The following is a 57671-nucleotide window of genomic DNA, read 5'->3' as shown; positions in this document are numbered from 1 at the left end:
TCCAGACGCGAGGGAGGGCGTGGCCGCTCCTGGCCGGACGGGCCGAGGCGAGCACCCTGGCCACCTCCGCGGCGGCCCGGTAGCCGGCGGTCATACGACGCGGGTCCGGCGTCCGCGACGCGGCGTCGAAGGCGGGACCGTTGACCAGATGGCCCCGGAAGGCCGGGAGTTCACGGCCGTCCCGTACCTCGGTGTCCTGCGAGCGGGGCTTGGCGTACTGCCCGCCGATACGGCCGACCGTGACCACCTGCCGCCGTGCCCGTGTGCCGAGCGCGTCACCGAGCGCGTGGAGCAGGCCGGCCCTGTGGGCGATCCGCTCGGGCGTCGCCTGTTCCGGGACCTCCGCGCAGTCACCGGCCTGGAGCACCAGCAGCCGGCCCTCGGCGACCTCGGCGAGCAGGCCGCGCAGTTCGGTGGCCTCGGAGCCGCTCACCAGGCCGGGCGCCGACGCCAGTTCCGCGGTCACCCCGGCCACGGCGGTCGGATCCGGCCAGTCCGGCTGCTGCCACGCCTGTCGGGCGCTCACCGCACGGATCACCTCGTCGGAAGCCGGGTGCGAACGCCCGGGGCCGATGAGATCACGGCTGGCAAGGGACACGGTTCAGTCCTTCGGCTCGGGGACTCGACGGAAGCGGCCAGGACGGTGCTCGCCCAGCCGCAGCGCCTCGGTGACGAGGGCGCGGATGACCTGCGGTCCGTGTTCGGTGAGCACCGACTCCGGGTGGAACTGGACCGAGGTGAAATCGGGGCCGCGCAGCGCGTGCACCTCACCGGTGGCCGGGTCCCGGCCGACCTCGACCAGCCCGCCGTGGTGGGGCTCCGTCAGCTGGGAAGTCCCCGACCAGGCGGAGAAGGTGTTGTAGAAACCGGCGTCGACGCTCTCACCGAACAGGTCGATCCGCCGTCGGACCCCCTGGTTGGGCTCGGGACGGCACCGGACGTCGAGGCCGAGGAGGCGGCAGAGCACCTGGTGCGAGAGACAGACAGCGACCAACGGCTTACGTCGTTTCAGGAGTTCGCCGACCAGTGTGTGCAACCGGTCCATCTTCGGCTGGTCCGTACGGCCCGGGTCTCCCGGCCCCGGCCCCGCGACGACGAGGTCGTAGCCGTCGGACGCCGGGACGTCGGTCCACGGGACGACCGTGACCGCCAGACCGATCGCCCGCAGCTGGTGGGCGAGCATCGCGGTGAACGTGTCCTCGGCGTCGATCATCAGCACGCGCAGACCGGTCAGTCCGGGCACCAGCCAGTCCTCCGGGGTCCGCGGGGACAGCCAGAACCGTGCCAGTCCTCTGTTGCGCTCCCGCAGGAGCGCCCGGGCCCGGGGGTGCCGGGCGATGTCGGGCCCGGCGGGCCGGGGGGCGGCGACACGGTCCCCGTGCAGGGCGGAGAGGAAGCCGGCCGCCTTCGCGTGGGTCTCGGCCACCTCGCTCGCCGGGTCGGAGTGGCGTACGACCGTCGCGCCCACCCCGAGGCTCAGCCGGGCGTCCGGGGTGAGCTCCGCGGTGCGGATCAGGATCGTCGAGTCCATCGTCGCCGCGCCGTCGGCGTCCCGGCCGATCAGCGCGGCCACCCCGCTGTAGTATCCGCGCCCCGCCGGTTCGTACCGGGTCAGGACCTCGCAGGCGTTCTGGACGGGGCTTCCGGTGACCGTCGGCGCCAGCAGTGTGCGCCGGAGGATCTCGTGCGGCGGGAGTACGGTCCGGCCGCGGACGAAGTACTCGCTGTGGGTGAGGTGCCGCATCCGCCGCAGATACGGGCCGTCCACGCGCAGGCCGGCATGGCAGATGCCCGCCATCATCTTCAGTTCCTCGTCGACCACCATGTACAGCTCCTCGACCTCCTTCCGGTCGGCGAGGAACGCGAGCAGACCGTCGAGGGTCGGCCCCCGCCCGGAATGGCGGTACGTCCCGCTGATCGGGTTCATGGCCGCCTCGCCGGCGCCGAGGCTGATGTGGCGCTCGGGGCTGGCGCCGACGAACGTCCGCCGACCCGTGTGGATCAGGAACGTCCAGTGGGCTCCGGACTCTCCCTGCAACAGCCGCCGGAACAGGGCCAGTTCGGTCGCCACCGAACTGTCGCGCAGGCGTGCCGAGTAGCTCCGCCTGATGACGAAGTTCGACCCGGACCCGGCACCGATCTCCCGCGCCACCACATCGCGCACGATCGCCGCGTATGCGTCGTCGTCCAGGTCGAACCCCGCCTCGTCGAACGGGACATCGATGTCCGGAGCCGTACGCAGAAACCCGTCCAGGTCCAGCGTCGACCGCTCCTCGATCCGCAGGGCCAGCAACGGCGCACCGTCGTCGGTACAGGCGTAGCCGCGCTCGGCGACCTGCCGGAAGGGCACGACGGCCAGGGTCGTCGGCCCGGCCGCCCGCGGGCCGTGGGCCGGCGGCCCCTCCGCCGGCAGCTGCGCGAGGTACGACAGCTCGGCCACCGGCCCGCGGAGCAGTTCCAGTACGCCCGGCGCTGTCATACCCGGGCGGTACAACAACGCGAACGGCTCCCCGTCGTTCAGGCCGTCCACCGGCACTCCCTCCCGCGCCGCTTCCGCTACCGGTGGCACCGCGCTCAGGCGCGCGGCCGGATCGACACCTTGAGGTTCTCGGGCATGAAGAACCCCCCCTCGGCCACCGACAGCTCGTACGCCTCGGGGACCTCCACATCGAAGGAGCGAACGATCTCGGCCAGGGCCAGGCATGCCGCGTGCAGCGCGAACTGGCGGCCGATGCAGGCGCGCGGGCCCGTCCCGAACGGCTTGTAGAGGTGGGGTTCCCTGGCCCGGACACGCTCCGCGCGGAACCGGTCGGGGTCGAAGGCGTCGACGTCGCCGCCCCAGGCCGCGTCCCGGTGCAGGCCCATGGTGAGCACCGCCGCCCATCCGCCGGCCTTCACCTCGTGCTGCCCGCCGATGACCGTGTCCTCCGTGGCGACCCGGAGAAACGCCGGGGTGGGGGCCCAGAGCCGGAGCGTCTCGTCCACCGCCCTGCGCAGGGTACGCAGCCGGTAGACGCTCTCGAAGTCGATCCGCGAGTCCCCGACGGTCGCGCCGATCTCGGCGCGCACCGCCGCCAGCAGGCTCGGGTCACGGGAGAGGAAGTAGAGGCAGAAGGTGATCAGCGACGCGGTGGTGCCGTAGCCCGCGACCATGAACGTCGTCACCTGGTAGCGCATGTTCTCGCCGGACAGCCGCTTTCCGGTCACCTCGTCGCGCGCGTGCATCATCGTGCCGAGGATGTCGCTGTGTGTGGTCTCCGCCGACCGGCGACGGGTGTCGATGACCTCGTCCACCGTCTTGTTCATGGTCTCGATCCAGGCGCGGAACTGCTCCTCGCGCTGCTGCTGGACCTGCGGTGGCAGCACCGAGTAGGCGAGCGCGTTCACCATGGAGCTCACATAGGGGTGGTTCTGCCCGCCGCCTTCGTACGAGCCGAAGTCGAAGCCGAAGCCGGCCTGCCCGATCATGTCGAGCGCGAGCGTGGTGGCGCTCTCGGCGAGATCGACCCTCTCGTCGTCGGCGGTCCTGGTCCAGTGCTCGACGAGCCTCGCGACGGAACCGGACATCTCGTGGTGGTAGCGCCGCAACGCCTCGCGGCTGAAGGCGGGCAGGAGTATGCGGTGAGCGAGCGCCCAGTTCTCCTCGTCGTTGTAGGCGGTGAACAGCCCGTCACCCGTGACCGGCCGGAACGCCTCGATGCCGAAGCCGGTGAACTTCTCGAAACGGGTGTCGTCGAAGAGGTCCTTGGCGATGTCGGCGCCGGTGACGACCACCATGCCGAAGCCCGGTGCCTGGGTCTCGAAGATCGGCCCCAGTTCCCTCGACCACTGGTACATCCGCTGCATGGGCCGCACGAAGTCGGAGTTCTCCATGTCCAGGGTGTCCGGCCGGCGTCCCGCCGGGTGCGGAATGCCGTCGAGTCCCGGCCACATGTCCTTCAGGTTCACTGCGTTCCCTTTCCTCTCCGATTCACGTGCCGTGAGACCCGGTCGGTCCCCGCGGTGCCCGCCTCGCGGCGCTCGCCCGCACCGGCACCGCCTTACGCCGGCCTCCTGGCCGGGACACCCACGGGGGACCGGTCGCGTTCGCCGGCGAACTCGTCGGCCAGCAGGTCCGTGCCGGTGAGTTCCCGGTGCTCACGGAGCACCCGGGCCAGCCGCGCCATCCGGACCACCATGCGGCGGAGCATCTCCATGCCCTCCTCGTCCGTGAGGACCTCGCCCTTCTCGTTGCCGAACAACACGGCCGGGAAGCCGTACCCGGGGACGATCATGCGGTTCAGCAGGACGTTGTCGAGCAGTTGGTTGTGCACCTCTACGTGGGAGTACCTGCGTCCGGTGACGAAGACGCCGCCCACCTTGTTGGTGAGCACACGGTCGAACCGCAGATGACCGGTTCCGGAGCGCTCCAGGAACGTCGGCATGGTCGGCGCGGATCCGAATCCGTGCACGGACGTGGCGTAGATGAGGGCGTCCGCGGCGGCCATCCGCTCGATCAGCGCCGGCAACCCGTCCTCGATCTCGCACGGCCGGCTGCGGAAGTTGCAGTCACCGCACGGCCCGCACGGCGACAGACGCAGGTCCCACAGGCGTACCACTTCGAGATCCGCGTGCTCCTCGGCCAGGATCTTCCCGACCTGTCCGAGCGCGTGCGTGATGTTGCCGTCCGGGCGCTCGGAGCCGTTCAGGGCGAGGAACGTGAGCCGCTTCGCGGACGTGTCCGCGCCGTCCGTCCCGGTGGGGGTCATGACCGTCCCTCACCGGGAGCACGGCGGGCGCCGGGCCGGAACCGGACCGGAAGCCGGCTCAGCCGATGGACGGTGAAGCTCGGCTTCCAGGTGAGCTTTTCCTCGGGGACGGCCAGTTCCAGATCGGCCAGCCGGTCCACCGTGACACGGAAGGCGACCTCGCCCTCCAGCCGGGCCAGCGGAGCGCCGATGCAGTAGTGGGTGGAGTGCCCGAAACTCAGATGCGGGTTGGTCTCACGGCGCACGTCGAACCGGGCGGGGCACGACACGGCGCGCTCGTCGTGGTTGGCCGTGGGCAGGCAGATCGCCACGTGGTCGCCCTTGGGGATGCTCACGCCCGCCAGTTGGAGGTCGTCGGCGGCGAAACGGTAGGTGATGCCCGATACGGCACTGTCGTAGCGCAGCATCTCCTCCAGTCCTCGCAACGTCGCGTCGCGGGACCGGTCCTCGCGGAAGAGCCGCAGCTGCTCGCGGTGGCGCAGCAGTGCGAGGAGACCGTTGGCGAGCAGGTTGACCGTCGTCTCGAAGCCCGCCGACAGGAACAGGAAAGCGTTGGACCGTGCCTCCCGCTCCGTCATCCGCCCGTCGTCGACGGCTTCGGCCATCGTCGTCATGACGTCGTCGCGCGGCTCCACCCGCCGGGCGGCCAGCAGTTCGCCGGCGAACGCGTCGAACCACTCGCCCGCGGCGGCGATGTCCGCGCCGTTGGCAGAGGTGTTGACACCGGTGATGACCGCGGCACGGGCCTCGAAGTCGGCTCGCCGGTCCTCCTCCACACCGAGGACCTCGCTGATGACCGCGATCGGAAGGGGCAGGGCGACGGCCGGTATGAAGTCCGCCTCGCCCCTCTCGACGATCTCGTCGATGAGGCCGTGGGTGAAATCCGTCATCCACGGGCGGAGCTTCTCGACCTGGCTCCGGGTGAACGCCTTCTTGACGCTCTCCTTCATCCTGCCGTGGTCGGGCTGGTCGGCGAAGAGGAGGTGCCGGCTCAGCGGGAAGTCACTGTTCGCCAGGGTGAGATAGGGCATCAGCTTCTCGTTGGCGGCCGACACACCGCGGACCAGACCGGGGTGCGAGAGCGCCTCTTTCATCTCGGCGTTGCCCAGCACCAGCCAGGCCGGCATCCCGTCGGGGAGCAGGATGGGCACACAGCCGTGGCGCGTGCCGAGATCGCGTTCCAGGGATGCGACGTCACTGAAGTGTTCGACAGTCAGTGGTACGGCCTCGCGGACGGACATGTGCTTCAGCTCCTCTGTTCGCGGGAGATCTCACTGTGCACCGCGGCGGTTATCCCGGCTCGTCCGCCGCCGTCCGCCGCTTAACCGTGGCTGAACCCCGTGGTGCGAGCCTCGGCCGTCCACAACGGCAAGCCCCCGGTGACGGGTGCGGACGGCAGGGGTTCTTCACATGACCACGGAAGAGAAGGAACACTCCCTCGGCAACGAGGCCGGCGAACGGCCCAGCGCGTGCCGCATCTACGGTCAGCTCATCGGCGGGGACACCGTCGCCGAGGCCGACGGGGTCGCGCTGGCACGCCTGTTGCGCATCAATCCGGGCACTCCGGCGGTGGCCCGCGAGAACCGCCAGTTCATGCTCCGTGCCGCCCGCACACTCGCGTCGGATTTCGGGGTGCGGCAGTTCCTCGACCTCGGGTGCGCGTTTCCCACCGAGGGCTCGCCGAACCTGCACGAGGTGGTGGCGGCCCAGCGGAGCGGGACCAGGGTCGTCTACGTCGACGTGGAGGCCGACGCCGTGACCGCGTGGCGGGACCGGCTGGGTGGCACCGGGAACGTGGTCGCCGTGCGGGGCGCCGTCCAGGATCCGTCGGCCGTACTGGAGAACGCCCTGGTCCGTGACACGCTCGACTTCTCGGAACCGGTCGCCCTGGTGCTCACGGGGGTGTTCCCGTTCATCTCCGACGAGGACGACCCGTGGGGGCTGCTGGCCCGCTTCCGGGACGCCACGGCCCCCGGCAGCTGTCTGGTCCTCTCCCATGCCCTGACGTCGGAGGACTGGCCGGAGGGCGCCGAAGAGGTGCTGCGGCTGTACCGGGAGGAGATCCAGCCGATGTTCCCGCGCTTCGAGCGGGACGTCCTGCGTTTCTTCGAGGGTTACGAGCTGCTGGAGCCCGGCGTCGTGGCCACTCCCGCGTGGCGGCCCGACGAGGAGATCCCGCCGGAGCTGGTGTCCTTCAAGCGGGCCGTGGCGGGCGTGGGCAGGAAGGTCTGAAGGCGCCCGCCGACGGCCGGACGGCGGTGCCCCGGCAGGCTCTCCGGCTGCCGGGGCACCGGCCGTTCAGCGCTCGCCCAGCAACCGTTCGGCCTCTTCGTCGTCGAGGGAGGCCACGAACCGCACGAGCGCGTCCCGCTCCGCGCGCGCCGCGTCCAGCAGCTTGCCCACGCCACGCGGGGTGGCGTCCGAGAACAGGTCGTCCATGAGGAGTTCCAGGCCGAGTTCGTCCCTCGCCCTGGCCACGGTCCGCGCGACCGTCAGGGAGTGCCCGCCGCTCTCGAACAGGTTGTCCGTCACGCCGACTTCGCCGCCCGTCATGGCCGACCAGCCGGCCATGACCCACTCCTCGTGCGGGGTCGGCTCGGCGACGTCGGGCCCAGCCGGCCCGCGCGCCCGCCCGGTCACGGCGCCGTCCGCCGCCGCCTCGACGACCCGCCGCCGGTCGACCTTCCCGCTGGTGCTCAGCGGTACGGACGCGGCCTGCCCCACGACCGACGGCACCATGTGCGCGGGCAAGAGCGTCGGGAGACGCTCCCGCACCGCGCGGGCAGCCCCGTCCTCGCCGGTCACCAGGAGGTGAATGGTGCCGTCCCGGACGGCCGCGGCGGCGTCCAGCACGCCGGGCGAGCGGCGGGCGGCGGTCTCGATGTCACCGAGTTCGACGCGGTGGCCCCGCACCTTGACCTGGTCGTCGGCGCGCCCGAGGAACTCGAACGTGCCGTCCCGGCGACGGCGCGCGAGATCACCGGTGCGGTAGGTACGGCCGGGCTCCGCCTCAAGGAAACGGCGCGCGGTGGCCTCGGGCTGACCGGCGTATCCGTCGGCGAGCGCCGGACCGCCCAGGCACAGCTCGCCGACGATGCCGGGCGCCAGCGGGCGCAGTGTGCCGGGGTCGGCCACCCAGGCGGTGTAGCCCGGCAGCGGCGTGCCGATCGGGAGTTCGCCGCCGCTGCCGGCGTCGGCGGCGGACACGGGGGCGGCCATCGCCCACACCGTCGCTTCGGTCGGCCCGTAGAGGTTGACCAACTCGTCAGTACGGCGGGCCAGTTCGCCGGCCACGTCCGGCCGCAGTACCTCGCCGCCGGACAGCACCCGGGGAATCCGGTGCTCCTGCCCCCAGCCTCCGGCCATGAGGACCTTCATCAGCGACGGCGTGCCGTGCACCACGTCCACCGCCCCCTCCTGGATCAGCCGCACCGCGCGGCCGGCGCCGCGCGCGCCCGACCCGCCGGCGAACACCACGGTCCCGCCCGCGGTGAGGGGCAACAGGAGTTCGTACAGCGAGATGTCGAAGGTGGTGGCCGCCATGGCGAGCACACGCTGCCCGCTCCGTACGAAACCCTTGCCCGCCATGGCCGCGGCGAACGTGGCCAGCGCGCGATGGCTCACCCGGACGCCCTTGGGCCGGCCCGTGGAGCCGGACGTGAACATCAGATACGCGGTGTCGCAGGACCGCCGGACGAAGGGCGCTGCGGCCCCCCGCTCCGCCGTGCGCGGTTCCCCGCCGCCGCTCCCCGGAGCCGGACTCCCGGCGGCCTCCACGCGGTCGGACAGCAGCGGCCCGTCGTCCCCGCCCGCCGTGGGAGCGTCCCGTACCAGCAGCCGGGCACCCGCGTCGTCGACGATCATCCGCATGCGCTCGGCGGGAAGCCGCGGATCGACCGGGAGGTACACGCAGCCCGCCTTGAACACGGCGAGCAGGGTGACCGGCACGAGCGCGGAGTGTTCCAGCAGGCAGGCGACGACGTCCCCGGGCCGGGTCAGAGCGGCCAGCCGGGAAGCGAGCGCGTCGGACCGGGCATCGACGCCGCGGTAGTCGATCTCCTCGTCCGGTGTCCGTAGCGCGACGCGGTCCGGCCAGTCGCTCACCGCCGTGTCGAAGGACGCCAGCGCGGCCGGGACCCGCGCCGGTCCCGGTGTCACGGACACCGCCGCACTGTCGTACGGGACGGTCAGTGAGCCGAGCGGCCCGTCGCCCTCGGCCATGCCCTCGACGAGTGTCACGAACTCGGCCGCCAGTTGTCCGATGTGACGTCGTGAGTGGGTGGCGGTGGCGAAGTCGAAGCGGATCCGGGCGGTTTCCCCGTTCGGCGACACCGTCATCTGGAGGCCGACCCGGGCGGTGCCGTTGTGCAGTCCGTGGACGCGCCAGCCGAGCCCGTCGTCCACCGCCACGACCTCGTCCGCGACGAACGGGTCCATGGTCACGAGCACCTCGTACAGCGGATTGCGGCCGGGGATCCGTGGCGCGTCGAGGGCGCGTACCAGTGACGCGAAGGGCACCTCGTACGGGGTGCGTCCGCAGGCGGGCCCGTCGACGAGCGAACGGACCACCTCGCGCACCGTGCGGGCCGGGTCGGCGCGGACCCGGACCGGGACGGTGTCGGCGAACGGGCCCACGCACTCCATCTGCGACGAGGTGGACCGCCCGGTGACGGAGAGCCCGTATACGGCGTCGGGTGTGCCCGAGTGCCGCGACACGACAGCGGCGAGGCAGGCCAGCACGGCCGCCGCCTCTCCGCCCCCTTCGGTGTGCGCGACCGCCCGCAGCCGCTCCCACGCCGGGGCCGGCAGGTCGACGGTGACATGGTCGCCCCGGTAGCGGCCGGCCGCTCCGCCGGGGCGGAGATCGCCGGGCAGCCGCGCGGGAGGGCGCCCGGCGAGGTGACCGCGCCACCACTCCACGGCGGGTGCGGGGACGTCCTCGCCACCGAGGGCGCCCTGCCGGGCGAGCCCCCGGAAGGCGGGCTCGTGCGGTCCGCCGGGCACCGAACGGCGCCGGTATCCGGTGGCCACCATGCTGACGATCTCCGCCATCGACATGCCGTCGGCGACCGCGTGATGGCCGATCAGCACCAACAGGTCCGGCTCGGTCCCCGAAGCGGACCGCAGGAGGGTCGCGGTGAACATTCCGCCCCGCTCCATCCGGATCGGCTCGCGGGCCAGTTCCGCCGCGCGCTCCCACACCCGGGCCGCCTCCTCGGTGCGCACCCGTACCGGCGGCGTACCGGCCACGACCGACCACAGGTCTCCGCGGCCGTCCGCCTCGAACCGTCCGCGCAGCACCGGGAGCCGGGCGGCCGTCCTCTCCACGGCCTCGATCAACGCCGCCTCGTCGTACGTTCCCAGCAGCTCCAGCGCGAAGGGGACGGCGTACGGGGACGGTGCGTCACCGACGGCCTGGTCGACGTAGAACTGCGCGGCCTGCCCCGCCGAGGCGGGCACGGGGACCGCGGGGTCGGAGAGGTCCCGCTCGGCCGGGGCGGCGGCGCCGACGCGCCGCCGCCGCTCCTCCTGGCTCATCGCCGCCCACCGTTCGAGCGTCATCGGAGCCGTCCTTCCCGGTGCGCGCTGTCCCCGGCGTCCCCGAGTTTCGAGACGATCACCTCGGCGAGCTCGTGCGGCCGGTGCTTGGAGAAGTAGTGCTCACCCCCGCGAATGACCGACAGGCTCACCCCGGCGCCGTACCGGCCCCAGTCCGTGTACCGCTGCTCGAAGCCGGCCGTGGCCGGGTCCTCGCTGCCGACGACACAGTGGACGGGCGCCGTCATCGGTTCGATGTCCCTGCCGTGCTCCTCGTGGTAGAGCGTGATCATCTCCCGCAGGTCGTGGCGGACCACCCGCAGCATTCTCGTCAGGTCGCTGTCGTCGAGTACGCCGGCCAGGCCACCGAGGCCCCGGATGTGTCCGAGGAGCAGGTCGTCCTCCGCCTCCCGGACCAGTCGCATCGAGCCCTCGGGATCGCGGTCGGGGAGCGCCGCGCCGAGGAACACGGCCCGCACCTCGATGCCCCTGGCCTCGCAGGCACGCGCGAGCTGGACGGCCGAGGCGCAGCCCGCGCACTGCCCGTAGATCACCACGGGGCCCGGGAGCCGGCCGTCGATCTCCTCGGCGCATCGCCGGGCCACTTCGCGGATGCCCCGCAGGTCACGGCGGTCCGCCGGGTCATGGCCCGGCAGGTTGACGGCCCAGACGTCGAAGCGGTCGCCCAGGGCGTCGGCGAGCGGCTGGTAGACGACGGCGTTCCCGCCGCCGTGCGGGAGGCAGACGAGACGGCCCCGTTCCCGGCCAGGGGACTCGCCCGTCGGCTGGGCCGGTCCCGCCGACAGGCGCAGCAGCAGGTCGAGTGCGCCATGGTCCGGGCCGGCTCCCCCGTCCAGGTGCTCCGCGAGCGCCGCCACGGTCGGGTGTCTGAAGACCGCGGACGCCGGCAGATCGCGCGAAACCAGCTGCGCGGCGCGCACCGCCTTGAAGGAGTCGCCGCCCTGTTCGAAGAAGTCGTCATGCCTGCCGAGGGCCTCGGCCCCGAGCACCTGGGCCCAGGCCTCGGCGACGCGGCGTTCCGTCGGTGTGGCCGGCGGCTCGGAGAGGGGTTCCGGCGCGGTCGTGGCCAGGTCGCTCGCCGCGAGGGCCCTGCGATCGGTCTTGCCGTTCGGCGACAGCGGGAAGGAGCGCAGCACCTTGATCCTGGCGGGCACCATGAACCCCGGCAGCACTGTCCTGAGGGCGGCTCGCAACTCCTTGGTGTCCACGTCGAGATCGGTCGCCACATAGGCGACGAGTTCCTTGCCGCCACCGGGTCCTGGGGCGGCAAGCACCGCGACCTTGTGGAAGTCGCCGAGCGCGTTCAGCGCCGACTCGATGTCCCCGGGCTCGATGCGCAGCCCGTGAATCTTGATCATGTCGTCGTCGCGGCCGAGCAGTTCGAGGTACCCGTCGGGACGCCACTTGGCGATGTCGCCGGTCCGGTAGCGCCGTGCGCCCAGCACGTGTGCGAACCGCTCGGCGGTGAGCTCGGGCATCCGGTGGTATCCGGCCGCCAGGCCGTCGCCGCCGAGAAGCAGGTGGCCGGGGACTCCGACGGGGCTCAGCCGGCCGTCGTCGTCGACCACGACCGCCGTCTGGTTCGCCATGGGCTTTCCGTACGGAATCGACTTCCAGTCCGGCGCGACCGTCGTGCAGGAGTAGTACGTGGAGTGGATCGAGGCCTCCGTGGCGCCTCCCAGGACGGCGAACAGGCTGTCCGGGAAGAGGGAGTACCAGCGGGCGGGCGCCGTGAGGGGCACCCAGTCGCCGCCGAGCACCGCGCAGCGCAGGGGCGGCGCCTCCTCGGTCGAACCGCTCTCCAGATGGTTGAGGAACATCTCCAGCAGGGCCGGCGCCGAGTTCCACACCGTCACGCCGTGGCGTGCCGCCCTCTCCTCCCAGTGCGCGGGGTCGCGGGCCAGCTCCTGGTCGATCACGACGGCGGCCCCACCAAAGCCCGGCACGCCGAGCAGTTCGAAGACCGACATGTCGAAGCTCGGCGACGACACCGTGAGGACCCGGTCGTCCGGTCCCAGGCCGAGCCGTTCCGCCAGGTCGGCGAGGTTGTTGAGGATGCCTCCGTGGCGTACCGCGACCCCCTTCGGGCGGCCGGTCGAGCCGGAGGTGAAGATGACGTACGCCACATCGTCGTGGCCCACGTCGGGCAGCGGGGCGCCACCGTGCCGTCCCTCGGCCTCCAGCACGGGCACGGTGATGTCGTCCTCGCCGACGAGCAGCGCGAGGCCGGCCGTACGGGAGATGAGCGCGACCCGCTCGGCGGGGTAGTGCGGGTCGATCGGCACGAAGGCGGCCCCGGCGGCCATGGCGCCGAGCACGGCACCCAGGTAGTGCGCCCCGGGCTCCAGGCGTACTCCGACCATGTCGCCGCGTCCGACACTGCGCCGCACCAGGGCGGTGGCGACGCGGCCGGCCAGCTCGGACACCTGGTGGAACGACCACCGGTCGCCGGTGGCCTCGACGAGGGCGAGTGCTCCGGGCGTGGCCCGTGTCTGGCGGGCGAACAACCCGTGGAGGCTGTCGGGCAGTTCGAACTTCCGCGCGGTGTCATTGTGCCGGGCCAGCTCGGCGGCCTCCGCGTCCGCCATCACCGGGAGGTCCAGGACCCGGCGCGCCGGATCGAGCACGCCGGCCGTCAGGCAGGCCTCGTACGCCGCGAGCATGCGCTCCGCGGTGGAGCGGTCGAAGAGTTCGGCATCGTACTGGAAGTGCAGCCGGGTGCCGTCGGGCCGGTTGCGCACACTGACGAGGAGGTCGTACTTGGCGGTGCCCGCGACGAAGTCGTCGTCGAGAGTGGCGTCGAGGCCGGGCAGACGCAGCGCGCTGTCTGGGGTGTTGTCCTGCTGGAACAGCACCGGGGTGACCGAGCGCCCGGTCCCGTCGCGGGCGCCCTCCAGGGCGTCCACCACCAGCTCGAAGGGAACGCCCGCGTGCGGCTGGCCGCCGAGCACGGCCGCCTTCACGGACGCGACGACGTCCGCGAAGGTGTCGTGGGCACGCACCTCGGTCCTCAGCACGAGGGTGTTGACGAAGAAACCGACGACTCCGGCCAGGTCCTCGGAGTCGCGTCCGGCGGCCGTCGTACCGACCGCGATGTCGTCACGGCGCTGGTAGGCGCGCAGCACCACGAGGAACGCGGCCAGTACCACCATGAAGGGGGAGGCGCCGCACTCCGCCGCGACGGCACGCACCCGCCGCGCGACCCCGGGCTCCACCCAGCGGGCCACCTCGCCCCCGAGCTGGGCCGGTTCGGCGGGGCGCGTCCGGTCGGTGGGCAGCGCCGGTGGACGCAGGTCCCGGAGCCGGTCACGCCAGTAGGCCAGCCCCTCCTCGAATCCGCCGGCCGACTCGCGTTCGGCCTGCCGGCGCGAGAACTCGGCGTAGGAACGGCCCGCCGGTGGCAGCCGCAGCGCCCCCGACGTCGCGTTCGTCTCGTACGCGGACGCGAGTTCCCGCATGAAGACGCCCATGGACCACTGGTCACAGGCGATGTGGTGGATGGTCAGCAGCAGCAGCCAGTGCTCGCTGTCGATCTCCACCAGCGCCGCGCGGAACACCGGTCCGCGTGCGAGGTCGAACGGCTTGGCCGCCTCCGCGTGGACCAGCCGTTCGGCGGCCTCCTCGCGGAGCCGCGGGGGCAGGTCGCCGACCGAGTGCCGCGAGAGGACGGTCGCCGGCACCGGGCCGGCTTTCTGGCGCAGCTCGCCGTCCACCTCGTGGTAGGTGGTTCTGAGCACCTCGTGCCGTTCCAGCATGAGCGTCAAGGCTCCGGTCAGCGCCGGCACGTCGAGCCGTCCCGAGATCCGGTGCAGGATCGGCACCGTGAAGGCCGGTCCCGGCGCCAGCTCGTGGACGAGCCACATCCGGCGCTGCGCGTGGCTGGCCGGGGCATCGGCGGCCCCCGGTGCGGCCGGATCGGCGGCGGTGCCGGGCACGGAGTTCCGTGTCATCGACTTCAGCAGACGGCGTTGTGCCGGAGTGAGATCGGGCAACTCGTCCTTGATGGATGTCACATGGGCCTCCCGGCGTGGCTTTCCGCCGAAAGCTAGGAGCGACGGGTTATGAGGGCCCCGTACGTCCCCGCGAGGTGCGTAACTTCCTTCTAACCGCGACGGACGACCATTCCGAGCGAGGAGGGGCCATGGAGACGTACGACGTGGTGGTGGTGGGCGCTCGGTGCGGTGGCGCGCCACTGGCCACGCTGCTCGCCCGACAGGGCCTGAGCGTCCTGCTCCTCGACCGGGGAGAGCGTGGCACCGACAAGTTGTCGACCCTGTACATCCATCAGCAGGGGGTCGCCTTCCTGCGGGACTGGCGGGTCCTGGACCAGGTGAGGGCGACGGGGGCGCCGCCCATCACCGCGCTCACCTACCGGGTGGGGGATGTCGAGGTGCGGGCGCCCGGTCCGTTCGTCGGTGGTGGCGACGCCGCGTACGCGCCGCGGCGCGGCGATCTCGACGAGGTGTTGTGCCGGGCCGCCGAGGCGGCGGGCGTGGCCGTGGTCCACGGGGCGTCGGTCACCGGGCTCCAGGAGGAGAACGGGCGTCCGGCCGGCGTGCGGTACCGGCGCGCGGGCCGCTGGCAGCAGGCCCGCGCGGGTCTGGTGGTGGGCGCGGACGGGCTGAGGTCGACGGTGGCGAAGCTGGTGTCGTCCTCCTCGTACGCGGTGCACGCGAAGCTGAGCTGTTGTCTGTACGGATACTGGGCCGGGCTGGACGCGGGGTTCGAGCAGCACCAGAGCGACGGGCTGTGGGTGGGTGTCATCCCCACGTCGGGGGCGCATGTGGTCGCCTGCTACTTCCGGCAGTCCGAGTTCGCCCGGGTGCGGCTCGACGTGGAGAGCGCGTACGACCGCTGTGTGCGCACCGCCGCCCCGGGGGTCGCCGAGCAACTTGCCGATGCCACCCGGATCGGACGGCTGATCGGCATGGGCGACCAGCAGAACTACTTCCGGACGGCCGCCGGCCCCGGCTGGGCACTGGTCGGGGACGCGGGCCATCACAAGGACTCACTGACCGCGCGCGGCATCACGGACGCGTTCGTACAGGCCGATCTGCTGGCCAGGTCCGTGGCCGGTGCGGGGTCCATGGAACCTTCGCGGCTCGACGCCGCGCTGGCCGGATACGCGGCGGAACGGGACCGCCGGATGATGCCGTTCTACCGCTCCACACTCGCGGTGGCCCGGCTGGACGTGGAGGCCGAGCGGCTGGAGGAACTGCGGCACGTCGCCGCCTCGCCGGAGCTGAGCGCCCTGTACGGCGCGGCGGTCGCCGGTGCGATGACACCCGAGGAGTACCGGCTGCATTCCGCGGCGCTGACGCCATGACACCAGGAGGACGAAGATGACCCTGCCGACGGATGAGCCCGCCAACCTGCGCGGCGATGCCGACATGTACACCAAGCCGGTACTGATGATCTACGACCCGATAGCGCTGGGGATGGTCTGTCCCGTCGCGTGGCGGTGCTCGCGCCGGACGATGCTCTCCTTCTACAACGACAGTGTCCGGGGGCATCATCTCGATATCGGGCCGGGCTCGGGCTTCTTCCTCGACAGGTGCCGGTTCCCCGCGGGAAAGCCACGCGTCACACTGCTGGACCTGAACGAGCTGGTGCTGCGCACCGCGGCCAGACGCGTCGCCCGCTACGCGCCGAGGACGGTGGTTCGCGACGTGCTCGGCGAACTCGACCTGGGAGACGAGAAGTTCGAGTCGATCGCCCTGCAGAACGTGCTGCACTGCCTGCCGGGGACGATGAAGCAGAAGGGCGTGGTGTTCGACAACATCCGGCCGCTTCTCGCCGACAACGGGGTTCTCTTCGGCTGCACGGTACTCGGCAAGGACATCCGGCTGCCGGCCCACGGGCGCTGGATGATGGAGAAGTACAACCAGGCCGGCTCGTTCCGGAATACGGAGGACAGCCTGGAGGAGCTCACGTCACAGCTCAGCGCACGCTTTCGCCGCTATTCCGTACGGACGCGGGGCGCCGTGGCGTTCTTCGAGGCGCACCGCTGACCGTCATGAGAGAGGGCCGGCCGGTCCGGGTGCGCGCCGTGCGCCCGCCCGGACCGGCCGGCCCGTGCCGGCGTTGTTCGCGCTGCCGCTCGTACCGCTGCTACGTCGTCACGTCACATCGCCGCATGACCGCCGACAGCGCCATCCGTGTCTCGCCGCTGACCGATACACCGAGTTCACCGAGAAGACGGCTCTCACAAACGCTGTACCATTTCAGCGCCATTCCGAGTTCTCCACGCTTTCCGTGGATTTCCATCATCAGGCGGTACGTTCCCTCGTTGTACGGGTCGATATCGCTGGCCCGCTGACACCATTCGATCGCACCGAAATCGTCTCCGCACTCGACAGCCAGGGCGCCGAGCCGCTGCACGACTTTCAGGGCCGTCGACTGATACCAGACCCTTTCCTCTTCCGCCCAGCGCGACTCCTCCGCCGGAAGAAAGGGGCCGCGGTACAGAGAGACCGCGGATTCGTACTCCCGGATCGCGGCGGCCCGGTCGCCTTGCCGTTCGAAAGACATCCCCCTCTTGGCATGCCCGCGGAAAGCCTCGCAATCCACCCAGGCCACCGGCGCCCGCAGGATGTACCCGAAGTCCTGGTACTCCACCCGAACCCCCGAACGTTCGTCCATGAGGGACCCGTCGGCGAGCGCCTTGCGCAGGGCATGCGCGGCGACCTTCAGTGAACTACTGCTGGGCGACTTGTCCTCGCCCGGCCACAGCACCTCGCTCAGGATCTCGCGGGGCACCACGACACCCCTGCGGGTGATGAGGTACTGGAGCATGCTCCTGGCCTTGCCGGCACGCCACCGGGTGATGGACACCCCGTCGGTGGCAACCTCGAACCCGCCTAACAATCTGACCTGCATTTCACCACAGACCACGCTTCCCCCCAGCTTCCCCTGTGATCTCACCCCGTGTGAACGAATCGCCCTCCCCCGGCGCAGACGCTCCGTCAGTACCTCCTGGAGCAACTGCCTACAGGGGCGACAGGCAAAGCTTAAATGATCCAAAATAAGAAAGAAAGCATCCAAGGTGATCCCGGCAGGGCATTTCACCCTTTATCGATCATGAAATAAGCACCCGCCATACCCCGATACCCGCCCTCCTAAACATTCGCCGGAAAGGAGTAATTCCTTTTCGCATAACCCATCCCGAACCGGGAGTCATTAGCGTGCACCGCATGACGCTCAGGATGGAAGTCGGCGCACCGAAGGCCCCGTCGCCCGACGACGAACGGCATTCCTCGTACTACACATCATTGCTGGACACCGAAGAGCGATGGGACGGCGATCCCTCCTCGGACGTACTCCGCGCGTGGCGCGCACAACGCACCGCCGAGGTGACCGACTGGGTCAGAGCCCGTTCTCCTTTCTACTCGCAGCGGCTGGGCCGCGAGCGGGAGGCCGCCGGGGGGACGTTCTTCACCACGAAGGAAGACCTCGTGGCCGCCGGCCTGTCCGTTCTCAGCGGTCCGGTCGGCGAGGCCCAGGTGTACTACGAGACGACCGGCACCACCGGTCCGCCCACTCCCTGTCCGCGTTCCCCGCTGGAGGTCGCGGTCAGCAACCGCGGCATCATCCGCGCCTGGCAGGAGATGCTCTCCCGGCGCTTCCCCGGCGAGCGGCCGTTCGTGGCCGTGATGGGCCCTTCGGAGCTGTACGCCTTCGGGGATGTCTTCGGCGATGTCGCCCAGTCCTGCGGGCTCGGCCATGTGAAGCTGTGGCCCGACTCACCGCGCGTGGGGTTCGGCAAAGCGCTCAGGCTGCTGCGTGAGCTGGCTGTCTCCGTGGTGGTGTGTGCCCCGTCCATGGTGCTCGAACTCGCCCGGGAAGTGCTGCGCGCCGGCCACGACCCGGCCGATCTGCCGGTGTCGCAGTTCCTGGTCCTGGGCGAGGTGTGCACGCCGGCTTTCCGCCGCGACGCCGAGACGCTGTGGCCCCAGGCACGGGTCGGGCCGGGCATGTACGGATCGCAGGAGACGATGTGCCTCGCCGGGGGCTGGCCCGATGGCCGACTCAGACTGTCGGAACTGAACTACTCGGTGGAGCTGGTGGACCCCGGCACCGGCGAACCCGTCACGGGTGACACCGGCGAACTGGTGGTGACCATGCTCACGCCGGGCGTGAAGCCGCTGATCCGGTACCGCACCGGGGACCTGGTGCGGTTCGACCCCTGGACCCCGGGCGACCTGCCGGGCCGGGCACTCACGGTGCTGGGCCGGGCGAAGGACAACGTCCGGTTCGGCGGCGGCCGTTCGGTCACGGCGTACGACCTGGAGGAGGCCGCGCTCGAAGGGCTCGAACGGTGCCTCGGATACCAGATCGTCCTCGATCACCGGGCGACGGCGGCGGGCCCGCCGGAGGATCTGCTGACGCTGCGCCTGCGGTTCGCCGGCCCGGCACCCGGGCGGGATCACTGGGCGGCGGCCGTTGACCGGATGACCGCTCTCACCGGAGCCGAGGTCCGGGTCGAGGTCGTGGACGACCTCGACGCGCGGACCCAGCAGGGCGCACTGATCAGTTGGAAGGCCGCGCGGGTCGCCGACCGTCGCCCCGGCCCTGTGTGAGCCCCCCGGCCCCGCGAAGGTCAGGACAGGCCGCCCCACTCACCGGAGGAGAAGTGTCCGAAGAACGCGTCTCGTCAGCACCGCCGGCGCGGCAGCCCGGCGTCCGCGTCGCCGGGGACCACCACGCCCCGCACCCCGCCATGAGCCACGCCGTGGGGGAACTCCTCGACGGGGAGGCGTCCAGTACCGCCTTCCGGGCCGCCGTACTGGCCACCATGGCCCGATACTGCCGTGGCGGCCGGGTCGATGTCGCCGACCACCGGGAAGTGCGGTCGTACGACGTCGACATCGACTCCTCCCTCAGCGCGCTGCTGAGGCTGGCCGCGACCCCTGGCGAGCCCGTCCCGGGGACGGCGGAGGCGTCGGTCGCGCTGCTTCCCGTCGATACCGTCCCGGTGGCGGACGCGGCGATCCGCGTGCACACCGACGGGCGGCAGTACGTGACGACCTCGCCCGCACGGCTGCACGGCCAGGTCGCGGTACGGCACTTCTCCCGGGCCGTCCGGACCTTCCTCGACGTGTTCGCGGCGGCCGACGGCGAGACCCTGTCCCGGCTGCCTGTGGCGGCCGTCGGCATTCTCCCCGCGGACGACACCGGGGCCGAACTCGCGCTCGGCCGGGGCGAGTTCCTGCCCCAGGCGGAGGAACAGGTCCACCGCACGGTCGTCCGGCTGGCCGCCGAGGTTCCGGACCGGTCGGCCATCGAAGACGAGGACACCCGCTTGACCTATCGCGAGCTGGCGATCGCCGTGCTGGCGACCCGGGACCGGATGCGGGCGGCCGGGCTCGTCGGCCGGGGCACGGTCGCCGTGGCCATGGAACGCGGTGCCGGCAGTGCGGTGGCCCAGCTCGCGGCGTTCGCCTCGGAGTGCCGCGTCGTGCTGGTCGACCCGGCGCTCCCGGCCGCCCGGATCGCGTACATGCTCCGCGACTCGGGGGCCGGGCTGGTGGCGGTGGCCTCCGACGACGACGGCGTGGCGAGGACGGCGGCGTCCCTGGGCATCGCGGCCCTCACCCCGTCGCTCACCCCTGCCGTCCCCGACGCGGACCGGTCCGCCGCCGACCTCCGGGAGGCCGCGGTGTCCCTGCCCGGACTCCCCGAGGACGCGGTCAGCCATATCGCCTACACCTCGGGCTCGACCGGTGCGCCCAAGGCGGTGCAACTACGGCACGGCCCGATGCGGAACACCGCGGCGGCGCTCGGTGACGCCTGCGGGCTCTCGTCGAGCAGCCGCGGCTCCTGGTTCTGCCCGCCGGGTGTGGGCATGGTCGAGGTCGACATGTTCCCCGTACTCGCCGCCGGCGGCACGGTCGTGGTCGCACCCCCGTCGGTCAGCGCCGATCCGACGGCCGTGCGGCAGTGGTTGATCGACCGGGGCATCACACACACGCTGCAGACCACGGCCGTCGCCGAGCAGCTGCTCGCGATGGAGTGGCCCGCGGCCCCGGCCCTGGTCTCGATGCGGGTCGCCGGCGAGAAGCAGCGGGTGTGGCCGGCCCCGGACTGCCCGTTCCAGGTGCTCAACGTCTACGGTTCGACCGAGGCGAACGTGGTCGCCGTCTGCGATCTCACCCAGCTGGTGCGGTCGGGAGCCGGCCGGTCCGACCTCTCGCCGCCCATCGGCCGCTCCGTGAGGAACGTCAACATGTACATCCTCGACGAGGAGCTGCGTCCGATGCCCAGGCACTCGGTGGGCGAACTCTGCGTCTCGGGGCGGAGCCTGTCGCGCGGTTACCTCCACCAGGACGCGGCCAACGCCGAACGGTTCCTGCCGAACCCGATACCGGAGGACGGCTTCCCGGTGCTGTACCGCAGCGGGGACCTCGCGTGGATGGACAGTACCGGGCTCGTCAATGTCATCGGCCGCCTGGACGACGAGGTGAAGGTCGCGGGGTATCGCGTCCACCCCGGCGCAGTGGAGGGGCAGTTGTCCACCCTCCCGGGGGTCGCCGCCTGCGCCGTCGTCGCCGGGGCCCGCGGCGACGGCGGGTCCTACCTGATCGCCTATGTGGAAAGAACGTCGGACCCCCGCGGGTCCTCCCTCACCGGTCCGGGCGTCCGCGAGGAGCTGGAGCGGCTGCTCCCCGCGTACATGATCCCCTCCGCCGTGCGGTTCCTCAGCCTCCCGCTGACCCGCAACGGCAAGATAGACCGGGCCGCGCTCCGCGACATGGACACCGGACGCGGCGGGCTGGACACCGGGTACCGGGCACCTTCGTCGGACGTCGAGCGCCTGCTCGTCCAGCTCTTCACGGAGGTCCTGGGCCGGAGCCTGGTCGGAGCGGACGACCACTTCTTCGAGCTGGGTGGCAGCTCGCTGAGCGCCGCGGCACTCATCCGAAAGGCCACCGACGCGCTGGGAGCGGAGCTCACCATGGTGGACCTCATGGAGGCCCCGACGGCCGCGCGGCTGGCGCGCCGCGTCCCGGCGGGGTAGAGGTGCTCCCGGCGGGAGCCACCGGCTCGGGCTCCATCGGCCGCGATCGACGCGGAACGGGGAGGCATGGGGAAGAAGCGGCTTCTCCCCCGCGCGCTCACCGCGTTCCGCGGGTCAACGGCCGATGGGAACCCGGAGCCGGACCCGGTGTCGCTGGACGAGCGGGTGAGCGGCCATGAGCTGCCGCCGATCGTCTGATCTTCCGGGCGGGGTGGCCCGGCCGCCGCACAGCGGGCCGGCCGGCCCACCACATCCACATCGCTTCCGGAGGCCGGAAGCCGGGGTTACGCGAGCCCCGCCACGAGGTCCGCGACCGACTTGCGGCGGCCCGTGTAGAACGGAACCTCTTCCCGGACGTGCATCCGGGCCTTGGAGCCGCGCAGATGGCGCATCAGGTCGACGATCCGGTACAGCTCGTCGGCCTCGAAGGCCAGCACCCACTCGTAGTCGCCGAGCGAGAACGAGGCGACCGTGTTGGCGCGCACGTCGGGGTAGCCGCGGGCCATCTTCCCGTGGTCGGCGAGCATCGTACGACGCTCCTCGTCGGGCAGCAGGTACCAGTCGTAGGACCGTACGAAGGGGTAGACGCTGACATAGTCGCGGGGCGTCTCGTCCGCCAGGAAGGCCGGGACGTGCGACTTGTTGAACTCGGCGGGGCGGTGCAGCGCCATGTTCGACCAGACCGGCTCCAGCCGCCGTCCGAACCGGGTGCGGCGGAAGCGGTTGTACGCGTCCTGGAGTTCGTCCGAGGTCTCCGCGTGCCACCAGATCATGACATCGGCGTCCGCGCGCAGCCCGGACACGTCGTAGGTACCGCGCACGGTGACGTCCTTGGCGCCGAGCTGGTCGAACAGCTCCTGGACCTCGTCCGCGTAACCGGTCCGGTCCTCGGGCAGCACGTCGCGCAACTTGAAGACGGACCACAGCGTGTAGCGGATGACCTCGTTGAGGTCCTTGGCCTTCTTGCCCGCGTTCGGGGTCTTCTCTGGTGCAGCAGTCATGGATCTATTCTCCCGCGCCCCGTCCCGTGCCCCGCGCCAGGGTCGACGTGGCGATGATCTCGTCGGCGGCGCGCCGGGCGGACGCGACGCACGCGGGGATGCCGACGCCGTCGTACGCCGCGCCGCACAGCCGCAGCCCAGACAGCTTGGCGACGGCCTCGCGGATCCGGGCCGTTCTGGCCTGATGGCCGACGGGGTACTGCGGCAGACCGCCGATCCAGCGGGTCACTTCGGTGGCCACCGGCTTCGCCGTGAGCCCGGCCGCGTCGCCGAGGTCGCGCAGCGAGACACCCACGAGATCGGCGTCCTCGCGGTCCAGTTGCTCCTCCTCGCCGTACCGTCCGATAGAGGTGCGCAGGACGAAGAGGCCGGGCGCGGCGTCCGCGACCCACTTCCACTTCCGGGTGGAGAAGGTGGCCGCCTTGATCGTGCGGCCGTCGACGGGCGGGACGAGAAAGCCGCTGCCGGACGGCATCGCACCGAGATCGGCGCGCCGGAACGCCATCGTGACCAGCGCCATCGAGGCGTACTCGACCGCGGCGAGTTCGGCGGCCGCGGCCGGTGACTCGTCGGAGAGCAGCGCCGAGGCGGACCACGCGGGGGTGGCCAGCACCACGCCGTCGGCGTCCAGGGTGCGCCGCTCGGTACGGATCCGCCAGCCGTCGGGGGTACGCCGGAGGCCGAGGACGGCCGTCTCCATGAGGATCTCGCCGCCGCCCGCCCGTACGGCGTCCGCGACGGCGCCCGGCAGTCCGCCCACGCCGCCGGCGATGCCCGCGAACACCGCGCCCGGCGCCCCGCCGTCGCGCTGCCCGGCCGCGGCCGCGGCCTGGACCTCGCGTACGCCCGCCAGCAGCGAGTCATGGGTTCTGGCGATGCCGAAGAGCTGGGGGACGGCCGCCTTCATGGAGATGCGGTACGCGTCGCCCGCGTAGACCCCGCCGAGCAGCGGCTCCACCAGCCGGTCGACGACCTCACGGCCGAGCCGCTCGGCGACGTACTCGCCGACCGCGACATCGTCGCCGACCTCGGTGGGCGGCAGCTCCGGCTCACGGGCGATCCTGGCGAGCCCTTCCTCGGAGAGCAGCCCCGCGAGTGCGGCCGGGTCGCCCGGCACACCCATCACATGGCCCTTGGGCATGGGCCGCAGCTCTCCGCGCGACCATACGGAGGCGGTGGTGGCGGTGGGCGCCTGGAGCAGTTCCCCGAGCCCGACGGCCTCGGCCAGGTCGACGGCCTCGGGCCGGCGCGCGAGCATCGACTCGGCCCCGAGGTCGACGGGCACGCCCTCGATCTCGCCGGTCCGCAGCTTGCCGCCGAGCCGGGCGGTGGCCTCCAGCAGCGTCACCCGCACCCCGGTGCCCAGCAGCCGGTGCGCGGCGGCGAGACCGGCGATACCGCCCCCGATGACCACGACATGCCCGGTGTGCGTGTCCACATGCTGCGCGCTCGACTCCATGCCTCCACTCTCTCAAACCGTCAGGGACGTTCCATAACGAGTCCCGACCGTGACCGCTTCGGGACCGTAAAGGAGCATCCGTGCACGGGCTTCACACGTCGAACCGGCAGCACACACTCTTCAACCGTCCCTGGGGGGCCGACATGCGCGCGATGCCAGCATTCGCGGCAGCACTACTCACCGTCTCGCTCGCTCTCGCCGGATGCAGCGCTTCCGACGGCGGCGAGAACAAGTCGGCGGCGGACAGTGCCGCGAAACCGGTTCAGGAGGGGCGGGCGGACGCGGCGGACGCCCGGCCCGGGGCCGGTGCGCCGGCGCCCGGCGGCGAGGGGGCGGACGCCAAGCAGCGGCCCGCGCCGGCCGGTACGCATGTGATCCGCACCGCCGAACTCACCGTGCGCGTCAAGAACACGGAGAAGGCCCTCGCCACGGCGCGGTCCGCGGCCGTGAACTCCGGCGGTCTCGTCGAGGACGAGTCCACCGAACGGATCGACGGCGACCATGTCGGCTCGCGCATCGTGCTGCGTGTGCCGCGGGACGCGTACGACGACGTCCTGGCCGAACTGGCGGGCACCGGCACGCTGGTGGCGCGCAAGGCCAACGCGAAGGACGTCACCGACCAGGTGGTCGACGTGGACAGCAGGATCGCCTCGCAGCGGGCGAGCGTCGCGCGCGTGCGGGAGTTGATGGACCGGGCGACGAGGCTCAGCGATGTGGTGGCGCTGGAGGGCGAGTTGAGTTCGCGTCAGGCCGACCTGGAGTCGCTGCTCGCGCAGCAGGCGTCGCTCAAGGACCGCACGTCCCTGGCCACCATCACACTGGAACTCACCGAGGCTCCGGTCGCCACGAAGGAGAAGGAGGAGGACGATCCCGGGTTCCTCGACGCGCTGGGCGGCGGCTGGAACGCGCTGACCGTGACGGTGCGGTGGATCGCGGTGGTGATCGGTGCGGTGGCGCCGTTCGCCGCCGTGCTCGCGGTGCTCTACGCGCTGTGGCGGCTGGTACGCGGCCGGCTGCCGCGCAGGCCGGAGCCCGTCCCCCCGCCCTGGCCCAGCCCCGCGCACACGCCCGGGGAAGAGCCCTCGCCCGGCCCCGACAGGCCGGCCGCCAGGAGGACACCCGAGCACTGACCCGGTTCCGTCCGCGTAGCGTTCCCCCTGGAAACACGGGAACGAGAGGGGCGCGCAATGGCGGCGGAGCGCATGGTGGTCATCGGCGGCGACGCGGCGGGCATGTCCGCCGCGTCGCAGGCCCGCAGGCTGAGGGGCCCGGAGGAGCTGGAGATCGTCGCGTTCGAGCGCGGCCACTTCACGTCCTACTCCGCGTGCGGCATTCCGTACTGGGTGGGCGGGGACGTCTCCGGGCCCGACGACCTGATCGCCCGTACGCCCGAGGAGCACCGGGCACGCGCCATCGGTCTGCGGATGCGCACGGAGGCCGTGGAGATCGATGTGGCCGGGCAGCGGGTGCGCGTACGCGATCTCTCCGACGGTACGGAGAGCTGGACCGGCTTCGACAAGCTCGTCGTCGCGACGGGCGCCCGCCCGGTGCGCCCGCCGCTGCCCGGGATCAACGCGCCGGGCGTGCACGGCGTGCAGACCCTCGACGACGGCCGGGCACTGCTGGACGCCCTCGGCGCCACCGAGGGCCGGCACGCGGTCGTCGTCGGCGCGGGCTACATCGGCGTGGAGATGGCGGAGGCGCTGCTGAAGCGCGGCTATCGGGTCACCGTGGTGTACCGCGACGACCAGCCGATGGCGACGCTCGACCCCGACATGGGCCGGCTGGTCCAGGAGGCGATGGCCGGAATGGGCATCACCACGGTGGGCGGCGCGGCGGTCACCTCCATCCGCACCGGCGCGGACGGCCGGGTACGCGCCGTGGTCACCGACGCCGCCGAGTACCCCGCCGATGTCGTCGTGCTCGGCATAGGTGTGGAGCCGGAGACCGCCCTCGCCCGCGCCGCGGGACTTCCCCTCGGGCCGCACGGGGGGCTGCTCACCGATCTGGCGATGCGGGTGCGCGGCCACGAGAACATCTGGGCGGGCGGGGACTGCGTGGAGGTCCTGGACCTGGTCTCGGGCACGACCCGGCACATCCCGCTGGGCACCCACGCGAACAAGCACGGCCAGATCATCGGCGCGAACGCGGGCGGCGGCTACGCGACCTTCCCCGGGGTGGTCGGCACGGCCGTCAGCAAGGTCTGCGACCTGGAGATCGCCAGGACCGGGCTGCGGGAGAAGGACGCCCACCGGGCGGGCCTCCAGTACGTCACCGCGACCATCGAGTCCACCAGCAGCGCCGGTTACTACCCCGGCGCCGCCTTCATGACGGTGAAGATGCTCGCGGAGCGCCGTACGGGCCGCCTGCTGGGCACGCAGATCGTCGGCCGCGAGGGCGCGGCGAAGCGGGTGGACATCGCGGCGGTGGCGCTGACGGCCGGGATGACGGTGGAGGCGATGACCACCCTGGACCTGGGCTACGCCCCGCCGTTCTCCCCGGTCTGGGACCCGGTGCTGGTCGCCGCGCGCAAGGCGACGACGACGGTACGGAAGGCGGGGGTCTAGCTCAGCGGGCGGTCTGGGTGTGGACGTACTCCACGAGCCGGGTCAGGGCGTCCGGGTCCATGCTCGGGAGCACCCCGTGGCCCAGATTGAAGACATGGCCCTCCAGACCGGCCGCCGCGTCCAGCACCTCGCGGGTCTTGGTCTCCACCGCCGCCGTCGGGGCGAAGAGCACGGCCGGGTCGAGGTTGCCCTGGAGCGCCTTGCCGGGGCCGACGCGGCGGGCCGCCTCGTCCAGCGGGACGCGCCAGTCGACGCCGACGACATCCGCGCCGGCCTCGCCCATCGGACCGAGCAGCTCGCCCGTACCGACCCCGAAGTGGATGCGCGGGACGCCGTACGGGGCGACGGCGTCGAAGACCTTCGCCGAGGCGGGCAGCACGGAACGGCGGTAGTCGGCGGGGGCCAGGGCGCCCACCCAGGAGTCGAAGAGCTGCACGGCGCTGGCGCCCGCCTCGATCTGCACCCTGAGGAAGGCGGAGGTGATGTCCGCGAGCCGGTCGAGCAGATCGGCCCACAGCTCCGGGTCGCCGTACATCATCGCCTTGGTGTGCTCGTGGTTGCGGGACGGGCCGCCCTCCACGAGATAGCTGGCGAGCGTGAACGGCGCGCCGGCGAAGCCGATGAGCGGGGTGGTGCCCAGTTCGCCGGTGAGCATCCCGATCGCCTCGGTGACGTACGAGACGTCGTCCGGCGTGAGATCGCGCAGCCGGGCGAGATCGGCGCGGGTCCTGATCGGCTCGGCGACGACGGGGCCGATCCCGGGCTTGATGTCGAGGTCGAGACCGATGGCCTTGAGGGGGACGACGATGTCGCTGAAGTAGATCGCGGCGTCGACCTTGTGGCGCCGTACCGGCTGGAGGGTGATCTCGGTGACCAGCTCGGGCCGCATGCAGGACTCCAGCATCGGAATCCCCTCACGCACCTTCAGATACTCCGGCAGCGAGCGCCCCGCCTGCCGCATGAACCAGACCGGTGTGTGCGGCACCGGTTCGCGCCTGCACGCCTTCATAAAGGGCGATTCGTACGTCTTCGTCTGCTGGCCCGAGGGGCGGTCAATGGCGCTCACGACCAGAATCTTCGCATGTACGGGGAAGCCGCTGCCCCGGCCCGGGTGTCCTTCCCTGCGCGAGACGCGCGTTCCGCCTACTCTTCCCCGCATGGCTGCGGCTCAGGGACAGTTTTCCGATCATTCCAACGGCACCGAGGGAACGGGGGGCACGGAGGGGGATTCCGGTCCCGCCGCGTTCCGTTCGGCGGTCGAGGCACTGCGAACGGCGCGGCTGCGTCCCGAGATCGAGGTCGACCCGACACCGCCGCCCAAGCGGCTGGCTCCGCACGCGTACGCCCTGGAGGCGGCGGTCGTCGACGGCGACGACGATCTGGCGGACGGCCGGCTCATCCTGCTCCACGACCCGGCGGGGCACGACGCCTGGCAGGGCGCCTTCCGGCTGGTGACGCTCGTACGGGCGGAGCTGGAGCCGGAGATGGCGGCCGACCCGTTGCTGCCCGAGGTGTGCTGGTCGTGGCTGACCGGCGCGCTGGAGGCGCGCGGGCTGTCGTACGGGGAGGCCAGCGGCACCGTCACACGCGCCGGGTCGCACTACTTCGGCGGCCTCGCCGAGCGCCGGCCCGCCACGCAGATCGAGATCCGCGCGTCCTGGACGCCGCGCGAGGGCCGGGGCGGGGTGCCCGACGCGGCGGCGCATCTGGCGGGCTGGTGCGATCTGCTGTGCCAGATCGCGGGGCTGCCGCCCGCCACGACGGGACCGGTCGCGGGCGCGGCGGACCAGGGCGCCGGCGCGGGTGTGGTCTCGCTGCCCCAGCGGCGCGGACCGCAGGTGTCCTGACAGCCCTCTCCCCTCGGTTCCTTCCGGTCCCGCCGTCGCCCGGGAGCCGGTGATACCGCCGATGCCGCCCGATACCGACGGCCACGACGACGCCGACGGCCCCTCACCGCGCTGCCGCGGGTGGGGCCAGTCGTAGGATGATCGATCACTCGTCCGAATTGCCCGAATTGTTACTCACCAAATCGTGATCATTCTCTAAAGGCGGGCGGGATTGCTGCCGAAGAGGTCAATGACCCTTCAAGCACGGATCGCCCCGGCTTCATCCCCAGAGCCGGCCCCGTCCCGCACCTTCCCAGGAGGCCTGGTGTCCGTTCTCCTAGAGCAGCCCGCAAGCCTGGTCGCCTACCGCCCGAACAAGCCGACGGCCATGGTCGTCGTGGCCGACCCACGCGTCCGCTCCACCGTCACCCGCCACCTGTGGGCCCTTGGAGTACGTGACGTCATCGAGGCGTCGTCCATCGCGGAGGCCCGCCCCCGCGTCGGCAACCCACGCGACATCTGCGTTGCCGACGTCCACCTGCCCGACGGTTCCGGGCTGACCCTGCTGTCCGAGACCCGAGCCGCGGGCTGGCCCAACGGCCTCGCCCTCTCCGCCGCCGATGACATCGGCGCGGTGCGCAACGCCCTCGCGGGCGGCGTCAAGGGCTATGTCGTCACCGGTACCCGTACGAACATCGGCCACCCGGGCCGGCCCGGCGCCGCCCCCATCGGCGCCGGACAGCGGATGCACCGCCGTCCGCCGGGCGCCCCGAGCCACCCGGGCGGTTACCGGGAGCTCTCCGGCCGTGAGGTCGAGGTGCTCCGGCTGGTCGCCGAAGGCCAGTCCAACAAGGCCATCGGCGTCTCGATGGGCCTGTCCGCACTCACCGTCAAGAGTCATCTCGCCCGGATCGCGCGCAAGCTCGGCACGGGCGACCGGGCGGGGATGGTCGCCGTGGCCCTCCGTACCGGAATCATCCACTGACCACTTCTCGCCCCCACCGCCCGTCGACGGAACGTTCCGTCGACGGGCGCCTTCCGTTCACGGATACCCTTGACAGGTGACCGACGCCCAAGAGACCGCAGCAGAGCCAGCACTGCGAACCACCGGGGGCCAGCGGCGGCAGCCGCTCATGTCGCTGCCCCCGGACGACGTCGACTCGGCGCCGATTCCCTTGCTGGAGCCCCGCGAGGGCATTCCGCCGGTGGTCGCCACCGATGAGGCGCTCGCCGAGGTGATCGCGGCCTTCGCCGCGGGCACCGGCCCCGTGGCCGTCGACGCCGAGCGGGCGTCCGGTTACCGGTACGGCCAGCGCGCCTATCTCGTCCAGCTGCGCCGCGAGGGCGCGGGCACGGCGCTGATCGACCCCGTCGGCTGCCCCGATCTCTCCGGTCTCGGCGAGGCGCTCGCCGGGACCGAGTGGATCCTGCACGCGGCGACCCAGGATCTCCCCTGTCTGCGCGAAATAGGCATGATGCCCACCCGGCTGTTCGACACGGAACTGGCAGGCCGGCTGGCGGGCTTCCCCCGGGTCGGCCTCGGCGCGATGGTCGAGAACGTCCTCGGCTACGCCCTGGAGAAGGGCCACTCCGCCGTCGACTGGTCGACCCGTCCGCTCCCCGAGCCGTGGCTCCGCTACGCCGCGCTCGATGTGGAGCTGCTCGTCGATCTGCGGGACGCGCTGGAGAAGGAGCTGGACCGCCAGTCCAAGCTGGACTGGGCGCACCAGGAGTTCGACGCGATCGCCTCGGCCCCGCCGGCGCCCCCGCGCAAGGACCCGTGGCGCCGTACGTCGGGGATGCACAAGGTGCGCCGCCGCCGTCAGATGGCGGTCGTACGGGACCTGTGGACCACCCGCGACCGGGTCGCGCAGCGGCGCGACGTCTCCCCCGGCAAGGTGCTGAGCGACGCCGCGATCATCGAGGCGGCGCTGGCGCTGCCGGTGAACGTGCACGCGCTGACCGCGCTGCCCGGCTTCGGCCACCGGATGGGACGCCGGCAGCTGGAGCAGTGGCAGGCCGCGGTCGACCGGGCCAGGGCGCTGCCCGACACGGAGCTGCCGCAGCCGGGGCAGCAGGTGGCGGGACCGCCGCCGCCGCGCTCCTGGGCGGACAAGGACCCGGAGGCGGCGGCGCGGCTGTCGGCGGCCCGCGCGGCGGTCTCGGAGCTGGCCGAGCGGCTGACCATGCCGCAGGAGAACCTGATCACGCCGGACACGGTGCGCCGGGTCTGCTGGGAGCCGCCGCACGAGCCGACGGTGGAGAAGGTGGCGGAGGCACTCGCCGGCCACGGGGCGCGGCCCTGGCAGGTCGAACAGGTGGCGCCGCTGCTGACGCGCGCGCTGTCGGTGCCGGACCGACCCGCCGCGTCGTCCTGACCCGTCGTGTCGTAGCTGACGGAGCGCCCCGCCTCCCGGGCGGGCCGCCTCCCGGCGGAGGTGTGGGCGGGCGACCGGCCGGTGGTCTGCGGCGCTTCAAGACGCCCGGGGTGCGCACGACCGCCGGCGAGTGAGCCGAAGGGCGCGCCGCTGTCGTAAGGGCGAGCGCGCGGAGGTTCCCGAGGTACGAGGGAATCGAGCACGGTCGACCGTCGACGTCGGCTTGCAGCGCCCCGGAGGCGAACCGAGCCTTCCAAAAAGCCGAGGGGGACTGGGCAGCATGGTTACCCACAAGTAGCATAGAAGTGGAAGCGCGTCCCAAGCGCGCCCCGCAGTGCCACCCCGCACCCTGGAGGAGAGCCATCGTGCCTCGTACCGTCAGGGATGTCGTCTTCGTCGACGGCGTCCGCACCCCGTTCGGCAAGGCGGGCCCGAAGGGCATGTACCACGAGACCCGTGCCGACGATCTCGTCGTGAAGGCGATCCGGGAGCTGCTGCGCCGCAACCCGGACCTCGACCCGGCCCGGATCGACGAGGTCGCCATCGCCGCCACCACCCAGATCGGTGACCAGGGCCTCACGCTCGGCCGCACCGCGGGGATCCTCGCCGGGCTGCCGCAGTCCGTGCCCGGCTACTCGATCGACCGGATGTGCGCGGGCGCGCTGACTGCGGTGACCAGCACCGCGGGCTCCATCGCCTTCGGCGCGTACGACATCGTCGTGGCCGGCGGTGTCGAGCACATGGGGCGCCACCCCATGGGCGAGGGCGTCGACCCGAACCCGCGCTTCGTGTCCGAGAAGCTCGTGGACGACTCCGCGCTCTTCATGGGGATGACCGCCGAGAATCTGCACGACCGCTTCCCGCAGCTGACCAAGGCGCGTGCCGACGAGTACGCGGTGCGCTCGCAGGAGAAGGCCGCCAAGGCGTACGCCAACGGCACGATCCAGCAGGATCTGGTGCCGATCTCCATCCGCCGCACCTCCCCCGAGGGGGGCGAGACCGGCTGGGGGCTGGCGACCGCCGACGAGCCGATGCGGCCGGGGACGACGCTGGAGATGCTGGCCGGGCTGAAGACCCCGTTCCGGCCGCACGGCCGGGTCACCGCGGGCAACGCCGCCGGGCTCAACGACGGCGCCACGGCCTCGCTGATCGCCGCCGAGGACTTCGCGCGCGAGCAGGGCCTTCCGGTCAAAATGCGGCTCGTCTCGTACGCGTTCGCGGGTGTCGAGCCCGAGGTCATGGGGTACGGCCCGATCCCGTCGACGGAGAAGGCGCTCGCCAAGGCCGGGCTGTCGATCTCCGACATCGGTCTGTTCGAGATCAACGAGGCCTTCGCCGTACAGGTGCTGGCCTTCCTGGACCACTACGGCATCGCGGACGACGACGAGCGCGTCAACCAGTACGGCGGCGCCATCGCGTTCGGCCACCCGCTGGCCTCCTCCGGTGTCCGGCTGATGACGCAGCTGGCGCGGCAGTTCGAGGCGCACCCGCACGTCCGCTACGGGCTGACCACCATGTGCGTCGGCTTCGGCATGGGCGCGTCGGTCATCTGGGAGAACCCGCACTTCGACGGAGGCACCAAGTGAGCACCAGCACCGCCGAACTCCTGAAGGGCGCGGCCGAACTGTTCCCCGGCGAGGTCGTCACACAGGCGCACGTACGCCATCTCGACCTGCCCGCGGGCGCCGGGCGCTTCGCGCTCATCACGCTGGACAACGGCCTGGACCACACCAAGCCGACCACCTTCGGGCCGCAGTCGCTGGCGAACCTCAACGCCGCGATCGACCAGGTCGAGAAGGAGGCGGCCGAGGGCACGATCGTCGGCGTCGGGATCACCGGCAAGCCGTTCATCTTCGCGGTCGGCGCCGACCTCAAGGGCGTGGAGCTGCTGGGGCGCCACGAGGACGCGCTGGCCATCGGCAAGGGCGGCCACGACGTCTTCAAGCGGATCGCCGCGCTGGCCGTGCCGACCTTCGCGTACTACAACGGCGCGGCCATGGGCGGCGGTGTCGAGGTCGGTCTGCACTGCCAGTACCGCACCGTCTCGGCCGCGCTGCCCGCGTTCTCGCTGCCGGAGGTCTTCCTCGGTCTCGTGCCCGGCTGGGGCGGCTGCACGCTGCTGCCGAACCTGATCGGCGCGGACCGCGCGGTCTCGGTCGTCATCGAGAACTCGCTCAACCAGAACAAGCAGCTCAAGGGCGGCCAGGTGTACGACCTGGGTATCGCGGACGCGCTCTTCGAGGGCGCGGACTTCCTGGAGCAGTCGCTGATCTGGACCGCGTCCGTACTGAAGGGCGAACTGACCGTCGTACGCCCCGAGGTGGACCGCGGCGAGGCGTGGGACCGCGCGGTGGAGCGCGGCCGGCAGATCGCCGACTCCAAGGTGCACGGCGCGGCCCCGGCCGCCTACCGCGCGCTGGACATCATCGCCGCCGCCAAGGACGGCGACCTCCAGGCCGGCTTCGACGCCGAGGACCGGGCCCTCGCGGACCTGATCATGGGCGGCGAACTGCGTTCCGGTATCTACGCGTTCAATCTGGTGCAGCGGCGCGCCAAGCGGCCCGCCGGGGCTCCCGACAAGTCGCTGGCGCGGCCGGTCACCAAGGTCGGCGTCGTCGGCGCGGGGCTGATGGCCTCTCAGCTGGCGCTGCTCTTCCTGCGCCGCCTCGAAGTCCCGGTCGTGCTGACGGACATCGACCAGGAGCGGGTCGACAAGGGCGTCGGTTATGTCCACGGCGAGATCGACAAGCTGCTGCTGAAGTCCCGTATCAACCAGGACAAGGCGAACCGGCTCAAGGGCCTGGTCTCGGGTGTGCTGGACAAGGCCGAGGGCTTCTCGGACGCGGACTTCATCATCGAGGCCGTCTTCGAGGAGATGGGCGTCAAGCAGAAGGTGTTCGCGGAGGTCGAGGCGGTGGCCCCGGCGCACGCGATCCTCGCCACCAACACCTCGTCGCTGTCGGTCTCCGAGATGGCGTCGAAGCTGAGGAACCCCGAGCGGGTCGTCGGCTTCCACTTCTTCAACCCGGTCGCGATCCTCCCGCTGCTGGAGATCGTGCGCGGGGAGCGGACCGACGACGCGTCGCTCGCCACCGCGTTCGGGGTGGCGAAGAAGCTGAGGAAGAGCGCGGTGCTGGTGAAGGACGCCCCGGCGTTCGTCGTCAACCGCATCCTCACCCGCTTCATGGGCGAGATCCAGAACGTGATCGACGAGGGCACTCCGGTCGCGGTGGCGGAGCGCGCGGTCGAGCCGCTGGGGCTGCCGATGTCCCCGCTGGTGCTGCTCGAACTGGTCGGCCCCGCCATCGGTCTGCATGTCTCGGAGACCCTGCACGGCGCGTTCCCCGACCGCTTCACGGTCTCCGGGAACCTCGCGGCGGTCGTCAAGGCGGGCAAGCGCGGCTTCTACGTCCACGACTCGGGCAAGCCGGAGCTGGACCCGGAGGTGGCCGCGCTCCTCAAGCAGGGTGACGTCGTCCTCACCGAGGAGCAGACGCGCGACCGGGTGCTGGACGCGGTGGCCCAGGAGATCGGTCTGATGCTGGACGAGGGCGTCGTGGCCGAGGCGCAGGACATCGACCTCTGTCTGCTCACGGGCGCGGGCTGGCCCTTCCACCTGGGCGGCATCACCCCGTACCTGGACCGGGAAGGCGTCTCGGAGCGGGTGAACGGCAAGCGGTTCCTCGCGCCGGGCGTGGCGAGCGTCCCGGCGTAGACGCGTAGCTCAGGCGCTCACGGGCGTACGGCGACCGGGCCGGTACGGAAGGGGACTTCCGTACCGGCCCGGTCCGTGGTGACGTCCGCGGGTGCCGGTGCGGGGCGTGGCTCCGCGCGCCGTGCGACTGCGCACGCGGTACGGGCATGGTTCGTGCGCCGTGCGGGGCGTGGCTCCGTATGCCGCTCAGATCCGGGTCCAGGCCTCCAGCGCCAGGCCCGGTTCCGCCTTCTGACGGGCCGTCCGCAGGGTGCCGTCCTCGCCGATCACCGCCAGGATCACCCGACCGCGGCCGTCCAGCGCCAGCGCGGGCGCGCCGGCGCAGCGCTCCCCTGTCGGGGTCCAGTGGAGGCCCGCCGTCTCGTTCTCCGTCGGATAGGCGGCGATGTGCGGGCGGCCGTCGGTGCCGCGCTGGGCCAGGATCGTGCAGTCGTGGCCGTCCACGGGCGTACGCAGCAGGGCGAGCGGGCCGGTGCCGGGACCGCCCAGCCGGGCGGGTTCCATGCCGGGGCGCCAGGCGCGTACGGTGCCGTCGCCCGCGTCGCGCCAGAAGTGGGTGAGCCGTTCGCCGCCGGTGCGGCAGGCCGTGATCGTGCCGGGGGCGACCGCGGCCTCCGGTTCGTCCTCGGCGCGCTCCAGCGTGGCGTCGGGTTTCGGGCGCAGCCAGCGCACCACGGTGTCCCCGGCCGGGACGAGGACATCGATCAGTCCGTGGTCGGTGACGGCGGCGGCGCTCTCGCCGGTCAGCGTCGTGCCCTCGGCGTTGGCGCCGCCCCAGGGCTGCCAACGGCCGGTGGGCGACTGGTGCTTGGCCGAGAGTCCGCCGTTCGCGTTGCGGAGGAAGAGATGCACTGAGCCGGTGGTGTCCAGGACCGCGGACGGCAGGCCGATGTCCACGGCCTTCTCACGGTCCTTCCCGTGCGGGTTGCCCAGCGACTGCCAGTCCCTGAGCGGGCGGCCCGTCTGGTACTGGACGGCGTGGACGAGATCGGTGTCGGCGGGCCCGTCGGCGCGCGGACGTTTCCGTACCCCCACCAGATGGACGAAGCCCTCGGCGCTGCGCGCGACCGACAGATACGGCAGCAGGCCCGGGGCGGCCAGCTGCTCGGGCCCCGACCAGCCGGGGCCGCCCGGCCGGGTCTCCGTCCAGCGGAGCACGCCGTCGGCGGCCGGCGCGTACGCGGTGAGCCTGCCGTCCTTGCCGCGCAGCAGCCAGCCGGTGGTCGCGGGGACGCCGTCGTCCATGAGGGGCGCGGGCGGCGTACGGCGTGGCTCCGCACCCCGGTCGGGGGCCAGGCTCGCGCTGTCCCCCGACCGCTTCGACGTCCGTCCGGACCGCGGTGTCATGGCCCACTGCCACCTTCCCGAGCGCGGAAAACCCAGAGCCCGATAGTACTCAGGGGCGGCGGCGCGGGCTCCGGGAGGCCGTGGCGGCCGGCGCTGTGCGAGGCTGCGGATGTGCTGATGCGGTTGATCGTCGACGCGGCGAATGTGGTCGGTTCCGTCCCCGACGGGTGGTGGCGGGACCGGCGCGGTGCCACGGAGCGGCTGCGCGACTCGCTGGTGCCGTACGCCGCGGAGGGCGCGGCCGGGCGTCCGGGGCCGGTCGAGGTCGTGCTCGTCGTGGAGGGCGCCGCGCGGGGCGTGGAGTCCGTCCCGGGGGTACGGGTGGAGGCGGCGGGCGGTGGCGGGGACGATCTGATCGTGGAGCTGGCCGCGCGGGCGGCGGCGGACGGCGCGGACTGTGTGGTGGTCACGGCCGACCGTGAACTGCGCCGGCGGGTGGCGGAGCACGGGGCGGAGTGCGCCGGGCCGAGGACCGTACGCCGTACGCCGGAGCCCCGGCCGGCCCGGCGCCGGCCGTCGGAGGTCCGGCCCCGGGAGGCTCAGCGGCCGGACGCGGGCCCGGACCAGGCGGGGGACCGGACCGCGGACCGGAGCACGGACGGGCCTTCGGACGGACCGCCCGGCGGGCTGTCCGACGGGCTCCCGGACAGGCCCGCGGACGGGCCCTCGGGCGGTTCGCCCGGCGAGGGTACGTAGAGCACCGCTCCGTCGACCGTCCCCGGCAGCGGCTCGTAGCCCCGGGCGAGCAGCCCGCGCAGGGTGGGCAGCCGGTCGGGGGCGAAGGGCTTGCCTCGTGAGTCGTCGACGACCAGGGCGGGCGGGCGCGCGCGCAGTTCACCGACGAGTACCGGCCACGTGCCCGCCATCGCGTACTTCTCGCCGACCCGGGGGCCGTCCCTGCCGCCGCTGTAGTTGGTCAGCAGACCGGCCGTCAGATAGCGGCTGGCCGGGGCGCGGTCGGCGAGCCAGTAGATCTCCGGGTGTATCCCCCACACGAGGACCCGGTCCGCGGGGGCTGTACGGGCCCGTACGGCCTCCGCGAGGCGCTGGGCGTGGGCGAGTTCCGGCCGGGGCGCGAGGATGCCCCAGGTGAGGAACAGCGCGCACGCGCAGGCCGAGGTGAGCAGCGCGGAGGCGAGCCGGTCGCGGGGCAGCGGGCGCAGCGCGGCGGTCGCCAGGAGCACCAGCGGCGGCATGAGTTGCAGGAAGTAGTGGCCGAAGAAGTGGAAGCCGAGCAGGACGGCGGCGGACGAGGACGCGAGCCATACCCAGAGGTCGGCGCCCGGTCCGCCGGTGCCGCCTCGGGTGCGCAGGGCGCGGACGACGGGCGGCAGCAGTCCCGCGCAGGCGAGGCAGAGCAGGGCGGTGTTCGCCAGGGCCCGGGAGAGCACGTGGAGTTCGGAGCCGGTGAGGGTGGCGTACGCGCCCGATCCGGTCACCGCCCAGAAGAGGAAGCCGGACGGTGAGGTGAGCAGGGCCACGGCGAGTACGGGCAGCACGAGCCCGGCGGAGAGCCGCCCGATGGCGGCTCTGACGAGAGGGGCGGGCGTGGTGCGCGAGTCGTGCCAGAGCAGCCACAGGACCGGGGCGAGGACGGCGCCGCCGGTCTGTTTGGTCAGCAGCGCCCCGGCGACGGCGAGCCCGGCGGCGCCCCAGCGGCCCCGGCCCGCCCACCGGACCGCCGCGACGGTGAACGGCAGCATGAAGACCTCGAAGGTGGCCGCCTGGGCGTCCTCGGGGTTGAGCCCGATGGAGACCAGCGGGTAGAGGACCCCGGCGGTACGGCCGGCCCGGTCGCCCCAGCGCTCCCGGGCGATGGCGGCGAGCAGCGCCGCCGTGGTCAGTTGGGCGAGCACGGCGAACGCCTTCACCGCGTACAGGGATTCGTCGCCGAAGAGCGCGAAGGCCGATTCGTAGAGCCAGGGCAGCAGCGGCGGCTTCCGGTCGACGACGGTGTCGTACAGCGCTCCCCCGGCCGCCAGTATCCGTGCCTGGACGGCGAGATAGCCCTCGTCGGGGCTCCACAGCGGCGGGCGGAAGGAGGGCAGCCGGGTGACGAGTGTCAGCAGCGCGAGCACGGGGAGCAGCCGGCGCCAGTAGCCGGTGGCGGGGCGGACCGGCCGGGCGGGGGCCGGTGCGGGGTGCGGGGCGGAACGCCGCGGGGGCGTGACGTACCGGAGGGCGGGCGGCTCGACGACCATGCGCGGCACAGTAACCGGCCCCGTGGCCCGTGCCGGAGCAGGACATACGGGGCCGGGCCGCGTGGCGGACGTCCCCGTGGGGTGACGGACCGTCAGCCGTCCTTGCCGAGGCGGCTGTGCGCGCGTCCGTACACGGCGTACACGACGACGCCGATGACCATCCAGGCGCCGAAGCGGAGCCAGGTCTCCGCGGGCAGGTTGAGCATCAGCCAGAGGGAGGCGAGCACGGACGCGATCGGCAGATACGGCACCAGCGGGGTGCGGAACGAGCGCGGCAGGTCGGGGCGCTTCCGGCGCAGGATGATGACGCCGAGCGCCACCACGACGAAGGCGAACAGCGTGCCGATGTTGACCAGTTCCGCCAGTTCCTCGATGGAGGTGAAGCCGGCGACGATCGCGACGATCAGCCCGAGCAGGACGGTGGAGCGGTACGGCGTGCCGAACCGGTGGTGGACACGGGAGAAGGTACGCGGCAGCAGTCCGTCGCGGCTCATCGCGAAGAACACCCGGGTCTGGCCGAGCAGCAGGATCATGCAGACCGAGGTGAGTCCGACGGCCGCGCCGAAACTGATCACCCCGGCCCAGAAGGGATGGCCGACGGACTTGAAGGCGTCGGCGAGCGGGGCGTCCACCGTCAGCCGGCTGTAATGCTGCATTCCGGTGACGACGAGCGAGACGGCGACATAGAGCACGGTGCAGATGAAGAGGGAGCCGAGGATGCCGCGGGGGACGTCGCGCTGCGGGTTGACGGTCTCCTCGGCGGCGGTGGCGACGATGTCGAAGCCGATGAAGGCGAAGAAGACGACGGCCGCGGCGGTGAAGATGCCCAGGACGCCGAAGTTGGTGGGGGTGTAACCGGCCATCAGCTGGATGAGCGGGGCCCGGAGCCCGCCGCCGCCGGCGGCCGCCTCGGACGGCGGGATGAACGGCTGGTAGTTGGCGCCGTTGACGAAGAACGCTCCGACGATGATCACGAGCAGGACGACGGTGACCTTGACGCCGACGATGACGCTGGTGACGCGCGAGGAGAGCTTGACGCCGACGACGAGGACGCAGGTCAGGGCGAGGACGAGGAGGAACGCGAGCAGATCGAAGCCGAACTTCCCGTGCTGTGTGCCGGAGAGGAAGTCCGGCAGACTCGCCCCCGCGTTGCCCAGCAGCGAGCGCACATAGCCGGACCAGCCGACCGCGACGACCGCGCAGCCCAGCGCCAGTTCCAGGACGAGGTCCCAGCCGATGATCCAGGCCGGCAGTTCGCCGAGCGAGGCGTACGAGAAGGTGTACGCGGATCCGGCGACCGGCACCGTGGAGGCGAACTCGGCGTAGCAGAGGGCGGCCAGCGCGCAGACGACCCCGGCGACGACGAACGCGATGGCGGTGGCGGGCCCGGCCGTCTGCCTGGCCACGACACCGGTCAGGACGAAGATGCCGGTGCCGATGATCACACCGACGCCGAAGACCGTCAGATCGAGCGCGGAGAGGGACTTTCTGAGCGCGAACTCGGGGTCCTCGGTGTCGCGGATCGACTGCTCGATGTCCTTGGTGCGGAAGACGCCGTTTCCGGCTGGTCCCGAGTCCTGCTGCGTACTCACCGGCGTACCTCCGTGTGCGCGTTCATCCGGCCATGATCGAGAGACGCACTCCCGTCAAGCACCCGATATAGGCGGATTTCACACGGATGGGCCGATTGGACCACCCTTACAGGGCGGCCCCATCGGCCCATCACCACGTCGGCGCATCGCCGCGCCGGTACGTCCGTACCTCGGCGTCAGCGCGCGGGCACGCGAGTACGTCGGCGCGTCACGGGGACGGCGCTTCAGTCGCGGGCGGCCTCGGTGGGCGAGTCCACCAGCCGGCCGTCCAGCCTCGCGACCAGACCGGTGACCTGGCGCGCGATGTCCGGTGCGGTCAGTCCGATCTCGGCCATGACCTCCTTGCGGGAGGCGTGGTCGAGGAAGCGCGGCGGAATGCCGAAGTCCCGCAGCGGTACGTCGACCCCGGCGTCGCGCAGCGCCTGGGCGACCGCCGAGCCGACGCCGCCGACCCGGCTGTTGTCCTCGACGGTGACGACCACGCGGTGCTGCTCGGCGAGCGGCGCGAGCGCCTCGTCGACCGGCTTGACCCAGCGCGGGTCGACAACCGTGGCCGAGATGCCCTGTTTGTCGAGAAGGTCGGCGATGTCCAGGCACATCGGGGCGAGCGCGCCGATGGAGACCAGCAGGACGTCCGCCGCACCCTCATCGGTTCTGCGCAGCACGTCCATGCCGCCGACCCGGCCGACGGCGGCGACCGCGGGGCCGACCGCGCCCTTGGAGTAGCGGACCACGGTCGGCGCGTTCTCCACCGCGACGGCCTCGCGCAGCTGGGCGCGGACCTGGTCGGCGTCGCGCGGGGCGGCGATGCGCAGCCCCGGCACGCACTGGAGCATCGACATGTCCCACATGCCGTTGTGCGAGGCGCCGTCGGTGCCGGTGATCCCGGCCCGGTCCAGGACGAACGTCACTCCGCAGCGGTGCAGGGCGACATCCATCAGCAGCTGGTCGAAGGCGCGGTTGAGGAAGGTCGCGTAGAGCGCGAACACCGGGTGCACCCCGCCGGTGGCGAGGCCCGCGGCGGAGACCGCGCCGTGCTGCTCCGCGATCCCGACGTCGTACACCCGGTCGGGGAAGGCCTTCGCGAACTTCTCCAGCCCGACCGGCTGGAGCATGGCCGCCGTGATGGCGACGATGTCCTCGCGCTCGTGCCCGAGCTTGACCATCTCCTCACCGAACACCGAGGTCCAGTCCATGCCGCCGGCGGCGATGGGCAGTCCGGTGTCGGGGTGGATGGGACCGATGCCGTGGAAGTGGTCGGCCTCGTCCTGCTCGGCGGGCTTGTAGCCGCGGCCCTTCTCGGTGATGCAGTGCACGATGACCGGGCCGCCGAAGCGCTTGGCGCGCAGCAGCGCGGACTCCAGGGCCTCGATGTCATGGCCGTCGATCGGGCCCACGTACTTCAGGCCGAGGTCCTCGAACATGCCCTGCGGGGCGATGAAGTCCTTCAGGCCCTTCTTGGCGCCGTGCAGGGTGTCGTAGAGGGGCCTGCCCACGACCGGCGTGCGGTCCAGGATCTCCTTGCCGCGGGCCAGGAAGCGCTCGTAGCCGTCGGTGGTGCGCAGGGTCGCGAGATGGTTCGCGAGACCGCCGATGGTCGGCGCGTACGAACGCTCGTTGTCGTTGACGACGATGACGAGCGGACGGTCCTTGGCGGCGGCGATGTTGTTCAGCGCCTCCCAGGCCATACCACCGGTCAGCGCGCCGTCACCGATCACCGCGACCACATGGTCGTCCTTCTTCAGGACCTCGTTGGCCTTCGCGAGGCCGTCGGCCCAGCCCAGCACGGTGGAGGCGTGGGAGTTCTCGATGATGTCGTGGTCGGACTCGGCGCGGGACGGATAGCCGGAGAGTCCGTTCCTGCTCCTGAGCTTCGAGAAGTCCTGACGGCCGGTGAGCAGTTTGTGGACGTACGACTGGTGCCCCGTGTCGAAGAGGACCTTGTCCTTGGGGGAGTCGTACACACGGTGCAGGGCGATGGTCAGCTCGACGACACCGAGGTTGGGACCGAGGTGGCCACCGGTCTTGGAGACCGCGTCCACGAGGAAGGACCGGATCTCTCCGGCCAGCTGCTCCAGCTGCTCCGGGCCGAGCCGGTCCAGATCGCGCGGTCCCCTGATGCGGGTCAGCAACGCCACCCGTGCCTCCTAAGCGAATGAGCTGTCGAGCATGCCGATCTGGCGAGTCTAATCTTCCACTCGCGCGAGTGGTCGGCGGGCGGTGCTTCCCACGTCACCCGATCGACGGTACGTACGTCATATCGACCGCCCCGGGACCACGGCTGTGCACCGCCCCGGAGCACAGCCGTGCCCGGCACCCTCGTGAGGGTGCCGGGCACGGCGCGCGGGACCGCGGTCAGGCGCGACCCGCGGTCTTCTGGGTCTTGCGGGTGACGGAGTCGATGACGACGGTGGCCAGCAGCACACCACCGGTGATCATGTACTGGATCGGGGTGGCGATGCCCTCCAGCGCCAGTCCGTACTGGATCGAGGTGATGACCATGACACCGAGCAGCGCGTTCCAGGTGCGGCCCCGGCCGCCGAAGAGGCTGGTGCCGCCGATGACGGCCGCCGCGATCGCGTTCATCAGCAGGTCGCCGGTGCCGGCGCCCTGGTTGGCCGCGGCGATCTTGGAGGCGATGAAGAGACCGCCGATGGCCGCGAACGTACCGGCGATCGAGTAGACCGAGACCCGGATCAGGGTGACGTTGATACCGGCGCGGCGGGACGCCTCGACGCTGCCGCCGAGCGCGAAGACCTTGCGGCCGTACGTGGTGCGGCGCAGCACGAAGTCCGTCGCCACCAGGATCAGCAGGAAGATGACCGGCGCGAGGGGCAGCCCCTTGTACTGGTTGAACATGAACGCCGCGGCGAAGGCGACGACCGCGAGCACCGCCGTGCGCAGCGCCGTCTCGCTGACCGGCCGGGACGGGACCCCGGCGGCCTCACGGCGGCGGTTCTCCAGGAAGGACGTCAGGAAGAACGCCACGACCGCGACGAGGGCGAGACCGTAGGCGGCCGCGACATCGGTGAAGTAGTAGGTGGTGAGCTTGGCGACCAGGCCCTCGGAGTTCAGGTTGATGGTGCCGTTGTCGCCCAGGATCTGCAGCATGAAGCCGAGCCAGAACAGCAGGCCGGCCAGCGTGACGGCGAACGCGGGCGCGCCCACGCGGGCGAAGAAGAACCCGTGGATCGCGCCGATGACCGCGCCGCTGACGATGGCGACGACCAGGGCCAGCCACTCGTTCAGCCCGTGGGTGACGCTCAGTACGGCGACGATCGCGCCGGACACGCCGCTGACCGAGCCGACCGAGAGGTCGATCTCGCCGAGCAGCAGGACGAAGACGATACCGACGGCGATCATGCCGGTGCCGACCATGGCCACGGAGATGTTGCTGAGGTTCTCCGCGGACAGGAAGTTCGAGTTCAGGCTCTGGAAGACGACGCAGATGATGAGCAGACCGATGACCACCGGGATCGAGCCCAGATCACCGGCGCGTATCTTGCGCTTGAACTCGGAGAGATAGCCCGCGAATCCCTGCTCGCGCACCAGCAGCCGGGGGTCCACCGCGGTGACCGCGCCCTCCGCCGCGGCGGGGGCGTCGACCGGGGCCGGGATCTGCTCTCCCGGGGTCTTCTCAAGAGACGTGGAGGTGTTGTCCGTACTCACTTCTGAACCTCCACGGTGCGCGACGCGCGGCGGGTCACGGCATTGTCCGTGGCGCCGGTGATGGCGGCGATGATCTCTTCCTGAGAGGTGGACGCGACGTCGAAGACGCCGTTGTTGCTGCCCAGCCTGAGCACGGCCACCTTGTCGGCGACGGCCTTGACGTCGGCCATGTTGTGGCTGATGAGGAGGACGGCGAGACCGCGCTCCCGGAGCCGCTCGACGAGGTCGAGCACCTGGGCGGTCTGCTCGACGCCGAGGGCCGCCGTCGGCTCGTCGAGGATGACGAGCTTGGGGTCGCCGAGCATCGACCGGGCGATCGCCACGGTCTGCCGCTGGCCGCCGGAGAGCGAGGCGATCGGGATACGGACACTGGGTATCCGGATCGACAGCGTGGTGAGCAGTTCGCGCGAGCGGCGCTCCATCTCGACCTCGTTGAGGACGCCCCAGCTGCGGAGCTCCCGGCCGAGGTAGAGATTGCCGACGACGTCGATGTTGTCGCAGAGCGCCAGGTCCTGGTAGACGGTCGCGATGCCCAGGTTCTGGGCGTCGTGCGGCCGGCCGATCGAGACGGGGCTGCCTTCCCACTCGATGACGCCGTCATCGATGGGGTGTACGCCGGCGATGGTCTTCACCAGCGTTGATTTCCCGGCGCCGTTGTCGCCCACGAGGGCGACCACCTCACCGGAGTGGACCTCAAGCTCTACGTCGGTGAGCGCCTGGACGGCACCGAATCGCTTGGAGACCCCTCGCAACGCCAGCACGGGCGTAGCGGTCACGTGAACCATCTCCTTCGCCGCCTGACCGGCGGGGATGCCGCGCCGGGGGGAGGCGCGGAGGTCGAGCAGAAGAGACAAGCAAGGGGGCCGGCCGCGCGGGACCGGTCATGGACGTCGCGCGGCACGGCACGCGGAACGCGCCGGAGGCCGGAGTGGTTCCGTCCGGCACCCCGCCCCAGCCGCGGGGCATTGACGGTCGGGGTGCCGGACAGGCTTTCACCGGGTGAGGTCACCGGACGGTCCCGGAACGGGCTACTTCAGGCCGATCGCGTCGCAGGCGGCCTTGTACTTGCCGGTGCAGATCTCACCGGCCGTGTAGATGCCCTCCTTGATGACCGTGTCGCTGATGTTGTCCTTCGTCAGCGAGACGACCGGGACGAGCACGGACGGGACACCCTTGGTGGTCGGGCTGTCCACGGTCTGCTTCGCGATGGAGTCGAGCTTCTCGCCCTTGGCGAGCGCGACGGCCATCTCGGCGGCCACGGCCGCCTCCTGCGGGTAGGACTTGTAGACGCTCATGAACTGCTCGCCCGTGACGATGCGCTGCACACCGGCGAGTTCGGCGTCCTGGCCGGTGACCGGCGGGAGCTTGCTGAACCCGGCGCCCTTGAGCGCGGTGATGATGCCGCCCGCCATGCTGTCATTGGCGGAGTAGACGCCGATGATCTTGTCCTTGCCCAGCGCGGAGATGGCGCCCTCCATGTTGGCGTTGGCGTTCTCCGGCTTCCACTCCTTGGTGTCGTACTCCTTGCCGATGTTCACCTTGCCGTCGAGCTCGGAGTGCGCGCCCTTCTTGAACAGGGCGGCGTTCGGGTCGGTGACGGCACCGTTCATCATCACGATCTGACCCGACTTGGCCTTGGAGCCCAGCGCTTCGAGGAGCGCCTTGCCCTGGACCCGGCCGACCTCTTCGTTGTCGAAGGAGGTGTACGCGTCGATCGGCCCCTCGGCGAGACGGTCGTACGCCACGACCGGTATGCCCGATTCCTTGGCCTTCTTCACCGAGCTGGCGATGGCCTTGGAGTCGACCGCGTCCACGACCAGCACATCGACCTTGTTGGTGACCATGGTGTCGACCTGCTGGTTCTGCAGCGTCGCGTCCTGCTTGGCGTTGGCGTAGACGACCTTGCCCGTGCCGTCGGTCAGCTCGCTGACCTTCTTCTCGATCAGCGGCTTGTCGAACTTCTCGTACCGCGCCGTCTGGTTCTCCGGCAGCAGCAGGCCGACCGTGATCGGGCCCTTCTTGTCCGACGTGGACGCTTCGGCCTTGTCTCCGGACTCCTTCGCGCTGCCACAGGCGGCGAGGGAGACGGCCATAGCGGTAGCGGCGGTGGCCACGGCAGCACGACGCATCTTCGCGTTCACTTCAAAAACCTCCCTGACGAGGCCGCGTCGTTGCGGCCGAGGTGGCAGGAAGTCAACTCCGGCGCGGAGCCAGCGTCAAGGAGTAAATCCTTAACGAGATGACAACGGTGCCATTCGTTATCTAAGTGAAGACAGGCGCCCCTGCCGGAAGGGCGCTCTCCAGAAGGGGCGAATCGCCCATCTCGCTCAGGACGAGGGCGAGTGCGCCGAGCACCTCGGCCCGGCCGCCGAGCGCCCCGGGGAGCACCGACAACTGCCGTGCGGCGCTGGGGATCGCGTACCGGGAGACGGACTCGCGGATGGGCCCGAGCACCAGCTCACCAGCCTCCGCCAGATCCCCGCCGAGCACCACCCGGCTGGGGTTCAGGAGATTGCACAGATTGGCCACGCCGCTGCCGATGTGCCGGCCGACGTCGGCGATCACCCGGCGGCAGCCCGGATCGCCCTCCCTGGCGAGCTGGACGACACGCTCCAGGGTGAGGTCCGCGCCGTGGCTGGGCTGGAGCAGCGGCAGCACGTAGCGGGCCGCCGTGAAGGTCTCCAGGCAGCCGCGGTTGCCGCAGCGGCAGACGGGGCCCGACTCGTCGAGCGTGATGTGCCCGATCTCACCGGCCGTACCACCGGGACCGCGGTAGATCTGGCCGGCTATCACCAGCCCGGCGCCGACCCCGCTGGCGACCTTGATGTACGCGAGGTCCTTCACTCCGCGGCCGCTCCCCCAGACCAGCTCGCCGAGGGCGCCGAGGTTGGCGTCGTTGTCGACGTACACCGGTACGCCGAGCCGCCCCGCCAGCTCGTCGCTGGGGTTGATGCCGGTCCAGCCGGGGAGGATCGAGGTGGAGCCGAGCGTGCCCGACTCGACGTCTATCGGCCCGGGGACGCCGAGGCCGACTCCGATCACCTTCTGACGGCTGACGCCGGTGGTGACGATCAGCCGCTCGACGAGTTCCTCGGCCCGGCCGAAGCCCTGGGCGGACGAGGCGTCCACGTCGAGGGGCTCCGACTCCTCCGCGAGCACCTGGTGGGCGAGGTTGCCGATCGCCACGCGCAGATGCGTATGGCCGAAATCCACCCCGATGACCGTGCCCGCGTCCCCGCTGAGCGAGACGCTGCGGGCCCGGCGGCCCCCTGCCGAGGTGGGCGTGACCTGGACCGTCCCGCCGTCTTTCAGCTCACGGACGATATTGGAGACCGTGGCCGCCGACAGTCCCGTGCTTCTGGCGATCTCCGCCTGGGTGAGCGAACCGGCCATACGCACCGCGCGTACGACCCGTTCGAGGTTGGCCCGGTGCAGAGACGACTGCGACCCCGGAGTCTCCACGACTCATCCACTCCTGCCCTTGGCAGGCGGCACGACCACCGCCCCCGGCCGGGGCCGCGCCAATGAGACCCCGACGTATCTCCAACTTGTGAACCCTAAGCTCAGCCCTCGGGGCGCCTCCCCGTCAAGACCTTGAGCAATGGGAACACGCCGAACCGCCCGCCGACCGGGGTCGGCGGGCGGTTCGTCCGGATCTCGCTCCCGGAACGAGCGGCTACTTGAGCGCTCCGGCCGTCAGGCCGGCCACCACCTGGCGCTGGAAGATGATGTACGCGGCGAGCACGGGCAGCATCGCCATCACCAGGCCGGCGAAGAGACCGGACCAGTCCCCCTTGTACCCCTGGCTGACGGCGAGCTGCACCAGCCCCTGGGAGAGGACCTTGTTGTCGGGGTCGGTGTTGAGCACCGTGGGCAGCAGGTACTGGTTCCACTGCCCGAGGAAGTTGAAGATCCCGACGCTGATCAGACCCGGCTTGGCCATCGGCAGCATCACCTGGAAGAAGGTCCGGGTGTGCGAGGCCCCGTCGATGATCGCCGCTTCCGCCACCGAGGTCGGCAGCGTTCTGAAGAACGAGGTCAGGAAGAAGACCGTGAACGGCAGCGAGTAGGCGATGTAGACCAGGATCAGACCGTGGATCGTGTTCAGCAGGCCCATGTTGTTCATTACATAGAACAACGGGACCAGCGCGAGGATGATCGGGAAGCTCATCCCGCCGATGAACAAGTAATAGATGAACCGGTTCCCCGGGAACTCGAAGCGGGCCAGTACGTACGCGGCCATCGAGCCGAGCAGCAGCGTGCCGGCCAGTGAACCAGCCACCACCAGGACGGTGTTGAGGAAGTAGTCGCTCATGTGCGCCTGGGTCCAGGCGCGCGACCAGTTCTCGAAGCGCAGCGTGTCCGGCAGCGACCACGGCGAGGTGAAGATCGACTTGTCGTCCTTGAAGGACGTCATGACCGCCCACAGCAGCGGCATCGCGACCAGGAAGGCCCAGATGACGAGCACGCCGTGGGAGAAGACGTTGAGGACGCCGCCGGTCTTCGACTCCTTGTCGGGCGGGGCGGCCGCCTTGGTCACGGCGGGCCTGGTCCGTACGGCGTCGGCCGGCGGAGGCGTGTCGGCGGGGGGAGGCGTCTCAGTGGTCTTCATCAGAACTCCAGCCGCTCACGTCGACCCAGCCGCATCACGATGGCGGCGAAGGCCAGCGTGACGATGAGGAGGGCGACACCGATCGTGGTCGCATAGGCCGCCTGACCGTCACGGAACGCCTTCTGGTAGACGAGCAACGTCAGCACATTGGTGGAATCGGCGGGACCGCCCGGCCCCACGGTCATGATCTGGACCACCGCGAAGGACTCCGCGCCCAGGGCGAGGATGCCCATATAGACCCAGCCGGACTGCACGGTGTCCCACAGCAGCGGCAGGGTGATCCGGAAGAAGGTGGTGAAGCGGCTCGCGCCGTCCAGCAGCGCCGCCTCGTAGAAGTCCTTCGGGATGGAGGCCATGCCCGCGGAGAAGAGGACCACGAAGAAGCCGGTCGTACTCCACACCAGGACGGCCATCACACACCACAGCGCGAGCTTCGGATCGCCGAGCCACTCCGGCTTCACGCTGTCCAGACCGACCGCGCCGAGCGCGGAGTTGATGGCACCGCTGTTCGGGTTGTACGCGAACTGGAAGAGCAGGGCGACGATCGCGATCGAGAGCACTTGCGGGAAGAAGTAGACGATCTTGTAGAACGAGGATCCGCGGACCCCCGAGATGGCCGCCCCCTTCCGGCTGCGCCCGCCGACATTCAGCATGAACGCGAAGAACAGCGCGAGGCCGAGGACCACCACGGGCAGCAGGAGCGCGAAGGTCAGACTGTGCTGGAGGGAACTCCAGAAAGTGTCGTCGTCGAGCATCCGGATGTAGTTGTCGAAGCCCACCATCGCGAAGTCGGGGCTGAGACCGGTCCAGTCCGTGAACGAGTAATAGATGGACTGGATGAATGGCCATACGACAAAGAGCGCGTATATCGCCAGGGGGAATACCAGAAACCCCACAATGAACCGGTATTTGCCGTGCTGCATATCTCCCGACCCCGAATCTCCGGCGGGTATCGCCGTGCTGCCGTGGGGGGCCCGTGCGCCGGGCCGGAACCGGAAGCCCCGGCGGGGCCTCCGGTCACTTCCACTCCTACTGGTGCTTGTAGTGCTTGATGGAGGTGTCCTTGGCGGCCGCGTCGGCGTACTCCTGGCACTTCTTGATGGCCTCGGCGGGGGTCAGACGTCCGGCCATCATCTCGCCGAGCGCGCCCACACCGATCTTTTCCTTCTGGAGGGCCACGTACCAGTCCTGGAGCCGCGGGTTGAGCACATTGGCGCCGGCCTTGGCCAGCGCGTCCACCCCGGACTGCAGGGCGGTGGAGAGGGTGAGTCCGTCGGTGCCGCCGTTGAAGGAGCTCAGCGACTTCACCTTGGACGTGAAGTTCTTCGACGACGCCTCGCTCAGCATGATGCGCAGCTGCTCCATGCCGCCGTCGGGGTTCTTGGCGTTCGCCGGTACGACGAAGGGCTCGCCGCCGGACGCCCAGAGCGTGCCGAACGGGAGCTTGTCCGAGCTGTCCAGGCTGGACGGCGCGGCCACCTTCATCTGGAAGTCCTTCGGCGTCGTCTTCGCCGCCTCGTTCTCCACCCAGGAGCCGTTCGGGATGAACAGGGCCTTGCCCTCGGTCCAGGCGGTCTGCGACTGGATGTGGTCGAGACCCGGGGTGCCCTGGAGTATGTAGCCCTTCTTGAACAGCTCGAAGTACGCCTCGAAGGCGGACTTCACGGCCGGGTGCTTCCAGGCGTTGGGCTCCAGGTTGTCAATGGCGTCGAGGACCTCGCGGCCACCGATCTTGCCGATGAACGGGTAGAGCGAGAAGGGCACGTAGTACGGGTACTTGCCGGCGTACGTCCAGCCCGCGATGCCCTTCTTCTTGGCCTTCGCACAGAGGGCCAGCATCGCGTCCCAGTCCTCCGGGTACTCCGCGTCGAGCTTGTCCAGCGCGGTCTGCGAGTACCACACGCCGTAGACGGTGTAGGCGTAGTAGAGGATCCACACCGGGTCGCCGTCGAACTGGCCCATCTCCACGACGCCGGGACGCAGCGTGTCGCGGACCTTCTTGGCCGGGTCGTCGACGGAGGGGGCGTCCAGCAGCGGGGTGAGGTCGGCGAGCTGCTTCTTGCCGACGAGAACGCCCATGTCCATCTGCTCGGCGCCCGAGTTGTCGATCAGGTCGGGCGGGGTGCCGCCGTTGAAGCGCGGCTGGAGCTCGGACTGGATCTTCTGGGTCGGGGTGAACTTCACCTCCGCGTCGGGGAACGCCTTCTCGTACTGCTTGACGGCGTCCGTCGCGTACTCCGTACCGAATCCGCCGTCGAACAGGACGAAGTCGAGAGGCGCGCTCGCGTTCACGCCGAGCGGGTTCTTGTCGGTCGCCTTGCCCTTCTCGACCTTCTTGTCGCTCCCGCTGTCGCTGCTGGCGCACGAGGCCAGGAAGCTCATCGTCGGGACGGTGATCAGACCGATCGCGGCGGACCGCTTGATCACATCGCGACGGCCGAGGCCCTCGCTGTTCTGAGCGGAGGTGGATCCCATGCTCAAGTCCTCGCCTTCTCCAGGACTCAGGCGGTGTACCGGTCGCCCGTCCTTCTCTTCTGAGGCGAAGGGCCCCGCCACCGCGGTCAAATGTAGCTGGGTCGTGCGGAATTGCTGCGCCCGATCGTGCCCGATCGTGCTCGATCGCATCGCTTGGGGGGACGCCGACAGGTATAGTCCACTTCCCGCCGACGGGGCAAGATCGAAAGCAGGTTTGGACGGCAGTCTTTCCCGAGTTGAGACCTCGTGGATATCTGAGCCGGGTGTGTACTCATTCGACCACCTCGGTCTCTCCAGAATGAGCCATTCCGAACACGCCATCCCTGCAACACCCTTGACACCACACGACACTTGGCCCCTACTGGACCCTGCGCTCCCGTTTGACAACGTTGTCCAACTTGGTACGCAGGACGAAAGGCTCGGTATGCGGCAGAGAACCGGACCCCGGCGCAGACAATGGCATACGGCCGCCCTGGTGGCGGCCGCCTCGCTGCTCGTCGTAACAGCACAGTCGGCGGCTATAGCACAACCCGTTCAACCGAAGTCGGCGGAAAAGGAATTCGCCTCCTCCTTCGAAACGGACGATCCCCAGCCGGAATGGCGCAACACCGTCGAAGTGGGACCCGATGGAGAGAAACGGGCATCCGGCGTCGACGGCGGCTTCACCAACGGAATTCCGGGCAATGTCACGGACCGGGTCGTGGAGCTGCGGGCCAGCGGCGAGAACACGGGCGGCGGTGAGACCAAGGAGAACCTCGTCGACGTCCAGCCGGCCACGAAGTGGCTGGCGTTCGAGCCCACCGCCTGGATCGAGTTCGGTCTCGACGAACCGGTCAAGGTCGTCACGTACGCGCTGACCTCCGCGAACGACCATGCCGAGCGCGACCCCAAGGACTGGACGCTCCAGGGCTCCGCCGACGGCAAGGAGTGGAAGGAGCTGGACTCCCGGAAGGGGGAGACCTTCACGGAGCGGTTCCGGACCAAGTCCTACGACGTCGCTGTCGAGGCCCCGGCCGCCTACCGCCACTTCCGGCTGGACATCACCGCGAACAACGGCGCCTCGGACGCGACCCAGCTGGCCGACGTGCAGTTCTCCGACGGGGACACGAGCACGCCCGCGCCGCAGGACATGCGCACGCAGGTGGACCGCGGCCCCTCCGGCTCCCCCACCGCCAAGGCCGGCGCCGGATTCACCGGCACACGTGCGCTGAAGTACGCCGGTACGCACCAGCCGGAAGGGCGGGCGTACTCGTACAACAAGGTCTTCGACGTCCACACGGCCGTGCGGCGCGACACCGCGCTCTCGTACCGGATCTATCCCTCCCTCCCGGAGACCGATCTGAACTATCCGGCCACGAACGTCTCGGTCGATCTCGCCTTCACGGACGGGACCTATCTGAGTGATCTGAAGGCGACCGACGCGCACGGCGGGCTGCTGACCCCGCAGGGCCAGGGCGACGCCAAGCGGCTCTACGTCAACCAGTGGAACCAGGTGGACGCCCGGATCGGCGCCGTGGCGGCCGGCAAGACCGTCGACCGGATCCTGGTGGCGTACGACTCCCGCACCGGCCCCGCGAAGTTCCAGGGCTGGATCGACGACATCAGCCTCGCGCCCAAGCCCGCCGAGAAGCGGCTCGCGCGTCTGTCGGACTACGCCTCCACCACCCGCGGCACCAACTCCAGCGGCTCCTTCTCGCGCGGCAACACCTTCCCCGCGACCGCCGTGCCGAACGGCTTCAACTTCTGGACGCCGGTGACCAACGCCGGGTCCACCAGCTGGCTCTACGAGTACAGCCGCGCCAACAACGCCGACAACCTGCCGACCGTGCAGGCCTTCAGCGCCAGCCATGAGCCGAGCCCCTGGATGGGCGACCGGCAGACGTTCCAGCTGATGCCGTCGGTGGCCGCCGAGACGCCCGAGGCGTCCCGTACGGCGCGTGCGCTGCCCTTCCGGCACGAGAACGAGACCGCGAAGCCGCACTACTACGGCGTGACGTTCGAGAACGGTCTCAAGACCGAGATGACGCCGACCGATCACGCGGCGATGATGCGGTTCACCTATCCCGGTGACAACGCCAGCGTGGTGTTCGACAACATCTCCAACGCGGGCGGACTCACGCTCGATCCGGCGACCCGTTCCTTCTCCGGCTTCTCCGATGTCAAGAGCGGACTGTCGACCGGCGCGACACGGCTTTTCGTATACGGCGTCTTCGACGCGCCCGTCACCGCGAGCGGCAAGCTTTCCGGTGGCGGCGGCGCCGATGTCACCGGCTATCTGCGCTTCGACGCCGGCAAGGACCGTACGGTCACCCTGCGCCTGGCGACCTCGCTGATCAGCCTCGACCAGGCCAAGAAGAACCTCGCCGACGAGATCCCCGCCCCCACCCGCTTCGAGCGGGTCAAGGACCGGGCGCAGAGCGCCTGGGACGCCATCCTGGGCCGGGTGGAGGTGGAGGGCGCGGACCACGACCAGCTGACGACGCTTTACTCCAGCCTCTACCGGCTGTATCTGTATCCCAACTCCGGCTTCGAGAACACCGGGACGAAGTCGCGCCCGAAGCAGCAGTACGCCAGCCCGTTCTCCCCGCAGACCGGGCCCGACACCCCGACGCACACCGGCGCGAAGATCGTCGACGGCGAGGTGTACGTCAACAACGGCTTCTGGGACACGTACCGCACGACCTGGCCCGCGTACTCCCTCCTCACCCCGAAGAAGGCGGGCGAACTGGTCGACGGCTTCGTCCAGCAGTACAAGGACGGCGGCTGGATCTCCCGCTGGTCCTCCCCCGGCTACGCGGATCTGATGACCGGCACCAGCTCGGACGTGGCCTTCGCCGACGCCTACGTCAAGGGGGTCGACTTCGACGCGGAGGCGGCGTACGAGGCGGCGCTGAAGAACGCGACGGTGGTACCGCCCAGTTCGGGTGTGGGCCGCAAGGGCATGGAGACGTCGCCGTTCCTCCGCTACGCCTCCACGCAGACCCATGAGGGTCTGTCCTGGTCACTGGAGGGCTACCTCAACGACTACGGCCTGTCGAAGATGGGCGAGGCGCTCTACAAGAAGACGAGGAAGGAGCGCTACAAGGAGGAGTCCGAGTACTTCCGCAACCGCGCCCAGAACTATGTCTCGCTCTTCGACTCGAAGGCCGGCTTCTTCCAGGGCCGCGACCTCAAGGGCGACTGGCGGGTCCCCTCGGACGCGTTCGACCCGCGGGTATGGGGCTACGACTACACCGAGACGAACGCGTGGGGCTACGCCTTCACGGCGGTCCAGGACAGCCGCGGGCTCGCCAACCTCTACGGCGGACGCCCCGGTCTCGGGGACAAGCTGGACACCTACTTCTCGACCCCCGAGACCGCCGGCCCCGAGTTCGTCGGCTCGTACGGCGGCGTCATCCACGAGATGACGGAGGCGCGTGACGTACGGATGGGCATGTACGGCCACTCCAACCAGGTCGCCCACCACGCCGCGTACATGTACAACGCGGCCTCGCAGCCCTGGAAGACCCAGGAGAAGGTGCGCGAGGTCCTGGGGCGGCTGTACGTCGGCAGCGAGATCGGCCAGGGCTACCACGGCGACGAGGACAACGGCGAGCAGTCGGGGTGGTACCTCTTCTCCGCGCTCGGCTTCTACCCTCTGGTGATGGGCAGCGGGGAGTACGCGGTCGGCTCGCCGCTCTTCACCAAGGCGACCCTCCGTCTGGACAACGGCCGCACGCTGGTCGTCAAGGCGCCGAAGAACAGCGACAAGAACATCTACGTCCAGGGGCTGAAGGTCAACGGCAAGTCCTGGAACTCCACGGCGCTCCCGCACGATCTGCTGGCGCGCGGCGGGCAGCTGGAGTTCGCGATGGGCCCGAAGCCGTCGTCCTGGGGCACGGGCAAGAACGCGGCGCCTGTCTCGATCCAGCAGGACGACAAGGCCCCGTCACCGCGCACGGACGCCCTGACCGCGTCGGGCCCGCTCTCCGACAACTCCTCGGGCACCTCGGCGCCGGTCGAGTCCGTGGAGCTGCCGGTGGCGTCGGCGACGAAGGCGGTCCAGTACACGCTGACGTCATCCACGGCCGCGAAGGCCCCGGCCGGCTGGACCCTCCAGGGCTCGGCGGACGGCACGACCTGGCGGACGCTGGACACGAGGACGGCGCAGTCCTTCGCCTGGGACCGGCAGACCCGGATCTTCACGGTCGCCAAGCCGGGCACGTACGCGAAGTACCGCCTGGTGAGCGACGCTCCGTCGACCCTGGCGGAGGTGGAACTGCTCCGCTAGCGCAATGAGCGGAGCGGCCGGGACGGGACACCTGCCGACGCGGGTGCCCCGTCCCGGCACGCCGGGACCCACTCGGACCGGCCCCCGACACGGCCCCAGCCCCTGAGTCCCGCCTGGCCGGCGACGCCCCGCGGGCGGACGGCGCTGCTTTCGCAACACGCCCTAACACCCCACCCGACGCCCGATCCGCTCCCGCACGGCGGCCGCGCGGGGGTCGTCGTAACGACCCTCTCGCCTGCTCGGACGGGAGGGACGGCACGTGGAGATCACGCGTCGGTGATATCCGTCTTGGCGGCGCTGAGCATGCTTCCGGGGATGACGACCAGCCGTTCGTCCGCGGCGAGAGTGACGCCCTCCGGCAGTCGCGGACCGTAACGGGATGTGAGGTCCCGGCCGATCACCGCGATATCACCGTTGTCCAGCTGCCAGATGTCCGGGCACGCGTCGCGGCCATCGGAATGGCCCAGTTCCTCGGCCGACTTTCCGAGTCGCCGCTCGAATGACGCGGACGGATCCGCCTCCCAGGCACGTGTCATGACCTGCCTCCACTCGGGTTGATTGAGTGCGCAACTGCCAGGCAGTTTAGTGGGGGCGGGTTCGCGCCATCCAATGCCGTGAGGGCTGTGCCCCGTACGCGTACGTACGGGGCACAGCCCTCAACTGGCCGTGGTAAAGCCCTACTTGCGGATCAGGCTGCGCAGCACGTACTGCATGATGCCGCCGTTGCGGTAGTAGTCCGCCTCACCCGGGGTGTCGATACGGACGACCGCGTCGAACTCGACGCCCGTGTCCGTCGTCACCTTGACCGTGCGCGGGGTGGTGCCGTTGTTCAGCTCCGTCACGCCCGTGAAGGAAAAGGTTTCCTCACCGGTCAGGCCCAGGGCCTGCGCCGAGGCGCCCTCCGGGTACTGGAGCGGCAGCACGCCCATGCCGATCAGGTTCGAGCGGTGGATGCGCTCGTACGACTCGGCGATGACGGCCTTCACGCCGAGCAGCGCGGTGCCCTTGGCGGCCCAGTCGCGGGACGAGCCCGAGCCGTACTCCTTGCCCGCCAGGACGACCAGCGGGGTGCCGGCTGCCTGGTAGTTCTGGGAGGCGTCGTAGATGAAGGAGACCGGGGCGCCCTCGACGGTGAAGTCGCGGGTGAAGCCGCCCTCCGTGCCCGGGGCGATCTGGTTGCGCAGCCGGATGTTGGCGAACGTGCCGCGGATCATGACCTCGTGGTTGCCGCGGCGGGAACCGTACGAGTTGAAGTCGCGCCGCTCGACGCCGTGCTCCGTGAGGTACGTGCCGGCCGGGGTGTCGGCCTTGATCGCACCGGCCGGGGAGATGTGGTCGGTGGTGACCGAGTCGCCGAGCTTCGCCAGTACGCGGGCACCGGTGATGTCCTCGACCGGCGAGGTCTCCATCGTCATGCCCTCGAAGTACGGGGGCTTGCGGACGTAGGTGGACTGCGGGTCCCACTCGAAGGTGTTGCCGGTCGGGATCGGCAGCGCCTGCCACTGCGCGTCGCCCGCGAAGACGTCCGCGTAGGACTTGTTGAACATGTCCTCGCCGATGGCGTTGGCCACGACGTCGTTGACCTCGGCCTCGGTCGGCCAGATGTCTTCGAGGTAGACGGGCTTGCCGTCCTGGTCGATGCCCAGGGCGTCCTTGGTGATGTCCACCTTCATGGAGCCGGCCAGGGCGTACGCGACGACCAGCGGCGGCGACGCCAGGTAGTTCATCTTGACGTCCGGGTTGATCCGGCCCTCGAAGTTGCGGTTGCCGGAGAGCACCGAGGTGACCGCGAGGTCGTGCTCGTTGACGGCCTTGGAGACCTCCTCGGGCAGCGGGCCCGAGTTGCCGATGCAGGTGGTGCAGCCGTAACCGACGAGGTTGAAGCCGACCTTGTCGAGGTACGGGGTGAGGCCCGCCTTGTCGAAGTAGTCGGTGACGACCTTCGAGCCAGGGGCGAGCGTGGTCTTGACCCACGGCTTGCGGGTCAGGCCCTTCTCGACCGCCTTCTTGGCCACGAGCGCGGCGGCGACCATGACGTACGGGTTCGAGGTGTTGGTGCAGGAGGTGATCGCGGCGACGGTGACGGCGCCGTGGTCGATCTCGTACGTCGTACCGTCGGGGGCCGTGACCAGGGTCGGCCGGGTCGGCACGCCGTTGGCGGAGGCCGGGGCGTCGGAGGCCGGGAAGGACTCCTTGCCCGCCTCCTCGTCCTCGGAGACGTAGTTGCGTACGTCCTCCGCGAACTTCTGCTTGGCCTCGGCCAGGATGATGCGGTCCTGGGGGCGCTTCGGGCCCGCGATGGACGGGACGACCGTCGCGAGGTCCAGCTCCAGCTTCTCGGAGAAGTCGGGCTCGGCGGCCGGGTCGAGCCAGAGGCCCTGCTCCTTGGCGTACGCCTCGACCAGGGCGACCTGCTGGTCGCTGCGGCCCGTCAGGCGCAGGTACTTCAGCGTCTCGTCGTCGATCGGGAAGATCGCGGCGGTCGAGCCGAACTCCGGGGACATGTTGCCGATGGTGGCGCGGTTCGCGAGGGAGGTCGCGGCGACGCCCTCACCGTAGAACTCGACGAACTTGCCGACGACGCCATGCTTGCGCAGCATCTCGGTGATCGTCAGGACCAGGTCGGTGGCGGTGGTGCCGGCCGGCAGCTCACCGGTCAGCTTGAAGCCGACGACGCGCGGGATGAGCATGGAGACGGGCTGGCCGAGCATCGCGGCCTCGGCCTCGATGCCGCCGACGCCCCAGCCCAGCACACCGAGGCCGTTGACCATGGTGGTGTGCGAGTCGGTACCGACGAGGGTGTCGGGGTACGCCTGGCCGCCCCGGACCATGACCGTACGGGCCAGGTGCTCGATGTTGACCTGGTGGACGATGCCGGTGCCCGGCGGGACGACCTTGAACTCGTCGAAGGCGGTCTGGCCCCAGCGCAGGAACTGGTAGCGCTCCTTGTTGCGGCCGTACTCCAGCTCCACGTTCTGCGCGAAGGACTCCGGCGTGCCGAACTTGTCGGCGATGACGGAGTGGTCGATGACCAGCTCGGCCGGGGCCAGCGGGTTGATCTTCGCCGGGTCGCCGCCGAGTTCCTTCACGGCCTCACGCATGGTGGCGAGGTCCACGACACACGGCACACCGGTGAAGTCCTGCATGATCACACGGGCCGGGGTGAACTGGATCTCCTGGCTCGGCTGCGCCTGGGAGTCCCAGGAGCCGATGGAGCGGATGTGGTCGGCGGTGA

At 70.8% G+C, this 57671-nt stretch carries 38 protein-coding genes and 1 pseudogene (2 of these 39 cut by a window edge); 15 read left to right on the top strand and 24 right to left on the bottom strand.

The window, feature by feature from the left end; translation table 11 throughout:
• The 5 genes from ACZ7LS_RS10025 to ACZ7LS_RS10005 all read right to left on the bottom strand — a co-directional run.
• Positions 1-598: the start of a 3-deoxy-7-phosphoheptulonate synthase gene (locus tag ACZ7LS_RS10025; protein WP_385129106.1), read on the bottom strand. It extends 623 nt beyond the left edge of the window; the window shows 598 of its 1221 coding nt (coding positions 1-598); its start codon is at positions 596-598; its stop codon lies off the left edge, out of view.
• A gap of 3 nt (positions 599-601) precedes the next feature.
• The gene (locus ACZ7LS_RS10020) at positions 602-2530 is read right to left on the bottom strand and encodes an anthranilate synthase family protein (RefSeq protein WP_385129104.1); all 1929 of its coding nucleotides are present in this window, start codon (positions 2528-2530) and stop codon (positions 602-604) included.
• Positions 2531-2574: 44 nt separating this feature from the next.
• Positions 2575-3948: a cytochrome P450 gene (locus ACZ7LS_RS10015; RefSeq protein WP_385129102.1), complete on the bottom strand. Its 1374-nt coding sequence runs from the start codon at positions 3946-3948 to the stop codon at positions 2575-2577.
• A 92-nt stretch (positions 3949-4040) separates the two neighbouring features.
• Complete coding sequence (locus tag ACZ7LS_RS10010) at positions 4041-4748, bottom strand: flavodoxin family protein (protein ID WP_385129100.1); 708 nt, start codon at positions 4746-4748, stop codon at positions 4041-4043.
• Entirely contained in the window at positions 4745-5989 is a 1245-nt protein-coding gene (locus ACZ7LS_RS10005; protein ID WP_385129097.1) for a cytochrome P450, read from the bottom strand. The genes ACZ7LS_RS10010 and ACZ7LS_RS10005 overlap by 4 nt, the downstream gene beginning before the upstream one ends.
• A gap of 169 nt (positions 5990-6158) precedes the next feature.
• Between ACZ7LS_RS10005 and ACZ7LS_RS10000 the strand changes: the two genes are divergently transcribed.
• Positions 6159-6980: an SAM-dependent methyltransferase gene (locus ACZ7LS_RS10000; RefSeq protein WP_385129095.1), complete on the top strand. Its 822-nt coding sequence runs from the start codon at positions 6159-6161 to the stop codon at positions 6978-6980.
• A gap of 66 nt (positions 6981-7046) precedes the next feature.
• Here ACZ7LS_RS10000 and ACZ7LS_RS09995 read toward each other — a convergent pair whose 3' ends face one another.
• The gene (locus ACZ7LS_RS09995) at positions 7047-10310 is read right to left on the bottom strand and encodes a non-ribosomal peptide synthetase (protein WP_382665904.1); all 3264 of its coding nucleotides are present in this window, start codon (positions 10308-10310) and stop codon (positions 7047-7049) included.
• On the bottom strand, positions 10307-14320 hold the full coding sequence (locus ACZ7LS_RS09990; protein ID WP_385129093.1) for a non-ribosomal peptide synthetase: 4014 nt from the start codon (positions 14318-14320) through the stop codon (positions 10307-10309). The genes ACZ7LS_RS09995 and ACZ7LS_RS09990 overlap by 4 nt, the downstream gene beginning before the upstream one ends.
• Positions 14321-14448: 128 nt before the next feature.
• Here ACZ7LS_RS09990 and ACZ7LS_RS09985 point away from each other — a divergent pair, with 128 nt between their 5' ends.
• Both ACZ7LS_RS09985 and ACZ7LS_RS09980 read left to right on the top strand, forming a co-directional pair.
• Complete coding sequence (locus tag ACZ7LS_RS09985) at positions 14449-15633, top strand: FAD-dependent oxidoreductase (RefSeq protein WP_382880567.1); 1185 nt, start codon at positions 14449-14451, stop codon at positions 15631-15633.
• 16 nt (positions 15634-15649) lie between these two features.
• Positions 15650-16318 (top strand): class I SAM-dependent methyltransferase, encoded by a 669-nt coding sequence (locus ACZ7LS_RS09980; protein ID WP_385129091.1) that lies wholly within the window; start codon positions 15650-15652, stop codon positions 16316-16318.
• A gap of 100 nt (positions 16319-16418) precedes the next feature.
• Here ACZ7LS_RS09980 and ACZ7LS_RS09975 read toward each other — a convergent pair whose 3' ends face one another.
• Positions 16419-17141, bottom strand: coding sequence for an AfsR/SARP family transcriptional regulator (locus ACZ7LS_RS09975; protein ID WP_385134223.1), 723 nt, complete (start codon positions 17139-17141; stop codon positions 16419-16421).
• Between the two features lie 359 nt (positions 17142-17500).
• On the opposite strand from ACZ7LS_RS09975, the gene ACZ7LS_RS09970 reads away from it, so the two are divergent.
• The 3 genes from ACZ7LS_RS09970 to ACZ7LS_RS09960 all read left to right on the top strand — a co-directional run bounded on the left by ACZ7LS_RS09970 (position 17501) and on the right by ACZ7LS_RS09960 (position 21522).
• A complete protein-coding gene (locus ACZ7LS_RS09970) occupies positions 17501-18886 on the top strand; it encodes a phenylacetate--CoA ligase family protein (protein WP_385134226.1) in 1386 nt (461 codons plus the stop codon).
• A 53-nt stretch (positions 18887-18939) separates the two neighbouring features.
• A complete protein-coding gene (locus tag ACZ7LS_RS09965) occupies positions 18940-21324 on the top strand; it encodes a non-ribosomal peptide synthetase (RefSeq protein ID WP_385134229.1) in 2385 nt (794 codons plus the stop codon).
• A 66-nt stretch (positions 21325-21390) separates the two neighbouring features.
• Positions 21391-21522 (top strand): hypothetical protein, encoded by a 132-nt coding sequence (locus tag ACZ7LS_RS09960; RefSeq protein WP_382524830.1) that lies wholly within the window; start codon positions 21391-21393, stop codon positions 21520-21522.
• An 86-nt stretch (positions 21523-21608) separates the two neighbouring features.
• Here ACZ7LS_RS09960 and hemQ read toward each other — a convergent pair whose 3' ends face one another.
• The gene (gene hemQ / locus ACZ7LS_RS09955) at positions 21609-22325 is read right to left on the bottom strand and encodes a hydrogen peroxide-dependent heme synthase (protein WP_382524831.1); all 717 of its coding nucleotides are present in this window, start codon (positions 22323-22325) and stop codon (positions 21609-21611) included.
• Positions 22326-22329: 4 nt separating this feature from the next.
• A complete protein-coding gene (hemG, locus tag ACZ7LS_RS09950; protein WP_385134233.1) occupies positions 22330-23784 on the bottom strand; it encodes a protoporphyrinogen oxidase in 1455 nt (484 codons plus the stop codon).
• A 143-nt stretch (positions 23785-23927) separates the two neighbouring features.
• On the opposite strand from hemG, the gene ACZ7LS_RS09945 reads away from it, so the two are divergent.
• Both ACZ7LS_RS09945 and ACZ7LS_RS09940 read left to right on the top strand, forming a co-directional pair.
• On the top strand, positions 23928-24914 hold the full coding sequence (locus ACZ7LS_RS09945) for a DUF4349 domain-containing protein (protein WP_385134371.1): 987 nt from the start codon (positions 23928-23930) through the stop codon (positions 24912-24914).
• A 57-nt stretch (positions 24915-24971) separates the two neighbouring features.
• The gene (locus tag ACZ7LS_RS09940; protein ID WP_385371453.1) at positions 24972-26351 is read left to right on the top strand and encodes an FAD-dependent oxidoreductase; all 1380 of its coding nucleotides are present in this window, start codon (positions 24972-24974) and stop codon (positions 26349-26351) included.
• Position 26352: 1 nt separating this feature from the next.
• Here ACZ7LS_RS09940 and hemE read toward each other — a convergent pair whose 3' ends face one another.
• Positions 26353-27417, bottom strand: coding sequence for a uroporphyrinogen decarboxylase (gene hemE / locus ACZ7LS_RS09935; protein WP_382526444.1), 1065 nt, complete (start codon positions 27415-27417; stop codon positions 26353-26355).
• Positions 27418-27508: 91 nt separating this feature from the next.
• Between hemE and ACZ7LS_RS09930 the strand changes: the two genes are divergently transcribed.
• From ACZ7LS_RS09930 to ACZ7LS_RS09910, 5 genes are all read left to right on the top strand, one after another.
• Positions 27509-28198 carry a DUF3000 domain-containing protein gene (locus ACZ7LS_RS09930; RefSeq protein ID WP_385134239.1) on the top strand — a complete coding sequence of 230 codons (690 nt, stop codon included), beginning with the start codon at positions 27509-27511 and terminating at the stop codon, positions 28196-28198.
• A gap of 304 nt (positions 28199-28502) precedes the next feature.
• Entirely contained in the window at positions 28503-29162 is a 660-nt protein-coding gene (locus ACZ7LS_RS09925) for a helix-turn-helix transcriptional regulator (RefSeq protein ID WP_030350743.1), read from the top strand.
• Between the two features lie 76 nt (positions 29163-29238).
• Positions 29239-30555: an HRDC domain-containing protein gene (locus ACZ7LS_RS09920; RefSeq protein ID WP_382665920.1), complete on the top strand. Its 1317-nt coding sequence runs from the start codon at positions 29239-29241 to the stop codon at positions 30553-30555.
• A 365-nt stretch (positions 30556-30920) separates the two neighbouring features.
• Entirely contained in the window at positions 30921-32141 is a 1221-nt protein-coding gene (locus tag ACZ7LS_RS09915) for a thiolase family protein (protein WP_385134243.1), read from the top strand.
• Complete coding sequence (locus ACZ7LS_RS09910; RefSeq protein ID WP_385134246.1) at positions 32138-34270, top strand: 3-hydroxyacyl-CoA dehydrogenase NAD-binding domain-containing protein; 2133 nt, start codon at positions 32138-32140, stop codon at positions 34268-34270. The genes ACZ7LS_RS09915 and ACZ7LS_RS09910 overlap by 4 nt, the downstream gene beginning before the upstream one ends.
• 186 nt (positions 34271-34456) lie before the next feature.
• Here ACZ7LS_RS09910 and ACZ7LS_RS09905 read toward each other — a convergent pair whose 3' ends face one another.
• Positions 34457-35617, bottom strand: a complete 1161-nt coding sequence (locus ACZ7LS_RS09905; RefSeq protein ID WP_385134250.1) for a PLL family lectin — start codon at positions 35615-35617, stop codon at positions 34457-34459.
• 117 nt (positions 35618-35734) lie between these two features.
• Here ACZ7LS_RS09905 and ACZ7LS_RS09900 point away from each other — a divergent pair.
• Positions 35735-36106 (top strand): annotated as a pseudogene (locus ACZ7LS_RS09900) (PIN domain-containing protein); the annotation flags it as partial.
• Positions 36107-36156: 50 nt separating this feature from the next.
• On the opposite strand, the gene ACZ7LS_RS09895 reads toward ACZ7LS_RS09900, so the two are convergent.
• The 10 genes from ACZ7LS_RS09895 to ngcE all read right to left on the bottom strand — a co-directional run bounded on the left by ACZ7LS_RS09895 (position 36157) and on the right by ngcE (position 50166).
• The gene (locus ACZ7LS_RS09895) at positions 36157-37818 is read right to left on the bottom strand and encodes a glycosyltransferase family 39 protein (protein ID WP_385134253.1); all 1662 of its coding nucleotides are present in this window, start codon (positions 37816-37818) and stop codon (positions 36157-36159) included.
• Between the two features lie 92 nt (positions 37819-37910).
• Positions 37911-39410 carry an amino acid permease gene (locus tag ACZ7LS_RS09890; protein ID WP_382526423.1) on the bottom strand — a complete coding sequence of 500 codons (1500 nt, stop codon included), beginning with the start codon at positions 39408-39410 and terminating at the stop codon, positions 37911-37913.
• Between the two features lie 224 nt (positions 39411-39634).
• Positions 39635-41548, bottom strand: a complete 1914-nt coding sequence (gene dxs / locus ACZ7LS_RS09885; RefSeq protein WP_382665930.1) for a 1-deoxy-D-xylulose-5-phosphate synthase — start codon at positions 41546-41548, stop codon at positions 39635-39637.
• A gap of 217 nt (positions 41549-41765) precedes the next feature.
• Positions 41766-43079, bottom strand: coding sequence for a sugar ABC transporter permease (locus ACZ7LS_RS09880; RefSeq protein WP_382526417.1), 1314 nt, complete (start codon positions 43077-43079; stop codon positions 41766-41768).
• Entirely contained in the window at positions 43076-43864 is a 789-nt protein-coding gene (locus tag ACZ7LS_RS09875; RefSeq protein ID WP_030350753.1) for an ATP-binding cassette domain-containing protein, read from the bottom strand. The genes ACZ7LS_RS09880 and ACZ7LS_RS09875 overlap by 4 nt, the downstream gene beginning before the upstream one ends.
• Before the next feature lie 243 nt (positions 43865-44107).
• Positions 44108-45208: a substrate-binding domain-containing protein gene (locus tag ACZ7LS_RS09870; RefSeq protein ID WP_385134374.1), complete on the bottom strand. Its 1101-nt coding sequence runs from the start codon at positions 45206-45208 to the stop codon at positions 44108-44110.
• A 133-nt stretch (positions 45209-45341) separates the two neighbouring features.
• Positions 45342-46541 carry an ROK family transcriptional regulator gene (locus ACZ7LS_RS09865; protein WP_382526414.1) on the bottom strand — a complete coding sequence of 400 codons (1200 nt, stop codon included), beginning with the start codon at positions 46539-46541 and terminating at the stop codon, positions 45342-45344.
• A 214-nt stretch (positions 46542-46755) separates the two neighbouring features.
• Complete coding sequence (locus ACZ7LS_RS09860; protein ID WP_382526411.1) at positions 46756-47691, bottom strand: carbohydrate ABC transporter permease; 936 nt, start codon at positions 47689-47691, stop codon at positions 46756-46758.
• Positions 47691-48614, bottom strand: coding sequence for a carbohydrate ABC transporter permease (locus ACZ7LS_RS09855; RefSeq protein ID WP_129768828.1), 924 nt, complete (start codon positions 48612-48614; stop codon positions 47691-47693). Before ACZ7LS_RS09855 ends, ACZ7LS_RS09860 begins: the two co-directional genes overlap by 1 nt.
• 106 nt (positions 48615-48720) lie before the next feature.
• A complete protein-coding gene (gene ngcE, locus ACZ7LS_RS09850; RefSeq protein WP_385134259.1) occupies positions 48721-50166 on the bottom strand; it encodes an N-acetylglucosamine/diacetylchitobiose ABC transporter substrate-binding protein in 1446 nt (481 codons plus the stop codon).
• A gap of 424 nt (positions 50167-50590) precedes the next feature.
• Between ngcE and ACZ7LS_RS09845 the strand changes: the two genes are divergently transcribed.
• Positions 50591-54436: a GH92 family glycosyl hydrolase gene (locus ACZ7LS_RS09845; RefSeq protein ID WP_382665936.1), complete on the top strand. Its 3846-nt coding sequence runs from the start codon at positions 50591-50593 to the stop codon at positions 54434-54436.
• A 266-nt stretch (positions 54437-54702) separates the two neighbouring features.
• Here the strand turns inward: ACZ7LS_RS09845 and ACZ7LS_RS09840 are convergent, their stop codons facing one another.
• Entirely contained in the window at positions 54703-54972 is a 270-nt protein-coding gene (locus ACZ7LS_RS09840; RefSeq protein WP_382871702.1) for a hypothetical protein, read from the bottom strand.
• Between the two features lie 141 nt (positions 54973-55113).
• Positions 55114-57671 carry the 3' portion of an aconitate hydratase AcnA gene (gene acnA / locus ACZ7LS_RS09835; RefSeq protein WP_382526392.1) on the bottom strand. The gene runs 157 nt beyond the window's last position, so 2558 of the gene's 2715 nt are visible here — the last part of the coding sequence; the start codon falls outside the window, past its right edge; it ends in the stop codon at positions 55114-55116.

The sequence above is a fragment of the Streptomyces sp. NPDC039430 genome (genome assembly GCF_055639435.1).
The sequence above is the reverse complement of the archived record's forward strand: the minus strand, read 5'-3'. Positions and strand labels throughout refer to the sequence as shown.

Bases quoted from the DNA above. Each gene is read 5' to 3' on its own strand.
- ACZ7LS_RS10010 (WP_385129100.1), bottom strand. From the start codon at position 4,748: ATGACCCCCACCGGGACGGACGGCGCGGACACGTCCGCGAAGCGGCTC.
- ACZ7LS_RS10005 (WP_385129097.1), bottom strand. From the start codon at position 5,989: ATGTCCGTCCGCGAGGCCGTACCACTGACTGTCGAACACTTCAGTGAC.
- ACZ7LS_RS10000 (WP_385129095.1), top strand. From the start codon at position 6,159: ATGACCACGGAAGAGAAGGAACACTCCCTCGGCAACGAGGCCGGCGAA.
- ACZ7LS_RS09995 (WP_382665904.1), bottom strand. From the start codon at position 10,310: ATGACGCTCGAACGGTGGGCGGCGATGAGCCAGGAGGAGCGGCGGCGG.
- ACZ7LS_RS09985 (WP_382880567.1), top strand. From the start codon at position 14,449: ATGGAGACGTACGACGTGGTGGTGGTGGGCGCTCGGTGCGGTGGCGCG.
- ACZ7LS_RS09980 (WP_385129091.1), top strand. From the start codon at position 15,650: ATGACCCTGCCGACGGATGAGCCCGCCAACCTGCGCGGCGATGCCGAC.
- ACZ7LS_RS09970 (WP_385134226.1), top strand. From the start codon at position 17,501: ATGACGCTCAGGATGGAAGTCGGCGCACCGAAGGCCCCGTCGCCCGAC.
- ACZ7LS_RS09960 (WP_382524830.1), top strand. From the start codon at position 21,391: ATGGGGAAGAAGCGGCTTCTCCCCCGCGCGCTCACCGCGTTCCGCGGG.
- hemQ (WP_382524831.1), bottom strand. From the start codon at position 22,325: ATGACTGCTGCACCAGAGAAGACCCCGAACGCGGGCAAGAAGGCCAAG.
- hemG (WP_385134233.1), bottom strand. From the start codon at position 23,784: ATGGAGTCGAGCGCGCAGCATGTGGACACGCACACCGGGCATGTCGTG.
- ACZ7LS_RS09945 (WP_385134371.1), top strand. From the start codon at position 23,928: ATGCGCGCGATGCCAGCATTCGCGGCAGCACTACTCACCGTCTCGCTC.
- ACZ7LS_RS09940 (WP_385371453.1), top strand. From the start codon at position 24,972: ATGGCGGCGGAGCGCATGGTGGTCATCGGCGGCGACGCGGCGGGCATG.
- ACZ7LS_RS09930 (WP_385134239.1), top strand. From the start codon at position 27,509: ATGGCTGCGGCTCAGGGACAGTTTTCCGATCATTCCAACGGCACCGAG.
- ACZ7LS_RS09905 (WP_385134250.1), bottom strand. From the start codon at position 35,617: ATGACACCGCGGTCCGGACGGACGTCGAAGCGGTCGGGGGACAGCGCG.
- ACZ7LS_RS09895 (WP_385134253.1), bottom strand. From the start codon at position 37,818: ATGGTCGTCGAGCCGCCCGCCCTCCGGTACGTCACGCCCCCGCGGCGT.
- ACZ7LS_RS09875 (WP_030350753.1), bottom strand. From the start codon at position 43,864: ATGGTTCACGTGACCGCTACGCCCGTGCTGGCGTTGCGAGGGGTCTCC.
- ACZ7LS_RS09870 (WP_385134374.1), bottom strand. From the start codon at position 45,208: ATGCGTCGTGCTGCCGTGGCCACCGCCGCTACCGCTATGGCCGTCTCC.
- ACZ7LS_RS09860 (WP_382526411.1), bottom strand. From the start codon at position 47,691: ATGAAGACCACTGAGACGCCTCCCCCCGCCGACACGCCTCCGCCGGCC.
- ACZ7LS_RS09855 (WP_129768828.1), bottom strand. From the start codon at position 48,614: ATGCAGCACGGCAAATACCGGTTCATTGTGGGGTTTCTGGTATTCCCC.
- ngcE (WP_385134259.1), bottom strand. From the start codon at position 50,166: ATGGGATCCACCTCCGCTCAGAACAGCGAGGGCCTCGGCCGTCGCGAT.
- ACZ7LS_RS09845 (WP_382665936.1), top strand. From the start codon at position 50,591: ATGCGGCAGAGAACCGGACCCCGGCGCAGACAATGGCATACGGCCGCC.
- ACZ7LS_RS09840 (WP_382871702.1), bottom strand. From the start codon at position 54,972: ATGACACGTGCCTGGGAGGCGGATCCGTCCGCGTCATTCGAGCGGCGA.